Source organism: Algoriphagus faecimaris (assembly GCF_900101705.1).
In the GTDB taxonomy this organism is placed as follows: domain Bacteria; phylum Bacteroidota; class Bacteroidia; order Cytophagales; family Cyclobacteriaceae; genus Algoriphagus; species Algoriphagus faecimaris.
Map to the genome: position 1 here is coordinate 1 of NZ_FNAC01000034.1, position 53,900 is coordinate 53,900.

At 41.2% G+C, this 53,900-nt stretch carries 49 protein-coding genes; 30 read left to right on the top strand and 19 right to left on the bottom strand.

Features of this window, described 5'->3' with window-relative positions; all coding sequences use genetic code 11:
• Positions 1 to 315 (top strand): transposase (locus BLQ57_RS15495; protein ID WP_139162758.1); only part of this gene is annotated, 315 nt, incomplete at its 5' end.
• A gap of 276 nt (positions 316 to 591) precedes the next feature.
• Here the strand turns inward: BLQ57_RS15495 and BLQ57_RS15500 are convergent.
• The 4 genes from BLQ57_RS15500 to BLQ57_RS15515 all read right to left on the bottom strand — a co-directional run bounded on the left by BLQ57_RS15500 (position 592) and on the right by BLQ57_RS15515 (position 4,444).
• A complete protein-coding gene (locus BLQ57_RS15500) occupies positions 592 to 2,103 on the bottom strand; it encodes a DUF4301 family protein (protein ID WP_087940471.1) in 1,512 nt (503 codons plus the stop codon).
• An 81-nt stretch (positions 2,104 to 2,184) separates the two neighbouring features.
• Complete coding sequence (locus tag BLQ57_RS15505; RefSeq protein WP_087940472.1) at positions 2,185 to 3,057, bottom strand: 5-oxoprolinase subunit C family protein; 873 nt, start codon at positions 3,055 to 3,057, stop codon at positions 2,185 to 2,187.
• Positions 3,054 to 3,746 carry a 5-oxoprolinase subunit PxpB gene (gene pxpB, locus BLQ57_RS15510; RefSeq protein ID WP_087940473.1) on the bottom strand — a complete coding sequence of 231 codons (693 nt, stop codon included), beginning with the start codon at positions 3,744 to 3,746 and terminating at the stop codon, positions 3,054 to 3,056. Before pxpB ends, BLQ57_RS15505 begins: the two co-directional genes overlap by 4 nt.
• Positions 3,734 to 4,444, bottom strand: a complete 711-nt coding sequence (locus BLQ57_RS15515) for a LamB/YcsF family protein (protein ID WP_169712777.1) — start codon at positions 4,442 to 4,444, stop codon at positions 3,734 to 3,736. Before BLQ57_RS15515 ends, pxpB begins: the two co-directional genes overlap by 13 nt.
• 140 nt (positions 4,445 to 4,584) lie before the next feature.
• Here BLQ57_RS15515 and BLQ57_RS15520 point away from each other — a divergent pair, with 140 nt between their 5' ends.
• The gene (locus BLQ57_RS15520) at positions 4,585 to 4,713 is read left to right on the top strand and encodes a 30S ribosomal protein THX (protein WP_087940475.1); all 129 of its coding nucleotides are present in this window, start codon (positions 4,585 to 4,587) and stop codon (positions 4,711 to 4,713) included.
• Positions 4,714 to 4,742: 29 nt separating this feature from the next.
• Here the strand turns inward: BLQ57_RS15520 and BLQ57_RS15525 are convergent, their stop codons facing one another.
• Complete coding sequence (locus tag BLQ57_RS15525; RefSeq protein ID WP_087940476.1) at positions 4,743 to 5,252, bottom strand: YdeI/OmpD-associated family protein; 510 nt, start codon at positions 5,250 to 5,252, stop codon at positions 4,743 to 4,745.
• Positions 5,253 to 5,327: 75 nt separating this feature from the next.
• Between BLQ57_RS15525 and BLQ57_RS15530 the strand changes: the two genes are divergently transcribed.
• Entirely contained in the window at positions 5,328 to 6,482 is a 1,155-nt protein-coding gene (locus tag BLQ57_RS15530; RefSeq protein WP_087940477.1) for a methionine aminotransferase, read from the top strand.
• Here the strand turns inward: BLQ57_RS15530 and BLQ57_RS15535 are convergent, their stop codons facing one another.
• Positions 6,483 to 7,409 carry a ThuA domain-containing protein gene (locus BLQ57_RS15535; RefSeq protein WP_087940514.1) on the bottom strand — a complete coding sequence of 309 codons (927 nt, stop codon included), beginning with the start codon at positions 7,407 to 7,409 and terminating at the stop codon, positions 6,483 to 6,485.
• An 82-nt stretch (positions 7,410 to 7,491) separates the two neighbouring features.
• Here BLQ57_RS15535 and BLQ57_RS15540 point away from each other — a divergent pair, with 82 nt between their 5' ends.
• The 3 genes from BLQ57_RS15540 (at position 7,492) to BLQ57_RS15550 (ending at position 10,981) form a co-directional block, all read left to right on the top strand.
• Positions 7,492 to 8,475: a DUF6807 domain-containing protein gene (locus BLQ57_RS15540; protein WP_087940478.1), complete on the top strand. Its 984-nt coding sequence runs from the start codon at positions 7,492 to 7,494 to the stop codon at positions 8,473 to 8,475.
• Positions 8,476 to 8,563: 88 nt separating this feature from the next.
• On the top strand, positions 8,564 to 9,970 hold the full coding sequence (locus tag BLQ57_RS15545) for an NAD-dependent epimerase/dehydratase family protein (protein ID WP_087940479.1): 1,407 nt from the start codon (positions 8,564 to 8,566) through the stop codon (positions 9,968 to 9,970).
• 60 nt (positions 9,971 to 10,030) lie between these two features.
• Complete coding sequence (locus BLQ57_RS15550) at positions 10,031 to 10,981, top strand: aldo/keto reductase (RefSeq protein WP_087940480.1); 951 nt, start codon at positions 10,031 to 10,033, stop codon at positions 10,979 to 10,981.
• A gap of 34 nt (positions 10,982 to 11,015) precedes the next feature.
• Here the strand turns inward: BLQ57_RS15550 and BLQ57_RS15555 are convergent, their stop codons facing one another.
• Entirely contained in the window at positions 11,016 to 11,636 is a 621-nt protein-coding gene (locus BLQ57_RS15555; RefSeq protein ID WP_087940481.1) for a beta/alpha barrel domain-containing protein, read from the bottom strand.
• Positions 11,637 to 11,761: 125 nt separating this feature from the next.
• On the opposite strand from BLQ57_RS15555, the gene BLQ57_RS15560 reads away from it, so the two are divergent.
• The 11 genes from BLQ57_RS15560 to BLQ57_RS15610 all read left to right on the top strand — a co-directional run bounded on the left by BLQ57_RS15560 (position 11,762) and on the right by BLQ57_RS15610 (position 27,929).
• Entirely contained in the window at positions 11,762 to 12,430 is a 669-nt protein-coding gene (locus tag BLQ57_RS15560; protein WP_139162759.1) for a hypothetical protein, read from the top strand.
• A 25-nt stretch (positions 12,431 to 12,455) separates the two neighbouring features.
• The gene (locus tag BLQ57_RS15565) at positions 12,456 to 14,087 is read left to right on the top strand and encodes a S8 family serine peptidase (protein ID WP_240507845.1); all 1,632 of its coding nucleotides are present in this window, start codon (positions 12,456 to 12,458) and stop codon (positions 14,085 to 14,087) included.
• A 53-nt stretch (positions 14,088 to 14,140) separates the two neighbouring features.
• The gene (gene rpe / locus BLQ57_RS15570) at positions 14,141 to 14,791 is read left to right on the top strand and encodes a ribulose-phosphate 3-epimerase (RefSeq protein ID WP_087940484.1); all 651 of its coding nucleotides are present in this window, start codon (positions 14,141 to 14,143) and stop codon (positions 14,789 to 14,791) included.
• Positions 14,792 to 14,910: 119 nt separating this feature from the next.
• The gene (locus BLQ57_RS15575; protein ID WP_175444677.1) at positions 14,911 to 15,444 is read left to right on the top strand and encodes a hypothetical protein; all 534 of its coding nucleotides are present in this window, start codon (positions 14,911 to 14,913) and stop codon (positions 15,442 to 15,444) included.
• Between the two features lie 101 nt (positions 15,445 to 15,545).
• Positions 15,546 to 16,562, top strand: a complete 1,017-nt coding sequence (locus BLQ57_RS15580) for a hypothetical protein (RefSeq protein WP_087940485.1) — start codon at positions 15,546 to 15,548, stop codon at positions 16,560 to 16,562.
• A gap of 95 nt (positions 16,563 to 16,657) precedes the next feature.
• Entirely contained in the window at positions 16,658 to 19,180 is a 2,523-nt protein-coding gene (gene gyrA / locus BLQ57_RS15585; RefSeq protein ID WP_087940486.1) for a DNA gyrase subunit A, read from the top strand.
• 27 nt (positions 19,181 to 19,207) lie between these two features.
• On the top strand, positions 19,208 to 20,413 hold the full coding sequence (locus BLQ57_RS15590) for a tetratricopeptide repeat protein (RefSeq protein WP_087940487.1): 1,206 nt from the start codon (positions 19,208 to 19,210) through the stop codon (positions 20,411 to 20,413).
• Between the two features lie 168 nt (positions 20,414 to 20,581).
• Positions 20,582 to 22,192 carry an NADP-dependent glyceraldehyde-3-phosphate dehydrogenase gene (locus BLQ57_RS15595; protein WP_087940488.1) on the top strand — a complete coding sequence of 537 codons (1,611 nt, stop codon included), beginning with the start codon at positions 20,582 to 20,584 and terminating at the stop codon, positions 22,190 to 22,192.
• Positions 22,193 to 22,263: 71 nt separating this feature from the next.
• Complete coding sequence (locus tag BLQ57_RS15600) at positions 22,264 to 23,388, top strand: acyloxyacyl hydrolase (protein ID WP_087940489.1); 1,125 nt, start codon at positions 22,264 to 22,266, stop codon at positions 23,386 to 23,388.
• 277 nt (positions 23,389 to 23,665) lie between these two features.
• Positions 23,666 to 26,116, top strand: coding sequence for a PIG-L family deacetylase (locus BLQ57_RS15605; protein ID WP_240507846.1), 2,451 nt, complete (start codon positions 23,666 to 23,668; stop codon positions 26,114 to 26,116).
• Between the two features lie 100 nt (positions 26,117 to 26,216).
• Positions 26,217 to 27,929 carry a sodium:solute symporter family protein gene (locus BLQ57_RS15610; RefSeq protein WP_087940490.1) on the top strand — a complete coding sequence of 571 codons (1,713 nt, stop codon included), beginning with the start codon at positions 26,217 to 26,219 and terminating at the stop codon, positions 27,927 to 27,929.
• Positions 27,930 to 28,015: 86 nt separating this feature from the next.
• Here BLQ57_RS15610 and BLQ57_RS15615 read toward each other — a convergent pair whose 3' ends face one another.
• Positions 28,016 to 28,864, bottom strand: coding sequence for a DUF2911 domain-containing protein (locus tag BLQ57_RS15615; protein ID WP_087940491.1), 849 nt, complete (start codon positions 28,862 to 28,864; stop codon positions 28,016 to 28,018).
• 151 nt (positions 28,865 to 29,015) lie between these two features.
• On the opposite strand from BLQ57_RS15615, the gene BLQ57_RS15620 reads away from it, so the two are divergent.
• Positions 29,016 to 29,936, top strand: coding sequence for a 2-hydroxyacid dehydrogenase (locus BLQ57_RS15620; RefSeq protein ID WP_087940492.1), 921 nt, complete (start codon positions 29,016 to 29,018; stop codon positions 29,934 to 29,936).
• Positions 29,937 to 29,945: 9 nt separating this feature from the next.
• A complete protein-coding gene (locus BLQ57_RS15625) occupies positions 29,946 to 30,785 on the top strand; it encodes a universal stress protein (RefSeq protein ID WP_087940493.1) in 840 nt (279 codons plus the stop codon).
• Positions 30,786 to 30,812: 27 nt separating this feature from the next.
• On the opposite strand, the gene BLQ57_RS15630 is transcribed toward BLQ57_RS15625, so the two are convergent.
• Positions 30,813 to 31,514: a tetratricopeptide repeat protein gene (locus BLQ57_RS15630; protein ID WP_087940494.1), complete on the bottom strand. Its 702-nt coding sequence runs from the start codon at positions 31,512 to 31,514 to the stop codon at positions 30,813 to 30,815.
• 293 nt (positions 31,515 to 31,807) lie between these two features.
• On the opposite strand from BLQ57_RS15630, the gene holA reads away from it, so the two are divergent.
• From holA to trmB, 9 genes are read left to right on the top strand one after another with little or no spacing between them, the layout of a single operon-like run.
• Positions 31,808 to 32,830 carry a DNA polymerase III subunit delta gene (gene holA, locus BLQ57_RS15635; RefSeq protein ID WP_087940495.1) on the top strand — a complete coding sequence of 341 codons (1,023 nt, stop codon included), beginning with the start codon at positions 31,808 to 31,810 and terminating at the stop codon, positions 32,828 to 32,830.
• 16 nt (positions 32,831 to 32,846) lie between these two features.
• Complete coding sequence (locus tag BLQ57_RS15640; protein WP_087940496.1) at positions 32,847 to 35,834, top strand: tetratricopeptide repeat protein; 2,988 nt, start codon at positions 32,847 to 32,849, stop codon at positions 35,832 to 35,834.
• Between the two features lie 2 nt (positions 35,835 to 35,836).
• Positions 35,837 to 37,522 (top strand): TonB-dependent receptor, encoded by a 1,686-nt coding sequence (locus BLQ57_RS15645; RefSeq protein WP_087940497.1) that lies wholly within the window; start codon positions 35,837 to 35,839, stop codon positions 37,520 to 37,522.
• 56 nt (positions 37,523 to 37,578) lie between these two features.
• Positions 37,579 to 38,424 (top strand): hypothetical protein, encoded by an 846-nt coding sequence (locus BLQ57_RS15650; protein ID WP_087940498.1) that lies wholly within the window; start codon positions 37,579 to 37,581, stop codon positions 38,422 to 38,424.
• Between the two features lies 1 nt (position 38,425).
• Positions 38,426 to 39,115, top strand: coding sequence for a MotA/TolQ/ExbB proton channel family protein (locus BLQ57_RS15655; protein WP_087940499.1), 690 nt, complete (start codon positions 38,426 to 38,428; stop codon positions 39,113 to 39,115).
• Position 39,116: 1 nt separating this feature from the next.
• Positions 39,117 to 39,506: an ExbD/TolR family protein gene (locus BLQ57_RS15660; protein WP_087940500.1), complete on the top strand. Its 390-nt coding sequence runs from the start codon at positions 39,117 to 39,119 to the stop codon at positions 39,504 to 39,506.
• 2 nt (positions 39,507 to 39,508) lie between these two features.
• Complete coding sequence (locus BLQ57_RS15665) at positions 39,509 to 40,465, top strand: energy transducer TonB (RefSeq protein WP_087940501.1); 957 nt, start codon at positions 39,509 to 39,511, stop codon at positions 40,463 to 40,465.
• A gap of 3 nt (positions 40,466 to 40,468) precedes the next feature.
• On the top strand, positions 40,469 to 41,755 hold the full coding sequence (locus tag BLQ57_RS15670; protein WP_087940502.1) for a bifunctional folylpolyglutamate synthase/dihydrofolate synthase: 1,287 nt from the start codon (positions 40,469 to 40,471) through the stop codon (positions 41,753 to 41,755).
• A gap of 1 nt (position 41,756) precedes the next feature.
• Entirely contained in the window at positions 41,757 to 42,419 is a 663-nt protein-coding gene (gene trmB / locus BLQ57_RS15675) for a tRNA (guanosine(46)-N7)-methyltransferase TrmB (protein WP_087940503.1), read from the top strand.
• A 5-nt stretch (positions 42,420 to 42,424) separates the two neighbouring features.
• Here the strand turns inward: trmB and BLQ57_RS15680 are convergent, their stop codons facing one another.
• From BLQ57_RS15680 to BLQ57_RS15700, 5 genes are read right to left on the bottom strand one after another with little or no spacing between them, the layout of a single operon-like run.
• Positions 42,425 to 44,806 carry a hybrid sensor histidine kinase/response regulator gene (locus BLQ57_RS15680; RefSeq protein ID WP_087940504.1) on the bottom strand — a complete coding sequence of 794 codons (2,382 nt, stop codon included), beginning with the start codon at positions 44,804 to 44,806 and terminating at the stop codon, positions 42,425 to 42,427.
• 52 nt (positions 44,807 to 44,858) lie between these two features.
• On the bottom strand, positions 44,859 to 45,734 hold the full coding sequence (locus tag BLQ57_RS15685; protein WP_087940505.1) for a 3-hydroxyacyl-CoA dehydrogenase: 876 nt from the start codon (positions 45,732 to 45,734) through the stop codon (positions 44,859 to 44,861).
• A 1-nt stretch (position 45,735) separates the two neighbouring features.
• Positions 45,736 to 46,764, bottom strand: coding sequence for a phosphotransferase family protein (locus BLQ57_RS15690; protein WP_087940506.1), 1,029 nt, complete (start codon positions 46,762 to 46,764; stop codon positions 45,736 to 45,738).
• Positions 46,761 to 47,969: an acyl-CoA dehydrogenase family protein gene (locus tag BLQ57_RS15695; protein ID WP_087940507.1), complete on the bottom strand. Its 1,209-nt coding sequence runs from the start codon at positions 47,967 to 47,969 to the stop codon at positions 46,761 to 46,763. Before BLQ57_RS15695 ends, BLQ57_RS15690 begins: the two co-directional genes overlap by 4 nt.
• Before the next feature lie 4 nt (positions 47,970 to 47,973).
• Positions 47,974 to 48,741, bottom strand: coding sequence for an SDR family NAD(P)-dependent oxidoreductase (locus BLQ57_RS15700; RefSeq protein WP_087940508.1), 768 nt, complete (start codon positions 48,739 to 48,741; stop codon positions 47,974 to 47,976).
• Positions 48,742 to 48,851: 110 nt separating this feature from the next.
• Between BLQ57_RS15700 and BLQ57_RS15705 the strand changes: the two genes are divergently transcribed.
• Together BLQ57_RS15705 and BLQ57_RS15710 are read left to right on the top strand one after the other, a co-directional pair.
• Positions 48,852 to 49,820: a zinc-dependent alcohol dehydrogenase family protein gene (locus BLQ57_RS15705; protein ID WP_087940509.1), complete on the top strand. Its 969-nt coding sequence runs from the start codon at positions 48,852 to 48,854 to the stop codon at positions 49,818 to 49,820.
• A 221-nt stretch (positions 49,821 to 50,041) separates the two neighbouring features.
• Complete coding sequence (locus tag BLQ57_RS15710; protein WP_087940510.1) at positions 50,042 to 50,464, top strand: hypothetical protein; 423 nt, start codon at positions 50,042 to 50,044, stop codon at positions 50,462 to 50,464.
• A 141-nt stretch (positions 50,465 to 50,605) separates the two neighbouring features.
• Here the strand turns inward: BLQ57_RS15710 and BLQ57_RS15715 are convergent, their stop codons facing one another.
• The 5 genes from BLQ57_RS15715 to merTP form a co-directional block, all read right to left on the bottom strand.
• Positions 50,606 to 51,685, bottom strand: coding sequence for a serine hydrolase domain-containing protein (locus BLQ57_RS15715; protein WP_087940511.1), 1,080 nt, complete (start codon positions 51,683 to 51,685; stop codon positions 50,606 to 50,608).
• Positions 51,642 to 51,950: a virulence RhuM family protein gene (locus tag BLQ57_RS15720; RefSeq protein WP_087940512.1), complete on the bottom strand. Its 309-nt coding sequence runs from the start codon at positions 51,948 to 51,950 to the stop codon at positions 51,642 to 51,644. Before BLQ57_RS15720 ends, BLQ57_RS15715 begins: the two co-directional genes overlap by 44 nt.
• A gap of 90 nt (positions 51,951 to 52,040) precedes the next feature.
• Positions 52,041 to 52,355 (bottom strand): hypothetical protein, encoded by a 315-nt coding sequence (locus BLQ57_RS15725; RefSeq protein WP_139162760.1) that lies wholly within the window; start codon positions 52,353 to 52,355, stop codon positions 52,041 to 52,043.
• A 224-nt stretch (positions 52,356 to 52,579) separates the two neighbouring features.
• Positions 52,580 to 52,786, bottom strand: a complete 207-nt coding sequence (locus BLQ57_RS21495; RefSeq protein ID WP_013631656.1) for a GDCCVxC domain-containing (seleno)protein — start codon at positions 52,784 to 52,786, stop codon at positions 52,580 to 52,582.
• Complete coding sequence (merTP, locus tag BLQ57_RS15735) at positions 52,783 to 53,382, bottom strand: mercuric transport protein MerTP (RefSeq protein ID WP_013631655.1); 600 nt, start codon at positions 53,380 to 53,382, stop codon at positions 52,783 to 52,785. Before merTP ends, BLQ57_RS21495 begins: the two co-directional genes overlap by 4 nt.
• Positions 53,383 to 53,900 lie beyond the last annotated feature (518 nt).

Sequence of the window (53,900 nt, forward strand, 5' to 3'; positions counted from 1 at the left end):
GCTTGGCAAGTTCGAGAGAACTTTAAAGACCTCTTTGGATCTTCCTCTTTGTTTGCAACTTCGTCCTTGCTCAAATGGATGACCAATGCCTACAGCAGAAAGATCGCTGAAATAGACAAAGTGGTAAATATGTTTAAAAGCCATCTAAATGGAGTTATAAATGCTTTGACAGAACGAATCTCAAATGCAATGGCTGAACGCCTAAATGGTAAAATTCAAGAACTTAAAACAGTGGGTAGAGGATACCGTACTTTTACAAACTTTAGAAGTGCTATACTATTCTTTAACGGTGGTTTAAACTTATATCCTCACTAACTTAAGGGTAGAACCTTTTTTAACGAGCAATTTTTAAGCAATTGCAAGATTTCTGGAGCCAAGGGGGTGTTTTTCATGCACGAAAAATCTCGATCTCGAGATTTTATTAGCTAGTCTCAGGTATACCATTTTCTTCCTTGGCCTTCGTTCGAAGTATATGCATATATCTTCAATCGGCCGCCTTGAAACTTGCATACCTGATACTTTTTCTGCAAGCCCTAAATTAGAAAGCTGAAGTAAGAAACCTTAAAATCTCAAACTCCAGCTTTCAACCCTTTACTGATGTTCGTCCCTGAGTAAATCGTTGACCGTTTTCACCGGATTGAATGTAATGAGTGGCACCTCTACAAATAGGGTATTCCAATCTGACATGGCACCATTCCATAAGCCTGGCAATTCTAAAGCTTTCAATTCTCTTCCACTTTTTGATTTTTCGGTGATGAAGCCGGTATCCATATCCCTGTACTGTATCAAGTCAAATTTCTCACCTTTATAATTCTTGGTGCCACAGACCAAATCTACGGGATTGAAGTGGGTAGCCGCCTGAAGGTGTCCTGTAGAAACGGGATCATTCATGTCGATTTGGGCTGTTTCTAAGATTTGTAGGGACTGGCTGCCGTCTTTCTCCAAGACCCAAAAGGGTCCACCACCAGGTTCGCCGGTATTTCGTACCATTCCACAAATTCTGATAGGGCGATTAAGTTTCTTTTTCAAAAATTTAGCCTGATCTACTTCTCGTTGTGCCTCGAAATCATCGGGAAGCCGGGCTCCAAGTTCTTGGGTGAATACCTTTTTAGATACATTTAAGGTATTGGTAGAAGTTTCCAGATCAAGTTTTTTAAGCGCGTCAAATACCTTTTCTTGAATCTCCAAAAGTACTCCGCCAATCGCTATTTTGTAATTTTTGGTTGTTTCTTTTAATCGATCAGGAACGACATTATCGATATTTTTGATAAAAATTAGATCGGCATCTATGTCATTCAAGTTTTCCAACAAGGCTCCATGACCGGCAGGTCTGAATAGAATGTCCCCATTTTCCTCCAAGAAAGGTTCGTTTTCCATTGTCACCGCTATGGTGTCGGTAGATTTCTTTTGCTGAGAATAGGTGACCTTAAAGGTTAGCCCACTATCGGCTTCAAGTTGAGGAAGGATGGCCGCAATTTCTTTTTTGAATTTCTCTTCGTGTTCGGGAGAAACCGTAAAATGAATCTGTACCGTTTTGTCTTTGCCCACGGCATACTGAGTGCCTTCGATGAGGTGTTCATGGGCGGGGGTGCGCTTGGAGTCGCCATAGCTGTGGAAGCGCAGTAGGCCCTTGGGAAGATTGCCATAGCCCAACCCATCATCTTGAAGTAAGGTTGCGATGATCTCTTTGTAATCCTTTCGGTCTATACAGTCGTCTATACTCGTACCTTTTTCCTTCAATGCTTGGTTTAGCTCAGGATAAAAAGCGAACTTTTCGATCTGATTGATGAATTTTTGGACAAAAGGGCTGGACGATAAATCCCCGTCTCCTTCGAGAAAACCGAACAAGTCCTTAAACATCCTGGATGCCGCGCCGGATGCGGGAACAAATTTTACCACTTCGATTTTTGAGGCTTTTTCGGGATAGGAGTGTAGGTGATTTTGGATCTCCTCATCACTCAATACCTTTATTCCATGATCGGGAGTCGCAGGTCCTGTTATTTTCAAAAAAGGAAAACCATTCTTAAAATTTTCAATTTGTTGGGAAACTTGCTCAGGATTCATGCCTTGAGCACTTATTTTCGCTTGTAGTCCGTTGTTCATCGCTTGATTTTTAGTGGTAAATTCCGAATATAATTCACCTGAGTTTCTATCTCAATAGTTCTTTGATTTTTTTACTGTTATTTAAAACTGTTGGAGTTTTAACCTGAAGAATGATCCTGCTGGTTTTTGAGCTAGAATAGAAAGATCTTCTTCGCAAATTTGAAGGATTCTCGGGTAGCCTCCTGTAACTTGGGCATCTTGCATCAGCAAAATCAGTTTACCACTTGGAGTCAGTTGTACTGTTCCAGGAAATACAGGTGCGGTAGAAATGGAGTTTAGTTCATTAGTAAATGGACTTTCCAACTGAATCCCCATCCTGTTTCTTATTTGAGTCACCTGAAACTTCATCGATAAAAGCTCTTTCTTTACGGCATCACTGAGTAAATTCCATTCCGGTCCGGGATAAGCATTTACGGATTCCTGCTTTTGATAGGCTCGTGAGAAATTGGGTTTGGCTTGTAGGTGAAACTGAGGAACTTCATGATTGGTAAAATACATGATTTGATCTCCTTTAGAAAACTGTGTTTTTGATGTGATTCCACGAAAAAAACTTCTGGATCCCAATTGTAATTCACTTTGAAAGCCATGCCTAATTCCAAGATACAATATGGCTCCTTGTTCAAACTTCCCGATTTCCAAATGACTACTTTCAGGAATTTCCAAAAGGCTTATTTCTGTTAATGGATTTCCGTTTAATTTCACTTGAGCTTTAGCTCCGGCAATGCAAATTAAGGTCGGCGAGGGAAAATTGAGCAGCAAACCGGGTTGCGATACCTCTAATACAGCCGCATTTTCAGGATTTCGGAGTATATGATTGACCCATAGAAAGGCCCGAATATCTGAAGGTGCAGAGGCCGGTATCCCCAGTTGACCCCATCCCTTTCTTCCCTGATCTACGACTTGTACACCGGGTGGCGTTTTTAGAATTTCTGCAAATGCCGGATCCCTTATCATATGGTCTCGATGGTTGAACGGACACTTGATTCGAACTCTGCCCTGGAAATGGGTTCAAATCTGAGTTGATCACCCATTTGAAAAGGAAACGGAATCTTTGAACTGAAGTCAAAAAGTGATACTGGCGTCCTCCCAATGACATGCCAGCCCCCGGGACTTGCCTGAGGGTAGATACCCGTCTGATCTCCTCCGATAGCTACCGACCCAGTAGGAATGTTGCGGTCAGGAATGGATTTTCGAGCTGTAGCCAATCGAGGATCGAGTCCTGACAAATATGGAAATCCGGGAAGAAAGCCGATAAAATGAATGCGATAGCTTGGTGAAGTATGAAGGTTAACTAGCTCTTCGACAGCTAGCCCTTTTGAATAAGCTAAAGCTTCTAGATCGAAGCCAAATTGGGGATCATAGCAAACGGGGATTTTCCATACCTGATTTGAAAGCGCTGATGGCTTTACTTTAATATTTTCCAAAAATCGATCGAGTCGCTCTTGGTCTTTTTGGGCTTTCCACAAAATAGAAACACTTCGATAGCCTGATCGGATGTCCTCTACAGCGGCATGAAACTCGATTTGAATGTTTTTGAGGTACTCGATTTTCAATGCCAACAACGCATCTGATATTTTAAAGTCCCAACTCAGTTCACTGATTCTGGGAGAGATATGCTTTATGACTGGTTTTAAGTCCACCATTTTTGTCTGATTTTTGGGAGAAAGGCCAATATGCCGGGATTATCTCCATGGAAACAAACCGTATTAGCAGAAAGCGATAGCTGGCTACCACTAGAACTAATTAAAAAGCCTTGCTCTATAAAGGGCTGAAGGTGTTTTTCTATCGAAGTGAAATCCGTTAACAGGGAATTTTCAGCAGCACGGGAAAGCAATTGATAATCATCCCTATAAACTCGATCACCAAAAATCTCCTTTCTGACGGGTACTTGCCTTTCTAGGGCTGATTTTTCTATTTCAGAATGCGGAGGAACAAACAGACAAATACCAGGATACGCTGTAGCGATAAAATCAGAGAGTTTTCCTGCCAATTCAGTATTTTTTGCGGCATCATTATACAAAGCTCCATGAAACTTGATATGATCCATAGGTAGTTCCAAACGCTCAGACACGGACAAATACAATTCTATTTGGCTTTGAATACTTTGGATGAGGTCTTTTGAATCGAGAGTAAGAGACTTCCGGCCAAAGTTTCTCGGATCTGGATAGGAGGGATGGGCTCCAGCTTTTTTGCCTTGAGCCTTGATTTTGATCAGCGTTTGCTCAATACTTTTCTGATCTCCAACATGACCTCCACAGGCCACACTTGCAGCATCGATAAAAGGAATGATGAGTTCTTCATTGGCGATTCCTTCGCCTAGGTCACAGTTGATTTCTAACAAAATGAATAGGAATTAATTCGATTAGTTCAAGGTACAAAAGAATTTGCTTGTGTGGAGTTTGAATGTATTGAAATTGGAATTTGACATGAATTTCGGCATTTTTTAATTTTGGGTATGTTTCACTAAAATCAATAATCTATATGGGAAAAGGAGACTTGAAAACCAAAAGAGGAAAGATTAACCGAGGAACTTTCGGTGCGAGCAGACCCAAAACAGAAGCCAACAAAAAGACCCGTCGTGAGCGTATGGGACAGGATAAAAATGATTGAAAGGAAAGGGGAGTTTCGGCTCCCTTTTTTTATAAATTATTGTAATGCTTTATTAACTCATTGAGCTGTTTGAAATCCAGATTTCCTTTCGATAATCTGAGATGATGCATGATGGCCAAAGATTTTTTCATTCTGCTTTCGGAGTTTTTGACTTTGACTACCAAGTGGATCAAACTTCGCTGCTTTCCGGGAGTCAATCCTTCAAAATAGCTTCTTCCGTCTTCATCTTGGTCCAAGAGGACTTGAAACTCTTCGGGAACCTCTTGACCAAACTCGCTTTCATCCTTTTCCAATTTAACTTGGACTACCGTTCCTAAATCCAATCCAAGGTTTTTTCTGTGCTCCTGATTTACCATCAGGTAATAATAGGCCTTGGCTTTAATCAGTGCCATATGAAATGGGCCTGTGGATTCCAGCCAAACCAAAACCCGAGAATTACCTTTTCTGATGTAGTTTTCAGCTATAGAATCGGGTACTGCAAGATGATATTGCCAGTGATTGAAATCAAATTTTTGGAGTTTAGCAGTAAAGGAATCCATTTCAGTTTTGATATTGCTTTATGAAGTTTCTATCTTCCGATTCAATCTTTTTCCTAAAATAGTATTTTCTGCCTAATGAATATCCGCTCAAAACTCCCAAATACCGGAACGACGATTTTTACAGTGATGTCAAAGATGGCCCAAGAATTTGAAGCCATCAATCTTTCCCAAGGGTTTCCGGGATTTGGAGCGGATCCTAATTTATTGAATTTGGTGGAAAAATATACTTCAGCGGGTTACAATCAATACGCTCCCATGAGTGGAATAGAGGCATTGAGGATGAATTTGGCCAAGAAGACGGCTCATTGTTATGGATATTTACCAGACTACGAGGATGAAGTTACGATCACTTCCGGTGCTACAGAGGCTTTGTTTGCGTCAATCTGCGCTGTCCTCAGACCAGGAGATGAGGCTTTGATTTTAGAGCCGGCTTATGACAGTTACGAAGCTGCAATTATCTTAAACGGTGGAGTTCCGATTCACATCCCTCTGAATAAAGAAGATTTTTCGGTGGATTGGGAGCGGGTAAAATCCTCCATTTCTTTCAAGACCAAGTTGATTGTAATCAATACGCCCCATAACCCGACTGGTTATGTCTGGAGCGAAAAGGATATGCAAAGTCTAAAGGAGATCATCCGGGATAGAAATATTTTTGTGGTCAGTGACGAGGTTTATGAACATATAATTTTTGACGGCAGAAAACACTTATCATTGATGGGGGATGAGGAATTAAGGGAGAAGTCTTTTGTTTGTGGTTCCTTCGGAAAGACTTTTCATGTCACTGGTTGGAAAGTAGGTTATTGTATTGCTCCCAAAGAATTGACAGTTGAATTCAGGAAAATTCATCAATTCTTGACATTCAGCACTGTAACGCCGATTCAATATGCCCTTGCAGAATACATGGAAAATCCCAAGCATTATTTGGCCATACCCACCTTTTATGAAAAGAAAAGAAATCTATTTTTAGAAGGTTTGAAAAAAACCGAATTGAAATTTAGTGCCACCCAAGGTAGCTTTTTCCAAACGGTCAGTTATGGTCACTTGTCCCAAAAAGGAGATAAACAATTGGCAGAAGACATGTGCAAAGAGCTGAAAGTTGCTTGTATCCCAGTTTCTTCATTTTACCATGATTCGACCGATAATCAATTCATTCGATTTTGCTTTGCCAAAGAAGAGCAAGAACTTGAGGAAGCGCTCCATCGACTTCTTCGTCTTGAGGAAATTCTTTGATCAGTTTCCAACGGGGGTTTCATCGCATTCTACATCACCTACCACATATTGCAATCCATCCAAATAAAACTGAAGTAAATCAGGGTTTTCAAAGCTTTGGGCATTGTGAGATGGCGAAGCATAAAGTACTTTTCCCTTGCCCTCTGATCTGATCCAAGCGACATAAGTTTTTTCTCTTGGGTCCCTTTGCCCATTGCGCTGCCTTTCTATCTCCGAATTCTTAAAATAGAGCAAAGGCTTAAAATCTCCAGTTTCATAGGCATTCTTATAAAAATAAGGCTCATCTGTATGGACAAACCCTTCCTTGGGAAAAGCCTGTACCAAAGGATGCTCGGGATCCTCTAAATACACACGGAATGATTGCTGCGGGGGATGATAGTCAAAGCTTCCGCCTACCAATCTTCCAAAATCATCCGAAGAGTTTAGTGTGGTAATTCCGCCATGAAGGACCATTAATCCTCCGCCATTGCTGACGTATTCCAAGAGATTTTTTTCCAGTTCTAAGGCTTTTTGCATCAGCAGGACCGAATCTCCTTTAGGCTGCTCCCGTAGCTTATCCCAAAAGAGATTGCGGTGCTCTGGTTTAGAACAGGTATTGTTAAGAATGACTGCGTCAAATTTTTGAAGGTTTTCTTTTTCAAATTCTTGAATGTTTGTACTGCCTGTCATTTGGAAAGCCCCACTCTTTTGACCGATGATTTTGAGCATTTCTTCAGTATGAGGAATCACCCAATGCTCAAAACCAGTATGAAGCGAAAAAATCAAGATGCGTTTAGTACCAGAATGCTTAAATTGGGGACTTTCGGGTGTTAGTTGAGCTATTTTTTCCCTCCAAGACTCATCCAAGGCAACTTCCTTAAGATCTTGCGCATAGGATTCAGAGAAATGAATTAAGAAAATGATTCCAAAAATCAGGTACTTTTTCATAAACTTGAATATTGTGTAAATTGATAAGGTTGGAGTTTTAAATTCCAAATCGTCACTCATACCCCAATAACCTGAAAATTTTATGTCTATCAAAAGAATATTGTTTGGAGTGTATTTTTTGGTTTTAATCTCTACCAATTCCTACTCACAAGACGTGTCACTGAAAGAAACGCCGCAGGGTTTTCAGTTTTTAATTGGCGATAATCCTGTTTTAACCTATCAATCGACAACTGCTGAGGTACCCCAAGGAGTGAATAAGGCCTTTGCGAAGTCTGGATTTATCCATCCTCTGATCAGCTTGGCTGGACAGGTTTTGACAAGTATTCAGCCGGAGGATCATTATCATCATTATGGTATTTGGGGACCGTGGACACGGGCCACCATCGAAGGAAGAGAAGTTGACTTCTGGAATATAGGAGATGAAAAGGGTAGGGTTGATTTTTCAGAGGTATTGGAAAAAGAAGAAGGTAATGACTTGGCTAGGATTGTAGTCAAGCAGATCCATCAGGATCTAACTGCTACCTCCGAGAACAAAAAAGTGGCTTTGGAGGAAATCCTTTCCGTAACAGTGACGGCTATTGACTCTTCCCGTTATCAAGTTGATTACTTGAGTAAGTTTTGGACTTTGGTTCCCAGTGGAATGACCCTAGATCAATACCGATACGGAGGAGGAATTTTTATTCGAGCTGTTTCTTCTTGGGGAGAGCGTAATAGCCAAGTGTTGACTTCTGAAATGAAATCCAGAGATGAAGCAGATGATACCCGCGCTCGATGGGTGATTTTGAGAGGAGAAAGCTCCTCCTCTTCTGGTCAAAGTGGGATTTTATTTTTAAGCCATTCCGATAATTGGGATCATCCTGAGCCTTTACGGGTTTGGCCATCATATACTTATGAGGGTCTAGGCAATGTTTTTTTGGGTTTTAGCCCCATCAAAGAGAAGGAATGGCGCCTTACTTTTGGTGAAAAGTATCAATTGGCCTACAGAATGATCATCTTTGACGGAGACATGAGTGCTGAGGAAGCGGATCAATTTTGGAATGACTTCGTTCACCAAAGAGGAAACTGAAGAGTTATTCTTTTCCAGTAGTGAGGCTCGGTTTAATTCTAAACAGGAGCTTTCTTTTGTCAGTTAATCTAACACAGACTTTATTTTTATGGAATCATCTACAGAAACTAGTGCCAATAAGAAGCTTACTGTCGCCATCGCGGGAGCAGGAGGATATGTGGGGCGCTGGTTTATTCATCATTTTAAGGAGAAATACAATATTGTCGGCCTAAGCCGGAAAAAGGTGAAGAAAAATCCGCATCCTGAAGTACAGTGGAGACAGGTGGAATTGTATTCGATAACAAGCACTGTGGAAGCACTTCGAGGTGTGGATGTGGCTATTTATTTAGTCCATTCCATGAATGCCTCTACCCGACTTAATCAGGGAAGTTTTGAAGATACCGACCTGCTTCTAGCTGATAATTTTAGCCGGGCTGCAGACTTGAATAAGGTTCAGCAGATTATTTATCTGGGAGGACTTTTACCCAAAGAACCTGAAGAAAAACTTTCCCGTCATCTGAGAAGTCGACTTGAAGTGGAGCAGTCTCTGGGCTCTCGCTCTGCAAAATTAACAGCATTAAGAGCTTCAATCATAGTTGGGCCGGGAGGCTCAAGTTTTGACATGATCAAAAATCTTGTTCAGCGACTTCCTGTCTTGATGTGTCCCAAGTGGACCGAATCAGAGACGCAGCCTATTTCCCTTAGAGATACCCTTACCATCATGGATACCTGTATAGGTAACCCCAATATGTATAAAAAGGCTGTAGAAATAGGAAGTCCTGAAGTGATGACTTACCGAGATATGCTGGAGCGTACGGCTAAAACGATGGGTAAAAAAAGACTGGTGTTTTCAGTTCCAGTTTTTTCCTTGGGCTTGAGTAAGTTCTGGGTGGGACTTTTTGGAGATAGTCCTCCACAGTTGGTTTCACCACTCGTCGAAAGTCTACGCCACACGCTGACTGTATCACCGGAATTATCATTCAAAGAGCGAGAAATTGATTATCTCAGCTATGAGGAATCTGTCAAAATCGCCCTTCACTCGGATGAAAATCCAAATTTGCCCACTTTCTATAAAAAGAAAGGGGTCAAAAATACCGTTAGGAGTATTCAGCGAATGCGTAACAATAGTGGGCATTCTGCGACCTGGGTGGCCAATCGATATAATATCTGGCTCCCAAGTTTTTTTAAGTTTCTCATTAATGGTAAGAGGACCGCTACAGGAGATATTGGCTTTCATCTTCTTTGGGGAAAGAAAGCTATGCTTCAATTGACCATGATCCCAGATAGGAGTGATGAGGAAAGACAGCTGTTTTATATCACAGGTGGCTGGCTGGTCAAGCGCTTTGATTATGGATGGTTGGAGTTCAGAGGAGTGCTAGATAATAAATATATTCTGTCGGCTATTCATGAGTTTGTACCGAGACTTCCATGGTATATTTATGTGACTACACAGGCAAGATTTCATGTTTGGGTGATGAATCGTTTCAAAAAATACCTCGAAAGCAAAGTAGATTGATTAACTTTTGGGAAAATCTATCAGGATACTAACCCAACTTTACCTTTTAAGCACATCAAAATGAAAACAGTAAAATTTGAAAACGGAGATTCCATGCCTATTGTAGGTTTGGGAACTTGGAAAAGTAAACCAGGAGAAGTAAGAAAAGCAGTTTATTGGGCCCTTGAGGCAGGCTATAGACATATCGATTGTGCTAAGATTTATCAAAATGAAAAAGAAGTAGGTCAGGGCTTGGCAGATGCCTTTGCCGATGGAATAGTGAAGCGAGCGGATGTATTTGTCACTTCCAAGCTTTGGAATGACTGTCATCGATATGAAGATGTGGGGCCGGCGTTGGATAATACTTTGAACGATCTACGATTGGATTATTTAGATCTTTATTTGGTTCATTGGCCTATATCTTTTAAGCATGGGATTGGTTTTGCATCTCACAGAGAAGAATTTTATACCTATCAAGATGTGCCTCTGACGCAAACTTGGCAGGCGATGCAGGAGCAAAAACTACTCGGAAAAGCCAAACATATCGGAGTCTCTAATTTTAATCAAACGAAACTCAAAGAGCTTTTTGCGATGGAAGGGCAGAAGCCTGAAATGAACCAAGTAGAAATGCATCCCTATTTGCCACAAGAAGAATTAGTGAAATTCTGCAAAAGTAACGGCATGCTGATGACGGCGTATTCCCCATTAGGTTCACCAGATTCGCGATCCGAAAAGCATCAAAATGACCCCAAGCTGCTTGAGGATCAAACTGTCAAAAAAATTGCCGAGAAACATCAGGCCTCGGTAGGGCAAGTTCTGATCGCTTGGTCTGTTTCTAGGGATATAGTGGTGATACCCAAATCGGTCAATCAAGGAAGAATTGTAGAGAACCTAAAAGCAAGTGAGTTAGTACTTGATCAAGAGGACCTTCAGCAGCTAAAAGACATTGGCATTTCGCATCGATTTGTAGATGGGAGCTTCTTTACAGGATCGCAAAGTCCTTATCAGCCCTCAGATCTTTGGGATAGTTGATAAAAAAAAAACCGCTCTGAAGAGCGGTTTTTTTTTAGTCTTCAATTTCCAAGGACTCCAGTATTTCTGCCAGTTCGTCAAAGTCCTTTAGTCCAGGTTTGATTTCTTCTCCTCCCTCTAAACTAATTCCTTTTAATTTCAATCTTTCAGGTAAAGAAATGAACTGTTCTGTAGTCAAAGATCCGCCTAGTAAGGTAGGCACTTGCGAAGCAATGTTTTGAATGGCGGTCACTTCCTTCTCCGATAAAGATTCTTTTTCCGAAAAAAGATGGACCACCACTTCATGATTTTTAATTTCATGGACTAGTGAAGCCTCTATATGGGACAGCTCATCTAGTCGGATCTTCAAGATTCCCTTATAGCCTTTTTCGACCAATTCAATAAGAGTGGCTACATCAGCATGCTCTACCCATTCCAAGCCTTCGTAGGATTTGATCGTTTCGATGATCTCTTCAGTATTCAGGCTACTAAATTCCCCGAGAAACTCAGGCCCCGAAACCCATCCTGTGATCTCGGAGTAGACAGTAGGATCAACATATTTAGCTGAGGTTTTATCTAAATTAAAGCCTAATACATCCACTTGCATACCTGCACAATACCTAGCATCACTGAGGTTGGTGATTCCGCTTACCTTTACAAAAGTCTTGAGAGCCATAATGTATAATTTGGCGCAAATGTAAAAACTACTGCCTGCTATGCCATAAAAAAATGAAAATAACCCTACTAATTCTTTCTGGTTTTCTCATGAAATCCTTCTATTTTTAAAAACGATTATTGCTTATGAGACGATTTAAACTCTCCATTAGTTGTTTTTTCCTGCTCTTGATGGCCTGTGAGCGTGAAGTGGAATTGCCTGCTTTGGAAATTGATTATGCATTTCAGCCTTTCAACATAGGTGACACCTGGACTTACGCTGTGGAAGAGACGATTTATTTTGGGGAAAATGACTCTGAAGACGCTAGCTATTACTTGCAGGACAGAATGCGGACTTTATATGTAAATGATGCAAAAGAGCAAGTATTTGTGGTGGCTAGGTATCGCTCGGATGACCTCAATAACTGGGTTTTTCAATCTGAATTCACCCTTTTGATCCGTGAGAGAAGCCTTATTCGAAATTTAAACAATCAACCCGAGGTAGCCTTAATATTCCCCATCATTGATGGTAAAACTTGGGATGGAAATAGCTATAGAAATGCTCCTGTGGACGAGTACATGCTTGAGATCTTGTCCCCATCAGAGGTGGATGGGCAAGTGAAAATCTGGCAAGAAGATAGCGATGATGAAATTACTTTTAGAGATATCCGATACGATATTTTCCAAAAGGGAGTAGGGCTTGTAGAAAAGTATTCAGAAGTGCTTACCTATTGCTCAAGAAATGACTGTCTAGGTGAACAATTAATTGACTCTGGGAGTAAAATACATATGGAATTGGTATCCTATGAACAGTAGTAAGTTTTTATCCTTTTTTTTTCTTTTGAATTTAATTTTAGGCTCAGCAGCTTATGCACAAGATCGCTATGCTGTTTTCTATCAATACAAGCCTCAAGAAAACTTTTCTTTGGATAATCCTTCCGATTTTCTGACGCAAAGAGCATTGGATAGGAGAATCCGCGAGTCGGTGGCTGTAGACAGTACTGATTTGCCAGTTTCCCCACGCTACATCAATGAACTTCGAGTTCTATCAACAGACCTTTTATATCACAGCAAATGGCTCAATGCCAGCTTGGCTGTGTTGAGTACAGAGCAACTTGAACAGGTTTCTCAGCTTCCCTTTGTCGAAAGGTTAGAGTTGGTAGCTTATGGATACAATCCACCCCCCATTAATGAGCGAAGCAGCCTACTGAATTTTGTTTCAAAATTTGCCTTCAACCTAGAAAACAGAAAAACGGCAAGGATGCTGAAGTCAATGGATTTGCCCTCTGATTTCCAAAATCAATTGCTTGGAATAGATCGAATGCATGAGGAAGGTTTCAAAGGTAGCGGTATTACTATTGCGGTTTTTGATGCGGGCTATCCCGGAGTGAATACCGGTTCAGCTATGGCGCATTTGCTTGAAAATAACTCGATCGTAGGCGCTATCGACTTGGTTAGACCTTGGAACGATAATGTATTTTTGGATAATCAGCACGGCACCAATGTCTTGTCAGTGATTGCTAGCAATGACGCAGAAAAGTTTATCGCCGGAGCTCCCGATGCCAATTACATTTTGGCTATTACTGAGGAAGTAGCCACCGAATACCGAGTGGAGGAGTTTAATTGGCTGAGGGCGGCAGAGTATGCGGATTCATTAGGAGTGGACATCATCAATAGCTCCCTGGGCTACAATAATTTCTTCGACGATCCCGCGATGAATTATACTGCAGAGCAAATAGATGGGCAAACGGCTATTGTAACACAAGCAGCAAATTTTGCAGCAAAGCGGGGAATATTGGTAGTCGCTAGCGCAGGTAATGAAGGGCCGGGTGAGCGATCAATCTCTCCTCCAGCTGACTCACCCTTGGCTTTATCCATAGGAGCAGTCAACCAAAATCTGGAGGTTTCCCCATTTAGTTCGAAAGGCCCTACCGCTGATGGTCGTATCAAGCCTGATTTGGTTGCTTTTGGAAGTGGAACAGCTATCATTCGGTCCAATGACAATGTGGGTTTTGCCAGTGGTACTTCCTTCTCGGCACCGCAGATTACTGCCTTGGCTGCGGGACTTTGGGAGGCAAGACCAGAGTGGACTAGAGCTGAATTGGTTGAAAATTTACTAAGGTCTGCCACAAATGCCGAGGATCCTAATTCGATAATTGGCTTTGGAATCCCCAATTTTTGGGATGCTTACTATGGGGAGATATTATCGATTGAGGATAAAGAGGAAAATATTTGGAAGATTTACCCCAATCCGCTTCAGGGAAATGAGCTATTGATTGAGTACGGTTCGGGGCTTTCCTATCGATTTGAATTATTGGATATGAGTGGTAAATCTCTTCTTGATTTCGCCATTTTAAGGGAAAAGACAGATGAACCCTTTCGGATTGATATGACGGGAATTCTTCCTGGAGTGTATCTCGTCCAAATTCAGGATGCGAAAACGGTCAAAAGAACGAAACTTTTTAGATATTAACATTTTGGCTATGGGGCAAATTTTATTTGTTTTGCAGCTTAATTATTCTCCCTATGCCAGCGAAAATTGCTCCCTCTATTCTTGCTTCTGATTTTGCCAATTTGCAAAAAGAAGTAGAAATGCTCAACGAATCTCAAGCAGATTACATTCATGTGGATATCATGGATGGAGTCTTCGTTCCTAATATTTCTTTCGGAATTCCAGTGACCGAAGCCATAGCCAAGCATGCCAAAAAGCCTTTGGATGTGCATTTAATGATCGTGGACCCAGATCGCTATCTGGAAGCATTCCGAAATGCAGGGGCAGAAATTATTTCCGTTCACTATGAGGCTTGTACTCATCTTCACCGAACGTTGCAAGGAATCAAGCAATTGGGAGCTCAGGCAGGCGTTGCAATTAATCCCCACACTTCTGTTGATCTATTAGAAGATGTGATTCAGGATATAGATTTGGTATGTGTGATGTCTGTCAATCCAGGATTTGGTGGGCAGAAATTTATTGAAAACACCTATCAAAAGGTAGAAAGGCTTAAGAAATTGATTGTGTCCAAAGGAGCAAAAACCCAAATCGAAATTGATGGAGGAGTGAATCTGCAAAATGCCCCTAAACTGATAGAGGCAGGTGCAGATGTTTTGGTAGCTGGTAGTTTTGTTTTTAGTTCAAAAAATCCAATTCTCACTATTGAAGGATTGAAAAACCTTTAATTTGAGTCTAAGCCATTACCATTTATCCTAAAAATTCTTAATTCTCAGTTTTATCCTTGATTTTTTGAGGCTTGGCTAGTTTATTGCAATCTTAGAAAAAACTAAACTCACGATTGATTATGAAAAAAGTATTACTATTTGGAGCGTTTTTCGCTTTTTTTGGAATGAATGCCTTTGCACAAGAAGAAGCTGCTGAGCCTGTCACTGATGAAGATTTGACGCAATATGCAACAGTGGAGGTAATGACTTCTCTATATGTTGAAGATAAAACTGAAGAGCTTAGAAACATGATCCTCAATAATGATGTGATCGATGGTGGTGCTCGATACAATGAAATCAAAGCAGCTTGGGGAGATGATGCCAAAATGGCGGAAGCAGAGGTAACTGAAGAAGAGAAAGCAGCCTATCAAGTGATTTTGGATTTTCAGAATTCTCTTCAACAAAGTGTAGTGGATTATAAAACTGGCTTGATTACTGAAAGCGATGTGATCACAGTATCTGTTTACAACAAAGTTTTGGCGGCGGTTAAAGATGATCCATCAGTAAAAGAAAAGTTGGACTCGATGATTTTATCAATTAAAGAAGAAAAAGATGCTGAGCGTGCTGCCGCAAAAGAAGACGGTGATGCTGAAGCAGCTGAGGACGGAAAATAAATTTTACGATTCCTTTTCGCGATTGAATCGAAAGCCTTCCCAAAAGGGAGGCTTTTTTTTATACTTTTACACTGGAACGAAACTTGATACGTTTTCAAACTATGAAAAAATCTATCTTCATTTTCAGCGGAATTTTCTTTTTGATCAGTACGGGGCTTTTTGCTCAAGATGATGATATTTTTGGGATTACAACCAAGGCTAAAAACCCGAAAAGTGAATCAGCTGTGGGTAATATTTTTAGGAACGTATTGGAGCAATTTGCCTTAGAAATATCTACGGGAGCTGCCTATCATCAGTTTGGCACAAGTTTCTATTCAGAAACCCCCAACCTTTACTTTTTGGAACAGTTTCAAAATTTCGACGAGCCTCTGGATATCTCAGAGGAAAACCCACTGGAAATGAAAAGTCAGGACTGGACCTTTCCTATTTTCAATGCAGGTCTCCGAATCAATGTTTTCAATATCATTACCATAGGTGGTGGATATGGGCAGGAGTGGGGTAACCTGAGCCCGATGAGAGGACAGAATTGGGAAATTCCCTTTGAGGGGAGTAGCTATCAGGCTAGCAAGCTTTATGGTACAGTGGGATTGATCCTTTGGGATGCCCGTAAGCGTGCCAAGTATTTACAATGGAGGTATAGAAGCTATGCCTCGGCAAACCTCTATATGCAGTCCGAATTGCGTCAGCGGGTAAGGCAAGTGTATCCTTGGCGAGTGATTTTCGAGGGTGAATTTGGTCAGCTGAACTTAAAAAATGCCTACGATCCCTCATTAGCTGCCAATGGATCTTATACCCCACGCTTGGCGGTAGCAGATCAGCCGTACTATGGTTTGAGCCTTCGCGTGGAAAGAGATTTTTCAGAATATGCGAAATTTTTCTTAAAGGGGGGTGCTGAATTCCGAAGCTTTACTTACGCTTCCTCAGACTATTCCGAATCCCAAAACCTTGATCAGCAGCTATATGCCCTTCAGCTTGGGCTATCCGTTCGGATACCAGGGACAAAACGATGCAAAATTGCTGGCTGTGGGGTGGTGATGAAACACATGCATAATGGTATAGAATATCGAGGTAGCGGTATTTTCAATTTACAGAACCGAAAAATCGGCCAATGGTATTAATCTACCAAAAGCTATTTTAACAATCATATTCTCTTTTCAAAAGCACCTCCTTTTTACTATCTTGCGGCCTTATCATACCCTGTGAATAGCATATTATGGCTCAAGGAGAACACGAGAACATTATACCCATTAACATTACTGAGGAAATGCGCGGTGCTTACATCGATTATTCGATGTCGGTTATTGTTTCAAGAGCGCTTCCTGATGTCCGAGATGGACTGAAACCCGTTCACCGAAGAATTCTCTTCGGAATGCAAGAGCTGGGTGTTTTGCACAACAAATCGTACAAAAAATCGGCGAGAATTGTCGGTGAAGTATTAGGTAAGTATCACCCCCACGGAGATTCGGCAGTGTACGAAACCATGGTTCGTATGGCTCAACCTTGGTCTCTTCGCTACCCTTTGGTAGACGGTCAAGGTAACTTTGGCTCTGTAGATGGAGACAATGCCGCAGCGATGCGATATACTGAGGCTAGACTAAGACGAATCGCAGAGGAATTACTGATAGATATCAATAAGGAAACGGTTGATTTTCAATTCAACTTTGATGATTCCTTGAAAGAACCTGTAGTCTTACCAGCTAAGGTTCCTGCTTTGCTTCTCAATGGTGCATCAGGTATTGCCGTTGGTATGGCTACCAATATGGCCCCACACAATCTAGGAGAAGTCATAGACGGTATCACAGCTTACATTGATAATAGAGATATTACCATTCCAGAATTGATGGAGCATATTGTTGCCCCTGATTTTCCTACAGGTGGAATCATATACGGATACAATGGAGTGAAAGCTGCCTTTGAAACAGGTAGAGGTAGAATTGTGGTCCGAGGAAAGGCCAATGTAGAGACCAAAGAAAATGGAAATAAGGAGATGATTATCATCACTGAGATTCCATATATGGTCAACAAAGCAAATATGGTGGAAAAAACCGCTGCTTTGATCAATGAAAAGAAGATAGACGGGATTTCAGCGATTCGTGATGAATCCGATCGATCAGGAATGCGAATTGTCTATGAATTGAAGCGAGATGCCATTTCTAATGTAGTATTAAATAATCTATACAAGCATACTCAGCTTCAGACTTCATTTTCAGTAAATAATGTGGCTCTCGTAAAAGGGAGACCGCAAACTTTAAATCTCAAAGATCTTATCGTTCACTATGTCAATCACCGACATGAGGTAGTGGTCAGAAGAACTGAATACGAACTTAGAGAAGCGGAGAAGCGAGCACATATTCTAGAGGGTTACTTAATTGCTTTGGATCACTTGGATGAAGTGATTGCCTTGATTAGGAACTCTGCTGACCCTGAAACTGCGAGAAATGGTTTGATCGAGCGCTTTGAATTGAGTGAGATTCAGGCAAGAGCTATCTTGGACATGAGATTGCAGCGATTGACTGGAATGGAGAGGGATAAAATCCTCCAGGAATACAAAGAAATAATGGCACTAATCGAAGAGTTGAAAGAGATTCTTGCCAATGAAGACAAGCGGATGGAAATCATCAAAACGGAACTTCAAGAAATGAAGGACCGTTATGCAGATGATCGTCGAACTGAAATCGAGCATAATGCAGAGGATTTTAGCTACGAGGATATGATTCCAAATGAGGAAGTAATTATCACTGTCTCGCATCAAGGTTATGTCAAGCGTACCGCCCTCACTGAGTATAAAACTCAAGGTAGAGGTGGAGTAGGTTCTCGAGGTGTGAGTACCAAAGAGGATGATTTTACGGAGTATTTATTTACGGCTTCTACTCACAATTACTTATTGATCTTCACCGATAAAGGGAAACTTTTCTGGCTGAAGACCTATGCTATTCCTGAAGGGGGAAAAACATCAAAAGGAAGGCCAATCCAAAACTTGATTAATATCCAAGCCGATGATAAGATCCGATCCATCATTCAGGTGGATGATCTCAATGATTTGGATTATGTTAATAATCACTTCCTGATCATGGTGACGAAGCGTGGTATTATCAAGAAGACTACTTTGGAACAATATAGCCGACCTCGATCAAACGGTATCATTGCGCTGAATATCCGTGAGGATGATCAGCTGGTCAATGTGGATATGACCAATGGTAGTCAGCACATAGTCATCGCTGCAAAATCTGGACGAGCTATTCATTTCCCAGAATCTGCTGTAAGGCCAATGGGAAGAACTGCCACTGGTGTAAAAGCGATAACCTTAACAGATGTTAATGACTATGTAATTGGCATGGTATGTGCCTCAGAGGAAAATGCAACCCTACTAGTAGTGTCCGAGAAAGGATACGGAAAACGCTCCAGCCTCGATGAATACAGAATCACCAATCGTGGGGGTAAAGGAGTTAAAGCCATGAATACCACCGAAAAGACAGGCTACTTAGTGGCTATCAAAGAAGTGGTAGACTCTGATGATCTGATGATCATAAATAAGTCTGGAATTACGATCAGGATTTCTGTGAATGCACTTCGAATAATGGGAAGGGCAACTCAAGGAGTAAGATTGATTAAAGTCGGAGAAGGAGATGAGATTTCTTCCGTTGAAAAAATTTCTGCCGAAGAAGTAGAAGAAAATTCAGATTCTTCGGAAATTGCAGATAATTCTTCTGAGGAATCTGAAGAAAATAAGGATTAACCAAACAATAAAACATAAACGCAAATAATGAAGAAGCTAATTCTATCGATAGCTTTGGTCGGAATCACGGCCTTTGCTTTTGGACAAAAGAAAGTAGTGCGTTCTGCTAGCAAAAACTTCAAATCTGGAGATATCGAGGCAGCGCTTACTGATATTAATGCCGCTATTCAGGACCCGGAAACAGGCTCTGATCCAGAGACTTATCTACTGAAGGCTCAGATTGAACTGAAAAAATTCGGTTCTGATTCATCCAACACCATGGAAAATCTTGCTGTAGGTGAAGCTGCTTTGGAAACTTTCTTTAAGACTTTCGAAATGGCAGGTTCCGATAAGGAGAATGGTTTAGGCGAGGATATTTATGAAGAAGATCTTCCTGGTGTACCAGATAATCTTCGTCCCTATTCCATACTTACCTTGAAAAATACGGCTTTTGATAAGGCTATCATACAGTACAATGAGGAAGATTATGAAATGGCTTATGAGTTTTTCAACTTAGCGGGAGAAATCGACAAGTCTGATTCTACTATCCATTACAATGCAGGTTTCCTTGCCAATGACCTGGGGAGATACGACGATGCCAAAAAGCATTTCACTTATCTATTTGACATTCCAGAGTACAATAAGCTGAATGCTTACTACTTCATGGTGCAGATTCTAAGTACAGAAGAAGACCCTGAAGGTGCTTATGAAATCATTCAGCAAGCCAAAGAAGAGTACCCAAGTGATAAAGTACTTGCTGAATATGAAATTCAGTTGCTGCTGCAATTGAACAAAATGGATGAGGCAATGGCTCAAATCAAAGAGGCATTGAAAAACGATCCCGAAAACACTGCGATTCTTTTGAGATCAGGATATTTGAAAGAGCAGTCAGGTGATATTGAAGGAGCTTTGGCAGATTATCAGAAGTCAGTAGAAATCGACCCTGATTTCTACGAAGGAAATTATTATTCTGGAGCTTTGATGCTGGAAATTTCCAGAGGTATTCTTGCAGAATTAAACGGACTTTCTGACGAAGAGTGGGAAGCTAGATCCGAAGAAATGGGTAATAAGGCTAATCAGTATTACGAAGATGCTGTTCCGTATTTCGAAAAGTCTCTAGAAATTCGTCCTGATGATACAGACATCATGGGTATCTTATTCCAAATTCATACTCGTCTTCAAAATGAAGCAGAGGCTGAGAAATACAATCAAAAGCTGATTGAGCTTCTCGGACCAAACTGGATGGAAGGATAATTTAAACCAATCAAAAAAAAATGAAGGTTGTCTCTGTTGAGGCAACCTTTTTTTGTGCTTTAAATCACAGAAGACAATAACATTTTTTGAGTTATTGGTTTTATTCTATTTAATAGGCAACTTTATTTATTCAAACCTATTATTCTTTTAATTTTCAACCCCTATTGTATGAAGGAATTACAATTCCCAAAAGAAGATCAAATACCGGAGTCCTTTCGGTTGATCGAACCCATTCGTCAAAACACCTACCTTTCCAACGGACTGATGAAGGTATGGAAAGGTAAGTCCCATGATGTTTTTTCTCCAGTATGCTTAGAGAAAAAAACAGGCCCTACTCGGGTACTAGTGGGTTCTTACCCTGTCTGTGGCGAAAAGGAAGCGCTGGAAGCACTGGATGCCGCCGAAAATGCCTACGATAACGGACGAGGTGAATGGCCTACTATGTCAGTGGCCGATAGGATCAAATGCATTGAGAAATTTACTCAGCGGATGATCGAAAAGAGAGAAGAAGTGGCGAAGCTGATCCTTTGGGAGATTGGGAAGTCCTATACCGATTCCTTGAAGGAATTCGACCGTACTGTAGAATACATTTATGCGACGGTTGATGCATTGAAAGATCTGGATAGGCAATCCTCCGGTTTTCAGATAGTAGATGGGATTGCAGCACAAATCAGAAGATCACCGCTGGGTGTGGTCTTATGTATGGGGCCATTTAATTACCCTCTTAACGAGACCTATACTACTTTAATTCCTGCTTTGATCATGGGGAATACGGTGCTTTTCAAACCACCAAAGCATGGCTCCCTGTTACATTTTCCACTATTGGAAGCCTTTGCAGAATGCTTTCCAAAGGGAGTAGTCAATTCTGTTTATGGTAGGGGAGCGGATATTATTCCTCCCTTGATGAAGTCAGGTAGGATCAATGTACTGACCCTGATTGGTTCTAGTAAGGTGGCGGATCAATTGAAAAAATTACATCCCAAAGTCAATCGATTGAGGGCTATATTGGGTTTAGATGCCAAAAATGCGGCTATTGTGACAGCCAATGCAGATTTGGATCAAGCGGTGAAAGAATGCATCACAGGCGCCTTGTCCTTCAATGGTCAACGCTGTACCGCTCTTAAAATTATTTTTGTTCACAAGTCAGTAGTAGATGAATTCAATCAGAAGCTGGTAGCAGCCATTGGAAAACTGAAGGTGGGAATGCCTTGGGAAGACGGTGTTAATATCACCCCACTTCCCGAACCTCAAAAACCCATTTATCTTCAAGACTGTCTGAAAGATGCACTAAAACACGGGGCCAAGGTGCTTAATGAAAATGGGGGAGAAGTCAATGAATCTTTTGTCTATCCTGCGGTAATTTACCCCGTGACCGAAAAAATGAAATTGTATCGAGAGGAGCAATTCGGTCCGATTATTCCGGTGTTGCCCTTTTTGAGGATAGAGGAACCAATAGACTATCTTATCGATTCGCCGCATGGACAGCAAGTAAGCTTGTTTAGCAGTGACTCTGAGGAATTGGCAAAATTGATCGATCCCCTGGTCAATCAAGTAAGTAGGGTCAATATCAACTCCCAATGTCAGAGAGGACCTGATGTCTTTCCGTTTACAGGTAGAAAAGACAGTGCAGAAGGTACCCTCTCCGTCTCTGATGCTTTGAGATCTTTCAGTATTCGATCACTTGTAGCGGCAAAGCTTACCGAAGAAAATAAGCACCTTTTGAATGAAATTATCACAGACCAAGAATCAAACTTTTTGAGTACAAAATTTATTTTCTAAACAATAGGGCCGGGTGAATCAAATCTCCCGGCCTTTTCGTAGGTATCGATATTCGGTATTTATTTCTCAGCATGCGTTTGTTAGTTAAGTTTTGTAGCGGTTTTCTTTTATTTTTTCTAATCAGCTTTTCGGCAAAAAGTCAGCTAAAAAATCAGCGGATCATTGAGGCATCCTATGAATCTGGCCCTCTCGTAAGCAATGGCAAAGAATGGGCCGATGAGGTCAAAGATTTAGTTTCTTATCGAGGAATAGATGTGAGATTTGGTTGGAGAAAAGTGTCTTCGGATTATTACGCTCAGCTGTATCGGTACCCTACTTATGGTTTGGGTTTTACGATGGCGATTCCCTACTATTCAGAGATAGGTAGGCCACAGTCCATTTACGCTTTTGGAGAATTTCCTTTTTCGAGAAAGCGAATGGAAAGGAAGTTTAACTTTTCCTATTTTGGGCAAATCGGCTTGGGGTTTAACCTTAACCCCTATGATTCGCTCGATAACCCACTCAATCAATACATTGGATCGGAGGTTAATGCTTATGTACAGCTTGGCTTGAAAGCCAATTATCAAATAAGTAAGCGGATTGATCTTTTCTCTACTTTGGGGCTAAAGCACTATTCGAACGGCTCTACACGTAAACCAAATGCAGGAATTAATTTGATTCCTCTATCGCTTGGAATGAGGTATCGTTTGGAACCGGCCACCTTACCCAAAGAATCAGAACAGGCAGCTCTGCCCCCACGGTTATCTAAGAATTTCTTGGATATTAGCTTTTCTGGAGGGATTAAAAACTATGTGATAGAAGAGCCTTCCTATTTTAGAGGAGGAATGGGACTGACCTATCTTAGGGATGGAGGTGTTAAATATCGTTATGGGGTAGGGCTAGATGTTTTTTATGCAGGAGGATTAGACAGGCGGTTTCCTGATGAGGTTTTCGAGTTGAGAGATAAGTTTTCTCTGGCAGTTATAGCAGCTTGGGAATGGAAGCTGAATGAGAGGTTATATGTCCCCATAGCCTTTGGTGCCTATATACATCGAAATGAGATCAATCAAGAGTCTACTTGGTTTTATGAGCGGATTGGAATTCGTTATAGATTTTTTGATCAGCTTTTTGGAGGGTTCCAAATTAAAGCTCACAAAGTCAAAGCTGATTTTTTTGAATTTACGGTCGGTTATCGGTTCTCTGAGTTACATAATTAATCCTGTTTACTGCTAAGGAAAACGGCTTCTACTTTGTGGATTTTTACCATTTTGATGAAGTCGACCATCTTACCAAGATTAATTTTTCTCGTGAACCACCTTAAAATTTTGGTATTTGGATATGCTGGAAATCGATGGATGTTGAAGGTATTTTCACTCTATCCAGTTGAAATTTAAAAGAAAACATCTCCACTGGTCACAAAAAATTTTTATTTGATAGATGCTTCGGCTAGTTTCGAATGGAATAGCTACTCCATCTATGATAAACCCAAAGTTGATGAAATGGATCCTGACGTTTTGGTTGGGATGCGTGATTCATAATGTACAAGCTCAGTCGCTTTCTGCTTCTGAAATCTATCATGAACTTTTAAAATTCGCCGAAACCAAGCGAGTGCTATATGTAGCCGCTCATCCGGATGATGAGAATACGCGACTGATCGCCTACTTGGCCAATGAGGAAAAGGCTGCAGTTGGTTACCTCAGTCTGACTAGAGGTGACGGAGGCCAAAACCTAATTGGTTCCGAATTGGGCATTGGTCTAGGTCAGATACGGACTCAAGAATTGCTCAAAGCAAGGGAAACAGATGGTGGAAGACAATTTTTTACCCGAGCAAAAGATTTTGGGTTTAGTAAAAATCCTGATGAGACCCTTGGTAATTGGGAAAAAGAGGTGATTCTTTCTGATGTGGTATGGGTGATTCGTCGATTTAGACCTGATATCATTATCACACGATTCAATACGATTCCTGGAGTCACTCATGGGCATCATACTACTTCAGCATTGCTAGCTGAGGAAGCATTTGATCTAGCAGGGGATCCTCAAGCTTTTCCTGAGCAGTTCAAGTGGGTACAACCCTGGTCTCCTAAAAGAATTTTCTGGAATGCTTACAATTTCAGGGGAGAGTTTGAGCCGGAAGAGGGAGAAAAATACCATGAATTTCCTACAGGAAACTTCAATCCAATTTTGGGAAAAAGTTACTCTCAAATAGCAGCGGATAGTCGCACCATGCACAAATCCCAAGGATTCGGATCTACGGCGGGAATCGGTGCAGCAGTTGATCATATTCAATTTATCAAGGGAGAACCTTTTGCAGAAAGTCCCTTTGAAGGGGTAGCAAGTAAATGGCTTCAGCTCGAGGAAGGTGAAGAGATCGAAAAGCAAATTCAAGAATTGATTAAGTCTTTTGAGTTTAGAAATCCATCTGAACTAACCCAAGACCTTTTGGAGCTTAGAAAAAGACTCCTACAAGTTGATTCTTCAGAAACATGGCTTTTGGAAAAAAAATCAGCCATAGATCAACTCATCGTACAGGTGCTAGGTTTGGATTTCGAATTCAATAGCCGAAGTGAAACTGGTTTTCCAGGATCAGTCCTTCAAGGAGAGTTTGTTTTCAATAATCCAAGTGAGATCAAGGTAAAGGTAAGCTCACTTGAAGTCGAAAATCAAATGGTAAAAATGGACTCAGAAACTGAAGTCCTATCCAATCAGCCCCTTAGGCAACAAGTCAAGATCACTATTCCAGAGGAGAGTGAATACTCCCAGCCGTATTGGCTCGAAGGATACCTCGATGGTCCTATGTACCCAATAGAGGATCAGTTGAAAATAGGAAATGCCTTCAATTCGGCGGCTATTGCCGCTAGATTTCAATTGGTGATTGAAGGTCAGAATCTAAAGTTAGAGGCCCCTTTACAATACAAATTTAATGATCAAGTAGATGGAGAAATTAAGCAGCCTTTTGTCATTGTACCAGAAATAGACCTCTCCTTATCCAAGAGCACTGTTTTTAATCTGAAAAATAGCGCGGCAGAATTAACCGTAACAGTCAATTTTAGAGATCAGATTGTAGATGGTGAGTTGGGTTTTGAAGGTTTGGGTGCTGAGGAATTTAGGATTGTGCAAGTCAATGACGATGCGATCAAAAAGCAACGAAAATATCAAGTTGAGTTTTTAAGAGGCAGTTCCGGGAAGAAAACGATCATTGCTAGATATCAGACTGCTGATGGGAAATTCTACAATCAAATTACAAACAGAATTATTTACAAGCATATTCCAAATTTGATCTATTTCCAGCCGGCATCATTTTCTTTGATTCAGGCAGATTGGGAAATTTCGGGAGATCGTGTGGGCTACATTCCGGGAGCAGGGGATGATGTCCCACAGGTTTTACAGGCGCTAGGATATCCTGTCACAATGATTGGAGCTGGAGATTATAATTTGGAATACCTTTCTCAATTTAAAACCATCCTAGTAGGAATCAGAGCTTATAATATCAATACAGACTTGGCTTCGAATCAGCAAATTATGATGGGCTATGTACGCTCAGGCGGAAACCTCATTGTCCAATACAATACTTCCTCTCCGTTACTTACCAATCAATTAGGTCCCTATCCGTTTCAAATTACAAGGGATCGTGTTGCAGTAGAAACCGCTGAAGTATTGGCAGACTATAATCATCCTTTGCTTCAAGGTCCTAACCCTATTAAGCCCGAAGATTTTGATGATTGGGTTCAAGAGCGCGGATTATATTTTGCAGGAGAGTTGTCTGATCGATATACCTATCCGTTTACCATGAATGATCCCGGAGAAGACCCAAAGGTAGGTTCCTTGATACAGGGGGAATATGGAGAAGGGACTTTTGTATATACTGGTTTGTCCTTTTTTAGGCAGTTGCCTGCTGGGGTTACCGGTGCTATCAAATTATTTATCAATCTAATCGAGCAGCCCTAATGGAAGAAAAGAAAATGAATTGGAGAAATTTCTACATTGGGTTGATGGGTGTCCTGATACTTCTGATCACCCTGTTTTACTGGCTAATGACTAGCTTCTCATGAGCACGCTCGACTGGATTGTTTTATTTGGTACGCTAAGTACTATCGCGATCTATGGGATTTATAAAACCATGGGTCAAAAAAACCTGGATTCTTATCTGAGAGGTGGGAATACCATGAATTGGTGGACCATCGGACTCTCCATCATGGCCACACAGGCTTCAGCGATTACATTTTTGAGTACTCCCGGTCAGGCCTACGAAAGTGGGATGGGCTTCATTCAATTTTATTTTGGGCTACCCTTGGCGATGATTATTATTTCGGTTTTTTTCATTCCAATTTATTATAAACTCAAGGTTTATACGGCTTATGAATTCTTAGAAAACCGTTTTGATTTAAAGACACGCACGCTTGCAGCTCTACTGTTCATTGTACAGCGAGGACTGGCTTCGGGTATTACTATCTATGCTCCCGCCATTATTCTTTCAACTTTGTTGGGATGGAACTTGACTTGGACAGTAATTTTAATTGGCACAGTGGTGATCATTTATACTGTATCCGGTGGCACAAAGGCAGTTTCAATCACCCAAAAGCAGCAAATGGCAGTGATGATGGGGGGGATGATTTTAGCGGGTATTATCGTGCTCAATCTTTTGCCGGTGAGTTTTACCGAAGCTCTACATGTTGCAGGGAAAATGGAAAAGCTCAATTTGGTGAATTTTGAATTTGATCCATCAGATCGATACAATGTCTGGTCAGGAATGACTGCCGCAGTATTTCTATTCCTATCTTATTTTGGTGCGGATCAAAGTCAGGTGCAGCGTTACCTTTCAGGTCAGACACTTTCTCAGAGCAGGATGGGCCTCATCATGAATGGATTCCTGAAAATCCCTATGCAGTTCATCATTTTGTTTATAGGAGTGATGGTCTTCGTATTTTATCAATTTTATCAGCCTCCTGTAGTCTTCAATCAGGTGCAAACGGAAAAATTGAAGGACAGCGAATACGCTTCAGATTATGCCTTACTGGAGGAGCGCTACAGCCAAAATTTTGAGCAAAGTAAATCGGAATATTTAGCGCTTTTGGATGCGATAGAACAAGAAGACGATAATCTCACCCTAGAGCTTCAGAGAGGAATCAAATCGTTGAAAGAAGAGCAGGGGTCAATCCGTGACGAGGTGAAGGAGCTAATTGTAAAAAATGATCCGGTGGCTGAGACCCGAGATACGGATTACGTATTCATGCGTTTTGTGATGGATCATTTGCCTCAAGGAATTGTGGGGCTGCTATTCGCAGTGATTTTTTCGGCAGCCATGTCTTCAAGTGCTTCTGAGTTGAATAGTTTAGGCTCTACGACCACCATAGATTTATATAAGCGTTCGATTAAAAAAGAGGCCTCGGACAGTCACTATGTCATTTCTTCTAAATTGTTCACCGCTTTATGGGGAGCCGGGGCCATTTTCTTTGCCATTTATGCCTCCTTATTCGAAAACCTCATTCAGGCCGTCAATTTACTGGGCTCCTTGTTCTACGGGACTATTTTGGGAATTTTTATCGTAGGTTTTGTTATGAAATGGATCAAAGGGAGAGCTGTTTTTATCGCTGCATTACTATCACAAGCTCTTATTTTGATTATTCATTTCTGGAATGGGGTGGGAATACTCGGACTTTACTGGGATATAGGATTCCTTTGGTACAATGCGATAGGTTGTTTATCTGTCATGTTATTTGCAACCCTCATTCAAAAAATAGGAAGTCTGCTGAAAGGTTAAAATATAAAGGATTTTGAAAAATAGGGAAAATAAAAAAACGGCTTCAAATTATTGAAGCCGTTTTTCATCCCTGTCAAGGTAAACCTTTATTTCAAAGATTTGATCAATCGCTGGTTTAACCCTACATAATCCGGGTTTTTGGCAGCCTCTGCCATTTCCATTGATTTTTGTGCGGATTGGATTGCGTCCGCTTTTTTACCCAATGCTGCCTCTATTTTGGCTTTCAAATGAACCGTCCAATACTTTGGATCAGAGTCTACAGAAGAAGAAATCCAAGTGTAGGCCTGATTGAGGTCTTTTTGATTGGTAAAATAATAATTCGCCGCAGAATAAAGTAAAGTTGGGTTCTCTGTCTTCGTATCGATTACAAACTCTTGGATTTGAGCCATCACAATAGGGTCTACTTCTGTCGTGATTCTAAAATCAACCCGCGTATTTTCCCATTTGAGAGAAAGGTCTGCTCCATTGTCAGTCATATTGTTAAAACTGATCTCGAAGGTTTCATAGAGGCGACTAAGCTTCTTTGGCTCAACTTGGAATCGTAAAATATCGTCGTTTGAATTGTACCCAATAGAACCCCAAAGTTCAGTATTTTTAGAAAGTACAATAGTCCATTCGTTTTTGCCTGGGATACTATAGAGGGCATATTTACCTGCGGGGATGGTATTGCCTTCGATCATGACCTCTGTAGAAAACTCAAGTGTGGTGGCAGCATTGGCTCCTGTTCTCCATACTTGGCCGAAAGGAACTAATTCTCCAAATATTTTGCGGCCCTTCGTGCTTGGTCTGGCATATTCTACCAAAACATCGGTGAGTCCGACTTTCTGTGAGATTTTTGCAGAAGGCGAAGCTTGAGGCATTTGAAGCTGCTGGGCGGATAGGGAACCTACCCATAGGAACAGCCCCATTACTAGAAGTGAAAATGATTTTTTCATTTTATTTGATTAACTTTTGATTTGATTTAAGAATTGCAAATTCGTGTTTTTTTAAGCAAAAACAGGAGAAATGAAGCGGGATTTTTGATTAGTGGGTAAATGCTTCTTTCCAGTTCTTAAAAAGCTATTTTCTAATGATGATTTTTGTACCATGAGTTTAGCAATAATCTGTCCAGGTAAAGATCCTAGTTCGTGGATCGAAGTAATTCGAAATCTTGAACCTGAATTATCAATCCAAGTTTATCCCGAAATCAATGATCCGGATGCGGTGGAAGTGGTCATGCTATGGCAGCACCCTCCGGGAATTTTAAATGAATTTAAAAATCTTAAACTAGTCAGCTCCATGGGAGCAGGTGTAGATCACATCCTTAAGGATCAATCTATCCCCGAAAATTTACCTATTGTAAGGATCGTGGACGATCGACTGACTTGGTCGATGACGAATTACGTAATCATGGGAGTGCTCAATTTCCATAGACAAATAAGTCGTTATCAAAAAGATCAAAAAAGAAAAGTATGGGATATGTCTAATCCTGAAATACCAGTTACTGTCGGAGTAATGGGAGTAGGAGCTTTGGGCTATGATGTACTGGATAAATTGGATTACATGGGTTTTCCTGTCGTCGGTTTGGGCTTTTCTGAAAAAGATGATTTCAACTATCCCTACTACACCAAGTCTCAATTGGATGAATTTCTTCAAAAAATCAATGTTTTGGTTTGCCTTTTACCCCTGACAGAGCAGACTGAGGGAATTTTGAATAGGGCATTGTTTGAAAAATGTAACCCAGGCACCTACCTGATCAATGTCGCTAGAGGCAAGCATTTGGTGGAAGAGGATCTTTTAGAGGCTTTGGACAAAGGCAAGGTTTCTGGAGCTCTCTTGGACGTCTATCAAAGCGAGCCATTGCCAGAAAATCATCCATTCTGGAATCAAGAGAAAATTACAATGACACCTCATATTGCTAGTGTCACCAACCCTAGAGCTGCAGCACCGCAAATTTTGGAGAATATTAAGAGAATCAAGGCAAACGAAACACTCTTGAATGTCGTAAACCGAAAAAAAGGATATTAACTTTTACTTATGAATAAGCCATTTACAATTATTTGTCCCTTGGATTTTTCAGAGTGCTCACTCAATGCACTCGAATACGCCACCCGTCTTGCAATTAGCTACAAGGCTAAATTGATACTTTTTCATGTCATAAATAAGGAGGATTACTTGAAATTGGCTCCCTTGGATGCAGAGGGACTTCATCAGAAAGAATTTTTGGAGGAGAAAATGACAAGGTTATTTGAGACCGTCAAAAGAGAGGTTGGCGATAAGGAAGTTTCTCTGGATTGGACAATGGTGGAAGGTAAGATCGTCGATCAAATTTTGGAATCTTCCCAAAGCCTAAATGCTGACCTCGTGGTGATCGGTACAGAGGGGATGAATGACCTTAGGAAAAACATTGTCGGATCACGGGCCAGTCTGATTGTCGAAAAATCCGAAATAGATGTCATGGTCATTCCTAGAAAGGTGTACTTCAAACCTTTCAAAAAACTAGTCTACTCTACGGATTACTATGAAGAAGATAAATTGGCGATACAAAAAATAGCCGAGTTTGCTCGACTATATGATGCTGAAATTGATATAGTTCATGTCACCCAGAGGCAGAAACTCATCGATAAGACATTGCATCAAGTGATGATTGATGAGCTCAAGCCTTTCGTCAGGTACACCAAGGTCAATTATGTACTTAAATCCTTCCGCGATGACTTGGCTTTAGGTTTGGAAAGCTACCTTCAAACTTCCAAAGGGGATATGCTCATCACCTTGAGTAAAAAGAAAAGTTTTTTTGAGAAAATATTTACTCAATCTATTTCAAAAAAGATGGCTTATTTCATCAATAAGCCACTTTGGGTCATCAAAAGATTTTGAATTCAATCGTTCATATTTTTTAATCTGTTATTCCTTGACTTTTTTTCCTTTTAAAAATTGGAAAAACTCAGCTCTGGTTTTCGAATCTGTAAATAGAGATTTCAAGGTGTTGAAGTAATAGCCCAAGGTGAGGGAAGTAGATTTTTGCTTCTCTGTAATTTGGGGGAGGGGACTTGGAGTCGGCTCAGGGGCTTTCCCTTCCTTTTGACCTTCCTCTTTTTGGGGCTTGTAGCCGACCAAGTCATCTGCTTTTTCAAAGCTCTTCTTGGATCTGGCTTGATAGCCTAGTTTTTCTTCTACCAGTCCCTTGTTATTGTATGCCACCGCATCTTCAGGATCAAGTTCTATTGCCTTTTCGTAGTCTTCAATAGAACCTTTTAAATCTCCAATTCTATCTTTGAAAAAAGCCCTGCTGCTGTAGCGATAAGGATTGGCAGGGTCCAAATTGGCAGCTCGATCAAATTCTCCCAAGGCTTCTTCATTACGTTTTAACAAGTGAAGGACCACAGCTCTATCAGAAATGAAATCGGTGTTATAAGGCTCAAGCGCTACAATAATGTCAAAATCTGCCAATGCTTCTGAAGTTTTGCCCAATCTGGACAGCACCCTTCCACGGTAGAGGTGATATTGTGCTTCTCCCTGTTTTAGTTCAATCAATTGATTAAAAACCTCCAAGGCTTGTTCAAATTTCCCTTCTTTGTAATGGATGATCCCCTGCTCAAATGTCATTTTCTTGAATTTTATTATAATACAAATTTAAGGGCTGATAAGTTTATCAAATAATCTTTGGGATGATTTTGCAGTCAAGGGCGCAAGCCTCTTATCTTTAAACTCCGATTATGCCTTAGGGCCCATCAAAAGCGCGTTTAAAGCCTTAGAAAAACAGCCAATTTGGACTTTAATACCTATTCTTGTTAGGGTAAAATAAAAAATTGAAGGATTAAGATTGTTTTTAACTGGCTTGAAACAGGAATGGGTTTTATGCAGGGTTCGGGTCCATCAACCTTCAAACAGTTTTAGACATGCCTCAGAAGCCACAAGATGTCCTTAAAGATCTTAAACAGAAAAAATTCGCCCCCATTTACTTTTTGGATGGAGAGGAGCCCTATTATGTGGATTTGATTACAAATTTTATTGAAAAAAATGCGATCGCAGAGCATGAGCGAGGTTTCAATCAGGTGGTGCTCTACGGGAAAGACTCAAATATGGGCTTGATCCTAAACAATGCCCGTAAATTTCCCATGATGGCGGAGCGTCAGATAGTCATCGTAAAGGAGTTTCAGAGCTTGCCAGATTTAGGTAAGGAAGAATCTCAAAAGTTGCTTTTGGGTTACATTCAGAATCCTCTTCCCAGTACTATTTTGGTTTTGGCCCATAAGCATAAGAAGTTTGACGGAAGGTCTGCCCTTGGGAGAGAGATGGACAAAAAAGCCGTTTATGTTCGCTCCGACAAGGTTTCTGATTATAAGTTGAATGAATGGATAGACCATTATTTCAAAGACATGGGACACAGCATTGAGCCTAGAGCTTGTCAACTGTTGGCGGATTCTATCGGAAATAATCTAGAGGTACTGTCTAATGAGGTAGGGAAGATGTTCATTAACTTTTCTGACACCACCAAAGTGACGGTAGAGCATATTTCCAAATACATTGGCATCAACAAGGACTATAACAATTTTGAGTTTTTGAAAGCAATAGGCTTTAGGGATGTGGCTAAAGCAAATAAGATTATTCACTACTTTTCACAAAACCCAAAATCTCATCCTGTCATCCCCATGTTTTCGCTGATTTATAATTATTTCACCCGAATTGCATTGATTCATCAAGCAAAAGTTTATTCAGATAATCAAGTGGCAGGGATAATCGGTGTGCCTCCTTTTGTAGCGCGTGAATATGTGGCTGCCGCAAATAATTACAAATTGGGCAAGGTAATTGATGTATTCAGATTCTTAAAAGAGGCAGATCTTCGTTTCAAGGGAGTGGACTCCGGAAGTATGAGCGAAGCAGAAAACCTCAGAGAACTGGTGTACCGAATCTTGCATTGAATCCTTAAACCAATTTATGAAATACCACTTGGTGCTTCTCGCTAGCTTGGGTCTTTCGATTGAAGCTTTTTCCCAATCTACGCTCTATCAGACAGGTTCGCAGCCTGTGATCGACGAGCAGTTTGAACTCTTTGATAAGCAATTGTTTTCGGCTGCCCTTTTGGATTATCAGAAAGATAATCCTTTTGATTTCTCTGCCGAACAAGACCGCTCTCGAGCGCTGCTTACCGCTAAGTCTGCCTTAAACCTGGAGGCCCCCAATGGCCCCGGTTTGATGAAAGCCTACATTTTGGATAACGGAAACCATCCCTCTGTAAATACCGCAGGGCTGTATTTGGGTGATCATTTTTTTTACAAAAGAAATTACAAGGAGGCGGCAGAAGCATTCTCGCTTGTGAATACTGATCAATTGGATAATTCGGCTAAGGCTGATGTCCTTTTCAAGCAAGGTTACGCGTTTTTTTTGGATAACAATTATGGTAAAGCGGCTCCTTACTTTGATCAATCCAAAGTTTTGGGAGAGCCGATCAGTTATGATGCCTATTACTATAGTGGTTATATAGCACTTGAAAGCGGTGCGACGCAAAAGGCAATAGCTGACCTACAGGCGGCTGGCCGATCCCAATTTTATTCTACAAAGGTACCTTACCTCTTGGCAGCCTTGTATTATCAGCAAGGAAGCTATGAAGAACTCATCTCCTATGCTGAGCCCAAACTCGCCGAGAGTGGAAACTTGGATCGTCGTGAAATGATCAATCTCTATTTGGCGGAAGCCTATTTTGCGAAAAAAGATTTTGCTAAAGCTGCTGAAAACTATGATGCTTTTGTCAATGCCAGAAAAGGCGAACTGACACGAGAGCAAGTGTACAAAGGGGGGATCGCGCAGTTTGAATTAGGTAATTTTCCCCGAGCATCAGATTATTTAAAAGTATCGGCATCCTCCAATGATGAACTAGGCCAAGCTTCAAGCTATTACTTGGGTCACGCCTATTTGAAACAAGATAATTTTCAGTTTGCAAGCACTTCTTTTAAAGCAGCGGCAGATGCTGCTTATAATAAAGAAATTCAAGAAGAAGCTTTGTTTAATTACGCCAAATCCAATCTGCAGAAGGGTAGTTTTCAGGCAGGGATTTCTGGCTTGGATAGCTATTTGGAAGCATATCCATCTGGAAAATTCCGAAGTGAAGCAGAGACGCTTTTATCAGAGGCTTTGATCAATACCAGTGATTATCTACGTGCGATTGAGCAGATGGATCGTATCAGTAATAAGTCTCCTAGAATCAGAGAGGCTTATCAAAAAGTAGCCTACTATCAAGCTATGGTCTATTACCGAGATAAGCGCTACCCCGGTGCGATTCAGTATTTGGATAAGTCAATGGAATACCCAGTCAATCGTGATCTGGTCTTGGAGTCGCATTTTTGGAAAGGTGAAATTTATGCTGCTTCAGGTGATTTGGCTGCAGCCATCAAGTCTTACGATCAGGCACTAGCCATGGGTCGGACTACCTCCAGTGCCTATTTAAATAAGAGCATCTATGGCTTAGGTTATGCTTACTTTAACTCACAGCAATACGCTAAGGCCGAAACGCACTTTAAGGATTATACGGACCGGATGAGAAGTCGGCAGGATAAGGAAAACTATGACGATGCCATGCTCCGGCTAGGCGATTGTTACTACGTACAAAAGCGATTTGGAGAATCGGAGCAAAACTTCCAGCAAGCTATTCGTGAAGGAAATTCAGGCATCGATTATGCTTTGTTTAGACTAGCGGTTGTCCAAAATTTCCAAAGTAAAAATCAAGAGTCTATTAATAATCTAGACCGACTAATATCGAGCTATCCCAACTCTTTATATATCGAAGACGCACTTTATCAAAGAGGTCAAATCTTCATGGAGGAGACACGCTACAGAGAAGCTGCTGCAGGTTTTTCAGAATTAATACGAAAGAGACCCAATAGCCCCTTTATTCCCTATGCATTAGAAGGTAGAGCAGTTGCAAACTTTAGTCTTCAAAATTACAATGAAACGATCGAGGACTATCGTATTATTTTGGCTCAGCATCCCAACTCAGAGAATGCAGAAACTGCCCTCAAAGGTTTACAGGAGACTTTGGCCTTACAGGGTAGATCAGGAGAATTTTCGGATTACCTAAGTGAATATAAGGCAGCTAACCCGGACGGGGGCTCGGTTCAGAACCTGGAGTTTGAAGCAGCAAAAAGTCTCTATTTTGAAAAGAATTTTCAGCAAGCCACCCGAGCATTTCAGAAATTTCTGGAAAGCTACCCACAATCAGGACAGCGAATTGATGCATTATATTTCCTTGGAGACTCTTATTATCAACTCGAGTCCTATGATGAGGCTTTGAGAGCCTTTAGGCAGCTTGAAAATGAGCCTGCATCACCACAGCGTCTCAGAGCCATGCAGCGAATGGGAGCGATAGAATTGGATAGGGGGAATTTCAATGCGGCGATCCCTTACTTGGAAACTGCAGCCGAAAATGCCAGAAATAAGGTAGAAGAAGTAGAAGCTCTTCAAGGCTTACTTCTCGCCTATTTGGAAACAAAAAAATACAATCAGGTTATCAGCACTGCCGAACGCTTGCAAAAGCAGTCTGGGATCATTCCGGAATCTACTCCCAATGCCCTATTGGCCAAAGCCAAAGCTCAATTTGCCTTGAATCGAAAAGATGCCGCTGAAGTGACCTTAGCTATTCTGGTGGATGAATACAAAACAGTTCAAGGTGCTGAAGGGCTTTACCTTTTGGCTGAGTCGTATCAACAAAGTGGGGAAATCGAGCAGTCCAATGAAAGCATATTTGAGATGTCGGGTCCCTTCGCAGACTTTGGGTATTGGTATGGCAAAATGTTCTTGTTGATAGCAGATAATTATTTGAACGCAGGGGAGGAGTTTCAGGCCAAAGCCACTTTGGAATCCATTGTAGAAAACACGACAGACGATGAAATCCGTCAACTAGCTCAAGATAAACTTCAAAGCCTAAATTGATCATGAAGAAGCTATTTTACACTCTCACTATTCTTTTTGTTGCGGGCTTTGGACTTCAGGCTACTTCTCAGATTCAATCTCGAGGGGAGGTGCAGGATCAGGAGTTTGTTATCCGTAAAGACCGAGTACTCACATTGCCCACACAGCCTAGAGTTTTTGAAAGGCTACCCGCTTTGCCACAGCCCAAGGGCCTGAGTGATTTCAATTATAAGGTAAATTTCTATGAGTTGAATTTGCCTCCTGTAAGTTTGGATGCCAGTCCTTCACAGAAAGTTTATCGTCCGGAGCGCCTTGACCTTTACCCAGGCTATTTGAAGGCTGGTTATGGCAACTTTGCCAGTCCGCTTTTGGAAGCCAGATTCATGGCAACAGAGATTTATGACTTGAATTATTCGGTCTATTTAAAACATCAAAGTTTTGGAAAAGGACCGGTTTTGGCAGAAGAGTCCAAAGAGTCCCACTCTGCAGCAGGAGGAGGATTAAGTTACTTTTTGGATGAAGTAGAAGTCTTTGGAAGCCTGGATTGGGCGCAAGATTCCTATTCCTTTTATGGAATTGACACTTCGGTGATCAATGATCCAAGATTGGAGTTTGGAGGAATTCAAGGTAATGTCCTCAATACTATCAAACTGGAAGCAGGTCTCAGAGACATCGAAAAAACGGGGCCAGTTTCTTACGAGGGAAAGCTTAATTTCAGAACTTTCAAGGATAGCTATCTCGCTACCGAAAACGAAATTGGCGTTCAGGCTATGGGAGTTTTCAGACCCGGAGATGACTGGAAAGCCAGTTTAGGATTGTCTTACTTTATGACCACCCCGGAAGACTTAGAGTATGATTTAAATCGCACTTTTCTGGGTATTCGTCCTCGACTAAGCTACCAATACGAAGATTTTCTGATCACAGGTGGAATAAATATCATATCAGAAAACGATTCCTTACCTGGAAAATCTAGCGACTTTAGAATTTTTCCACTATTAAAAGTCAGCTATCAGTTTGCTGAGGAATTCGGCTTCTTTGGGGAGTTTTCAGGGGATGTAGATCGGACTACCTATTATAGTTTTGTCAAGGAAAATCCATTCTTGGGGCCATCTGCTTCTTTATTAAACACGGTCAATAATTATAAAGTAGCAGGAGGGATAGAAGGTCAAGTTCAGGGCCTACTCCATTACAAGGCAGGAATAGACCTTAGTCGCTACAATAATTTTCACCTTTTTGTCAATTCAGTTTCCGACAGCACTAGATTTAATCTCATCTATGATGATCAAGTGACGGTCGTCAATATCAATGCTGAATTAGGCCTTCAAATGAATGAAAAGTATCAGCTGAATTCCAGATTGGATCTTTTCTCTTACTCCATGAATCTCCAAGAAGAAGCTTGGCATCGTCCTACTTGGCTCTTGAGTATCAACAACCAATTCACTCCATTGGAGCAGCTACTGGTTCAGGCCAATATCAACGTGATGGGAGGAATAAAGGGCCGGCGTTCAACGGGTAATTTGGAAAACCCTTATCAGTCTGTAGACTTGAAGACAATTGCTGACTTACAGCTCAAAGCCGACTATAAAATCACTGATAAAATCGGAGTCTTTGTAGAAGGAAATAATTTATTGAATGGAAGAAACGAGCGTTGGTTAAATTATCCTGTACGAGGAGTCCAATTGATTGGAGGCGCTTGGCTTAAATTCTGATGATCGGTTTGCCTTTCCCCTCAAATCGATTAGTTTCGTAGCTATCTTTTTTCCAAATGGCTGATAAAAAAACAAATACACCGCAATGGTCTGATCCAAAGGACTATGGACTGCCTTTCGTAGAGGTCAAGTCTTTGTCTGATGTGTCACAAGCTCCCGATGAGAGTCCAACAGGCTCCTCTCCAAAAGGGGTGAAGGAGGATCTTTCTGCTGCTGCCTTACGTGCAAAAACAGCCCATGCAGTCAAGCCTGTAATAACTCATGAGCCGTTGGCAGAAGAAGATGAGATTTTTGAAGAAAAAGGCCAATTAGAAAAGGCAAGTCCAGTAGAGAAAATAGAAAAGAAAAAGTCAAACTGGGCTGTCTATGTAGTTTTTGTAGGCTTATTACTTATTTCTACAGTAGTCTGGCAGCTGATGAAGGAAGAGGAATCTTCCCCTAATGTCTTGATTACGGGAGATAACTTAGAGTCGCTTTCCCTATCTGAAATGGAGACGGGTAATGAGGATGTTAAAAATTCTTTAGCTGAAGAAGAGGAAATGGCTGAAAGTGAGCCTGTTGAAGTTAAAGAAGAAATCCCTATTGCAGAAAGTAGCACAAATGAGGAATCTGGTACAACAATTGAGCAAGTGAGTACAGGTTCTTTGATCCGAGTAGAAAGTAAAGCAACTCGACCACAGTATTTTATAGTAGTGGGAAGTTTGCCAAATGAACGCTTAGCCATCCAAGAATCCAGTCAATATTATGATCGAGTAGAGGAGCTCTTTTTGATTTCACCATACGATGATGTACCCAATTATCGTTTGGCTATCGGAAAGTTCACTTCTTTTACCCAAGCCAACAATGAGTTGGAAAAGGTCAAGGATCAGTATACAGAAGCACTTTGGATTTTGAAATATTAATATGATTCTTCTTCAAACACTCTCTACCGACAGCCTTTCGGCTGTGGACAGTCTCTCTATGAATGCCGGAAATGAGAATATTGGTCTTTTGGACCTGCTCATCAAAGGGGGATACATGATGATACCGCTGTACCTGCTCTTTATTTTGGCGATATTCATTTTTGTAGAGCGGCTGATGACTTTAAAAAAAGCATCTAAAACTCCCGCGCACTTACTTGACCAAGTAAAAGTTTTAGTTGTGAGTGGGCAAATAGAAAAAGCAAAGATGCTTTGTGCGGATGAAAAATCTCCTGTTGCTAATATGATTGCCAAAGGAGTGGATCGGATCGGTTCACCTTTGAAAAATATTGAAGTCTCCATAGAGAATGTCGGAAAGATAGAAATCTATAAACTGGAGAAAAATCTCAATCTGCTAGCTACTGTTTCAGGTGCTGCACCAATGATTGGTTTCTTAGGTACGGTAGCAGGTATGATTCAGGCCTTTATTGCGATAGCGCAAGAAGAGGGTATGGTTTCGCCCAAATTGCTCTCAGAAGGGATCTATGAAGCCATGATTACCACTGCCGCCGGATTGGTGGTAGGTATTTTAGCCTATTTGGGTTATAACTATCTGGTGACTCAAGTTTCCAAGCTTGTTCATCGAATGGAATACGCGACGATAGAATTCATCGAATTACTACAAGAGAAATAAAATGGGACTTCAATCCAAACATAAAGTAGATTCGGCATTTAGCATGTCTTCGATGACAGATATTATATTTCTGTTGCTGATATTTTTCATGCTTACTTCCTCATTTATCACCCCATCTGGTCTTCCGGTAAACCTTCCTTCTAGTGAGACGTCTGATATAGCAATGCAGGAGGTAACAGTGTCTGTCACCAAAGACCTCAAATATGCAGTAAATGATAGAGTAGTCTCACGAGATCAAATCAAAGGGGAATTGACCAGTTTATTATCGGGGAAGCAAGGCCAAGTTGTTCTTCATATCGATAAGGAAGTACCCGTAGAATATTTAGTAGAAATAGGCGGAATAGCTGCTGGTCTAGAGGCCAATGTTTCTATAGCAACCAAACCTTTCTAATAATGGAATTCTGGAATGCAGATAAGGTAGAAAGCAAAAACAAAAAACGCGCATGGATAATCACCTTTGTCCTCAATGTGCTGCTTTTGATTGCCTTCTATTTTATTGTAGTCTGGAAGCAACCCATTCCCCCTTTGCCTACATTTGGATTGGAACTCAACTTGGGCTTTACTCCAACAGGTTCAGGCGATGTAAGCAGTAACAATCCACCTTCAGAGACCGTCACGCCTGTGACAGAAAGTGCAGCTCCCGGTGAGATTGCGAAGCAGCCTACACCCGAGGCGACACCCACTCCTGCTCCTAAAACTGAAGTAGCTAAGCCTAAAACAAATCCAACACCCGCTGTCAATCAAGCAGTGACTACTAAACCGTCACCTATCAAAGGCGAAGAAAAAGCATCCGAAACAAACAAAATACCTGAGGTAAAAAAGCAAGAGCCTACAAAAACCACAACTACTCCTGCGGAATCAAAAGCAGAAGAGACCGTTCAAAAAGCACCCGAAAAGCCAAAAGTAAATGAAAGAGCATTAATGGGGGCAGGGGGAACCAAAGGAACAGGAAATCAGGCATCTGCCGGAGGTGCTGAAGGTAAGTCTACCGAAAAAGGAGATGCCGGAGATCCCAAAGGAACCGTGGATGGCCGTGCTATCATGGGGCAGGGTTCCGGACAAGGCGTAAACTCAGGTTCTGGCTATAGCCTCGACTTAGCAGGATGGGATTTTGCAGCTAGACCGAGTATTAATGACAAGGTCTCCACACGAAATGGCCGCATAGTTTTTAAAATCACAGTAGACGATAGTGGTCGGGTGGTTCAGGCTGTGCCTCTCGAGTACAATGTTTCCAACGATGTATTAGCCTATTATCGCCAAGTAGTAAATCAGGTCTCTTTCAAAAAACAGGGGGGAGATGTGGCGGATTTTTCTTCCGGAAAAATCACTTTTATTATCAAGGTTGATTAAACGATGACCTATCAGGAAACTTTGGATTTTCTGTACCAGGCACTTCCCATGTTTCAGCGGGTAGGTGCGGCAGCTTTTAAAAAAGATCTTTCCAATACTGTCCAACTCTGCAAGTATTTAGATCATCCGCAGCGGAAGTTTAAATCCGTTCACGTGGGTGGTACCAATGGAAAAGGTAGTAGTTCGCATGCATTAGCCGCAGTTTTTCAGGCTGCAGGCTATAAAACTGGATTGTATACCTCTCCGCACTTAAAATCATTTACAGAGCGAATCAGAATCAATGGGCAGGAAATTCCTGAAGAGCGGGTGGTTGCCTTTGTCGAATCGCATCAGCAGTTTTTGACATCCCTCCAACCCAGTTTCTTCGAAATGACCGTGGGTTTGGCTTTTTGGTATTTTGCACAGGAGCAGGTAGACATCGCGATTGTAGAAGTGGGCATGGGAGGTCGCTTAGACAGCACAAATATTCTTTTGCCCGAGCTAGCTTTAATTACTAACATCGGATGGGATCATATGCAGTTTTTGGGAGATAGCTTGGAAAAGATAGCTTTTGAAAAAGCTGGAATTATCAAGCAAAATACACCGGTTGTCATTAGTCAAAGCCAGTTAGAAACCCAGCCTGTGTTTGAAAAGGTGGCTGAAGAAAAGGATGCTCCTATTTGCTTTGCGGATCAGAAGTGGAAGGTAAAGAAGCAGGGAAACCTAGAGAAACAGGCCCTATTCCAAATAAAAAGGGAAGGAAAAGAAAGTTTGCTTTCTTTTGGGTTATTGGGGGATTATCAACGGCATAATTTACCTGGAATATTGGAGGCTTTAGATCAATTGAAAAGCATAGGCTGGCAACTGAGTGATGAAGCGATAAATAAAGGTCTCGCTGAGGTAACTGACTTAACTGGTCTTAAAGGTCGATGGCAATTGCTAGGAGAAAGTCCTACCATCATCGCTGATACAGGCCATAATGAACCCGGAGTACAGGAGATTTTAAATCAATTGAAAACGTACTCGTTCAGAAAACTTTGGATGGTTTTGGGAATGGTGCAGGATAAGGATGTCATTAAGATTCTTCTTCTACTTCCTAAAGATGCGCAATATGTATTTTGTGAAGCTCAAATCCCTAGAGCGCTTAAAGCCACCGAGCTTGCAGTGAAGGCAAAAAGTGTTGGTCTATCAGGTGAAGTTATCCCCGATGTCAACAAGGCCTTGAATTTCGCCCGAAAAAATGCCAATAAAGATGATCTGATATTCATCGGAGGAAGTACTTTTGTGGTCGCAGAAATAGAATCCCTTTAGCATGAGCAGAAAAAAACTGGTTCGTTTCAAAGAAAATGAGCTTAACCCCAATGTCGTACAGGACGGTAAACCCATTTTTGAAAACATCAAAGGCAACTGGAATGAATCTCAGTTTTTCAACTCGAATCCAATCGTAGTCGAACTGGCCTGTGGACGGGGTGAATTTGCAGTGGGTCTTGCCCGTGTGTTTCCACAAAATAATTTTATTGGAGTAGATATCAAAGGAAGCCGGATCTGGAAGGGTAGCTCCACTGCCACTGCCGAGGGAATAAAAAATGTAGCTTTTCTCCGTACTCAAATTCAACAATTGGATAAGTTTTTTGATCTGGGAGAGATCTCAGAGCTTTGGATTACTTTCCCTGATCCTTTTCCTCGAGATGGCGATGAAAAACGCCGCTTGACTTCGCCAAAGTTTCTGGAGATGTACAAACCCTTAATCAAGGCAGGCGGTACAGTACATTTTAAAACCGATAATACTGGTCTTTTTGACTATACGCTGGAATTGCTACAAGGAAGAGACGATATTGAAGTCTTGGGTTTTACCCATGATTTTTATCAAAGCGAATGGAAAGACGAGCATTTTGGTATTCAGACCCGATACGAAAAAATGTTTTCTGACAAAGGGGAGAAAATCAAATATCTTAAGTTTCGGTTCAAGGATTGAAACTCCTAAATCTTTTCCAATTGGATAGTTTCCAAATAGACTGCTTTTGCAGCTTTTTCTTTCAGTAGTTCTGCATCGACAGGCTTGTTCATGTAGTCATCCATCCCAACGGCCTGTACCCGGCTTTTGCTTTTTTCTGTAGTATCAGCAGTTACAGCGATGATGGGCACACTTTGATGTCGGTCTCCACCCTTTCCGGAGCGAATCGCCTGTGTAGCTTCATAACCATCCATTTCCGGCATTTGTAAATCCATTAGAACAAGATCAAATTTCTGTTCATTGAGTAAATCCAAAGCCTCCAGTCCGTGATTAGCAAAAGAAAAAGTGACACCCTCCCATTTTCTCAGTATGGATTTGATCACGAGTTGATTGACTCGATTGTCTTCTACAACGAGGATGTTTTTTCCTTTTAAGATTTGGTCCGATTCCTTTTTGATCGATTCCAGCTTATCCATAGGTGCCTTTTCCAAACTTAGCTTGACAGCTACCTGAGTTCCTTTTTGTGGCGTACTTTGGATAGCTATTTCTCCTTGATGCTGATCTACCAAAGCTTTTACGATACACAGTCCCAAACCAAAGCCACCGAATTTTCGCTTATCATCCAATTGCTCCTGCACGAAGGACGCAAAAATCCTATCTAGCTTTTCCGGACGTATTCCAACTCCCGTATCTTGAATCTCAAAATGTAGATCCACCAATTGATCGTTTTCCTGAACGGCAGTCAACTGGAGCTTGATTTCGCCCTCCTGTGTGAATTTCACTGCATTATTCAGGATGTTTCCTAAAATCTGCCGAAAGCGGTTGGCATCTCCCAATAGCCTGTCGGGCAATGGGGCACGCTCTTCATATACAAAACTGACCTTCTTATCTCTCGCCTGCTGAAAGGTCAAGGCATTGAGTTCACCAATAATTTTTCGGGTAGAAAAGACTTTTTTCTCCAAGATCAGTTCACCCTTCTCGATTTTAGAATAATCCAAAATATCATCGATGGAGGAGAGTAGTGAAAGACTGGAATATTTGATTACTTCTATATTTTCCCGGATTCGCTGATCACCGATTTCACTCATAATGGTCTGAGAAAGCCCCAAAATGGCATTGAGGGGAGTTCTCAACTCATGGCTCATATTGGACAGAAAATAGGACTTTAGCTCATTACTTTCTTCCGATTGTTGCAAAGCTAAATTTTGAGCCTTTTCCTTTTCATTTCTTAAAATCCGAATGCGGTTTGCCATGGATAGGGAAAGGAATAGAATTTCAATTCCTGTGCCCAGCTTCGCTGAATTTTCGGTGATGAAGGAGTTGGAGATTAAACTGAAATTATTCAATATGAAGGTAACAAATCCAATCATCAGCATGGAAATACCTATTGTGAAAAAGGGATCTGCGGGCTGTTTGCGATAGTAGCTGATTCCTACTCCAATCAAACAAAGCAAAATCAACAAAAAAGCCAGCGCATTGACTAGTGGATAGTAAAGTGGCCTTCCTGCATCTAAAAGTAATATTCCAGCTATTAATCCGAGAATGCTGAAATTCACCAGGGTGAAAACGTTGTTTAATCCCGGAGAAAATTCCTTTAATCGGATATAAGTCTGCGTGTAGCGCCCAAAAAGCAAAGCCGATAATGCCGCAAAAAGCAATAAGCTCCGATCGGCAAACCATCCCGGTTCTCCTAGTAGGTATTGAAAAAAGTATCCGTCTAAAGAGGAGTGAAGTAGTCCTACCGAAACCACATAGGCGGAATACAAAAGGAAACTTCGCTCTTTGATTCCAAAAAAGAAAAACAAATAGGTAATAGCCGCCAAGCCTAAAAGGCCATAAAACACCCCAAATATCAACTGATCTTGATAGGTGGTCAAGATCAAAGAAGTATCGTTATGAAGATTCAATGGGAGGTTGATGACTTCCCCATCGCTTTGGAGTTTGAGGTAAAAGGTTTTGCTTTGCCCGGCACTCATCTCGATGGGAAAAATTAATTTCCTGTGCTCAAAAGCCCGAGCCGAAAATGGAATCAAATCCCCATTGGCTTGGTAATTGACCATTTCCCCATCCTTGACTTCGTAGAGGTCAGCACGGTCTGTTATCGGCCTCGCAGCTTCCAAAAAAAGCTTTTGCGCTTGATTCTGCTCATTTTTGATCTCAAACTTGACGTAATAAAAGTGATCTGTAAATCCTAAATTTTCATTTGACGTGGATAATTTTTCAAATTCAAATTCACCCTCATGCAAAAGAAGGTTTGTCAAATCAATATTTTCCTTTCCTAAATCAAGAATTGCTGCATTTTGATATATGGAAATAGGATACTTGACCGAAGAATGGATTACTTGCTGAGCATAGCAAGTAATCGCTGTCAAAACGACTAGGCTAAGTGAGAGTAAAATATTTTTCATTATGGGCGGTTGTGGGGATGTCTCACTTACGAAGTCAGCACTTGATTTGGATTTAAAGGATGAAATCAGGCTGTTTAAATGCTGGATTGGGGTACTGATAAAATCCCTGACCTGATTTTTCTCCTAACTTACCCTGATCTAGATATGTTTTCAAAAGTGCTGCAAAAGCCTGTGAAGCAGAGTCTTTTCGGGTTTTGGTAACATGCCAAGCCGTATCTAATCCTATAGAGTCTAAAATTCCAAAGGGTCCCATCGGCATATGAAAATTGACCATCCAGGATTTGTCAATGTCCTCAATACTCCCAATTTCCCCTGTCAAAAGCTTTCCCGCAGCTCCAATCAACGCCAAAAGCATCGTGTTAAATAAATAACCGGGATGCTCTTTCATTACAATGACGGGAACTTGATTGAGGCTTTTGCCAAAATCTTCCAAGATCGGAATCATAGCCGGATCGGTTCCCACGTGAGGCATGATATCCACTACTCGGGAATAAAATACATCATGAAAATGGAAAGCACAGAATTTTTCTGGACGAGCAGAAATTTCTGCAAACATGGAGGGAAGCAGGTAAGAGGTATTGGTGGTGAATAGGGTTTGGCTTGGGGCTATTTTCCCTACTTTCTCCCAAAGCTCTTTTTTGATTTCGGGATCTTCAGTCACACTTTCATTGATGATATCGGCCTGATTTACTGATTTTTCTAGTTCGGTGGTGAATAAAATTCTAGAGAGAATTTTTTCAGAAGCCTCCTCGATTCTTTTTGATTTTTCCAATTGCTGAAGAAGTTCTTTCATCAGCTTAAAGGAGGCATCTAAGGCTTTTTCATGGATATCAAAAATCCCCACCTGATAGCCTGAGATCGCAGCCTGCAGCGCAACCCTCGTGCCCAATGTTCCTGCACCTAAAATCCCTACGTTCGTTATTTCCATATCAAATTTTTTCTGTTCGAATACTTGTCTCCGCTAATTTTCCGGCTGCTTTGACTACTTCTATGAGCATCGCAAACCGCGAGTCTTTTGCTTGGCCTAGTTGGTACCGCTTATAAATTTGTTGTGCGATGACAGCCACTTTAAAAAGTCCAAAAACATAGTAAAACACCATCTGATCGAGGCGCTTCCCACTTTTGGACTGGTAATAATTAATGACTTCTTGACGTGTCAAATTACCGGGAAAGTGACTGGCATTGAAATGCTTGAGAACAGCGGGATCATCCTCCTGAGCCCAATAGGCTAGGCTTGTGCCCAGGTCCATCAGCGGATCTCCGACGGTGGCCATTTCCCAGTCGAGTACAGCTTTGATGTTAATGCCGTTTTCGAGGTCCAGAACCAGATTGTCGTACTTGTAATCATTGTGAATAAAAGCCGTCTCCGAGTGCTCCGGCTGATGGATTTTTAGCCACTCAGCTACTTTTTCCAATGCTGGAATTTGATCGGTTTTGGCATTTTGATAACGATTGGCCCAGCCAGTTACTTGTCTTTGGACATAGCCATCAGGTTTTCCCAGTTCGATCAACTTTGAATCCTCTAATTCTAGCTTGTGAAGCTCATGAAGTGATACAATTGCTTGTTGAGAAAGGATCCTATACTTTTCCGGGACTAGTTTTTGCGCAAGTGGGGAGTTACCTCTTAGAATTTGTCCTTCGATAAATTCCATGATAAAAAAAGGAGCACCAAGGATGTTTTCATCCTGCTCCAAGTAAACTGCCTGTGGACTTCTGGAATAACCCGCCTGCTCCAAAGCTTTGAGTACGCTGTACTCTCTCACCATGTCATGGGCTGTACTGATTTTATAGCCCATCGGCGGTCGCCTTAGAGCAAATTTTCCTTTTTCAGAATTGATAAGGTAGGTCAAATTGGAGTAACCTCCAGAAAGGGCTGTGATTTCTACCTGTTGGGGATCCCAATCCAAAACTTCCCGTAACCTACTTTTTAATGCGACTTCATCCAATGCTACACTCATGATTGATACTTTTTGAGGATACTTCTAGCCAAAGCTGCCTTATGCACCTCATCCGGACCATCGTAAATTCTTGCTCCACGCTCATGCCTATACCAAAAAGAGAGCAAGGTGTCATCAGTCACCCCAAGGGCACCATGAACCTGAATCGCCCGGTCGATGACCTGCATCAAAACCTTGGCTACGAAAAACTTGATGGTCGATATCTCTTCTTTCACCGCTTTGGCTCCATGAATTTGCATTTTTTCGGCAGTGTCCAGGACCATCAGTCGGCTTGCGTTGATTTCTGCTCTGCTTTCGGCAATCCAGTTTTGTACACTTTGCTTTTCGGCCAAGGGTTTACCGGGATTGAGCATCCGCTGTGAAGCTCGTCGGCACATCAAGTCCAGCGCTCTTTCACAGATCCCTATCCATCGCATGCAATGATGGATTCTTCCTGGTCCAAGGCGTTCCTGAGCGAGTTTAAATCCCATGCCTTCTATTCCTATCAGATTTTCCTTGGGAACCCTACATTTTTCGAAGAGTACCTCTCCATGAGATAAATAGTCCTCTCCGGCTTCTCCCATTACGGGGATGTTTCTGACCAGTTGAAATCCGGGAGTATCCAAGGGCACGATAATCATACTTGCCCGCTCATAGGGGGAACTCGCCTCAGGATTGGTGACGGCCATGACGATGGTAAATTGAGCACCATCTGCTGCTGTGGTAAACCATTTTCTACCGTTGATCAGGTAATGATTTTCCTCCAAAATTGCTGTGGTACTCAGATTCACCGGATTACTTCCAGCATTTTCGGGTTCGGTCATGGCAAAACAGCTTCGTGTCTCACCTTTCTGAAGGGGTTCCAAAAACTCCTTTTTCTGCCAGGGAGAACCAAAGTGTGCTAATAATTCCATGTTCCCTATATCCGGTGCATGGCAATTGAATACGTAGTGGCCTATGGGACTTTGACCGAGCAATTCGGAAACGTAAGCAAATTCCAACAGATTTAGGCCCAATCCTCCCTCTTTCCCTGATAGGTGAGGGGCAAAGAGTTTCTGTTTCTGAGCTTTTTTTCTCAATTCTTGCAACTGAGGCAAATAGGATTTGAAGGGGCCGGTGACTACCGCCAAATCAAAGGGAAAGAGCTCTTTTTGTACAAAATCTCGATATTGTTCTAAGAGCTCCGGCAACTCAGGTCTGAGTTTTACTTTCTGAAAATCAAGCATAAAATTAAATTGTAAATCCTCCGTCGGCAGTTAATATGGCTCCTGTGGTATAAGATGAGGCTTGGGAAGCGAGAAATAATGCCATGGCGCCGATTTCATCGGCAGTACCTGCGCGTTTGATAGCGAGCTGCTTCATAATCATGCCCATGATTTTGTCATTGGTCCATAGGGCTTCAGAAAATTTGGTTTGGATCAGTCCCGGACAAATAGCATTGACACGGATTTTTGCATCTCCCCATTCTTTGGCGTAAACTTTCGTCAGAGAAATCAAAGCGGCCTTGCTCACCGAGTAAATCCCGAGGCCAGTTTCTGGAGAAAGTCCACCGATCGAGCTGATATTGATGACCGAGGCACTAGCTGATTTTCTAAGGTGAGGAAAGCAGAGACGGGTCAATTCAAAGGGAGCTTTCACATTGACATCCATGATTTTGTCAAAAGCTTCCAGACTGGTTTCGTGTACAGGACCAAAGACTGGATTACTCGCAGCATTGTTGACCAAAATGTCGATTTGCCCATATTTGGCAACGCTTTTTTCGACCAAAGGGGGGAGTTCGTCCATATTTCCCACGTTACAGGCGATACCCGTGACTTCGTATCCTTTTCGTTTCAGCTGCTCTGCTTTTTCATCAAGGGCTTCCTGTTTTCGAGAGCTGATGATCACTTTGGCACCTGCGGCTGCAAAAATTTCTGCAATTCCATATCCAATTCCTTTGCTTGCTCCAGTGATTAATGCTACTTTATCCTGAAGCGAAAAAACGGTTGATAAATCCATCGATTAGCTATATTAGATTGATAGGATAAGATAGGAAAAAAAATCGCCTAAAAAGGAGCGATCAAAAGATATATTTATAGTTTAACCCAAAAAAGGAAATCTACTTAACGATGAAAGAACTTATTTTTGAAGAAACAGGCATGCCTGAGGAAGTATTGAAAATCAGAGAAACAGAAAGACCGATTCCCAAAGGGCATGAGATTTTGGTCAAAGTAACCGCAAGAAATATCAATCCATCGGACATTATGTTTATCCGTGGGATGTATGGCATCAATCCGGTTTTGCCTAGCAGTGCGGGATTTGAGGCTTGCGGAGTCGTGGAGAAGGCCGATGAAGCGGGGAAATTCGAAAAAGGTACCCGAGTCATGTTTACGACCATCGGAACCTGGAGAGAATATGTCAGTGTACCTGCTGCCGGAGCAATTCCCGTCCCCGATCAAATGCCCGATGAGATCGCTTGTCAGGCTTTTGTCAATCCCATGACGGCCTATGGCATGATCGAAAAATCCGGTCTGAAGGAAGGAGATTGGCTGCTGATTACGGCCGGCGCATCGGCTTTTGGCAAATTTGCGATCCAACTCGCCAAGGAAAAGGGTATCAAGGTAGCGGCGACCGTTCGTCGAGAGGAACAAAAGGACTACCTGAAAAAAATAGGAGCAGACTTAGTGATCAATACCGAGAAGGAAAAGCTTCAAAAAGTTATTTCCGAGCATACTGAAGAGGGAGTGCATGTGGTATTTGATGCGGTAGGAGGGGCTTTGGGAGCTCGAGCGCTGGCAAGCCTTAGGAATAAAGGGAAAATGATGGTTTTCGGAGCTTTGGCTTTGGACAATATGCCCATCAATAGCGGCTTGCTGATTTTTAAAGACCTGACAATTGAAGGTTTTTGGCTGAGTAGCTGGATGGAAGAGATCGATTCCAAGGCGCGTGCGGCTGCTTTTCTGAAGGTCTTTGGTTTTTTGATGAAGGAGGATTCACAAATTGACATCGCCGGTAAGTTTCCATTGCACAGTTTCAAAGAAGCGCTGACTGCTTACAATCTCCCCGGTCGAAATGGGAAAATCCTTCTCATTAGTTAGGGTTTGCTGATAAAACTCTCAAGGAGATTTTCTTATGCTTTGACCATTTACTTCCCAAAAAAATGTAGAGAGGAATAGTGAGGGATCATTTAATTGAAGCGCTTTTGATCTATTCTGGCGATTTTCAGCAGCCCAAATTAATTTTTCAGTATTAATTCGGCTAAAAAAAAGGGATTGCCCATCTTTGTATTTTAATTACCAAATCAAAAAAACGCTAAAGAATGAATTGGGACAAGCTGGATAAGGAGCTAACCGAAATCGTGGAAAAAAGAAATCTATTGGCTGCAATGGACTACAGTGATGAGCAGTACGACGATTTGGAGGAAGAAATTCACGACCTGGAAGATGATTTCAATGAGGACTATGAGGATGTATTGGAGAAGCAACTCGAAAAAATTTATGGAGTGTTGAAATCCGATACGGATATTCTCTTGCCTACTGCTTATATCGCTAATAAATACAAGCCTTTGCTTCCTGATGCTAATGGTATCGTAAGCTATGAAGTCGGAGGGCAGGAGGGAGTGCCTATCGAGTCGGATCAGTTTGATCGACAGGATGTGCGGATAGTATTGGTGCCTAATCCTGCCCGATTTGTAATGCTGATTAATGGAAGGCAACTCAAGGACCTCTGGAGAAGCAGGTAAATTCTCAAAAGAGCCCAACCCCGATTAGACCTTCAGGTTTGGTCGGGGTGTTTTTTTTGGATAGATTCTTGGGTTTGAAACTAATAGGTTCTACTAGATTGGAAGCTTAGTTTTTCTAGGCAAAAGGCAAAGCTTTCTATTTTATTTAGCAGTAGTTTTTAAATATTGATTGACTAGTTCATAAGTTTCTATCATTAGCAATTCTCTCATTTCTGAATTTGAATTCATAAATAAAAGGATAGTTAAGGGTTTATTCAGTCTTCTTACTACCATTGTTCTTGTTCCATGCCAACTTCCTCTATGACTCGCTATGTCGTCTGTAACAATCCAAGCCATGCCATATCCTATTTCTTTATTTTTAAAGAAGGGATAGAGGTCAATCATCTCGTGCCCAGTATTAGGCCATTCTCCATCAATGTTAGAGCTAGGTTTAAAAATTAATTCATGTGCTTTTTTCGAGAGTAATTCTTCGTTTCGCAAAGTTTTATCATAATCCAAGTAATCATTAACACTGGTATAAACTGCACCATCTCCTAAAATACCATTCATAAAAAAACCATCTACTTTTTCCCAATTTCCGAGACTATCCTTTTCATAGCAATATGCTCTTTCTTTAATTTCAATAGGTTTGGCAAGGTTGTAAAAATTAGTATTTTCCATGCCTGCTTTTCTAAAGATGTTTTCTTTAGCAAAGGATGAAAATTCCTGCCCACTTACTTTTTCTACCAATAGAGCTAAAACCAGATACGCAGTATTTGAATATTCCCAACCTTTTCCAGGCTCAAACAAAGGCTTGGGATTAGTCTCAAGCCACTTTAAAATATCTTTATTTTCGACAATCTTTGATTTATCCCATCTCTCTAGAAAATAGGGTTCTTCGTAATCTGCAAGCCCAGAGGTATGATTTAGTAAATGTTCAACGGTAATATCCTTGAAAACAGGAAAGTTCCAAAACTTACTTCTAGTATCATTTAAAGAAAGTAAATCTTTATCTATAAGGTTTAATATGCATAGGGCTGTAAATTGTTTACTAACCGAGGCCATTCTCATATTAGTATTGAGGGTAATAGGCTCCTTTGTCTCTAAATCCCTTAATCCGTAGCCTTTTCCGAAAATCAATTCTTGGTTATATGAAATTGCAATCGCAGCGCCAGGTTCATTTTCTCCAATTTTGGAATTAAAAAGTGAATCTATTTTTGCCTGAAGTTTTTCTAAACCAATTGGATTCGTTTCTGCTTTTTTGTCTCTTTACTGCTCTTTCACCTTCCTGTTGAACTTGTGTAATTTTTGCACAAGTTGCCTCTTCATCCAATTCAGAGGTTTTGTAAATATTTCGGATATGCCTAACAATTGATGTCCTGTCAGTGCCAAACAATTCAGAAATCTGATATTGATCCAACCAAAGGGTGTCATTTTCAAGAAGCACGTGAATAGTAGGTGCGTCTTGACCTGATTGATAAATTACTATTTCACCTGTTTGCTTCATGAGCTAAATCTGACCTAATTTCATTGCGTTGAGTTTTTGAGATCTTTGATTAAATAAACTTCTTGTCTTCTCGGCAGCTGGAAAAAATTATCAATTGTACTTACTTTTCAAGAAATCTGTAATCATCATCTCGAAATTAATATAGGGTGGAAAAATTGCACTTAATGCACCTAATAGGCCTGACACAAATATGTTCGGGCAACATGCATCGACCATTATTTCGTTATTACGGAGCGTTATTTGGGCGCCAATTATGCCAGATTTTTGAACAATTATACTTTTAAGAGGCTTAGAGCCAAATGTAAAAACTTTGTAATTGGGGAATTGACCTTCCAAAGTCAAAAGCAATTGATTGATGTCAGGTAACTGTTCTGCCTTGGTTATCATATTTTCTAGTTTTTCCAAATTTTAATTTACGACTTAATCCTGAATTAGTTATGTTCTCGAATTGCATAATTGCCCATAACGGTTTACGGCTTTGCGATGTGGCGGCATTTTAGCACAAAAGTTCAATAGAATTACTGATGTTGAATCTTGCACAAATGTTTCATAGTAGCACTTCACCCGCCATATTGCAAAACCGATGTTATGCGGTCGGCTTTCGATTTCAGTCAGTTTTATCATTGTCTTTAACAGCAATTTGTCCCGGCTTGAATGGATGGACATTTCACTGTTCCATAGCTACAAAATACACAACAGTCGCCCTGTTTTGGCTTTAATACCTTTTTGCAGCTTTCGCACTCGTAAAAATATTGGCAAGCGTCTGTCGGCATAGTTTCTTCTTTCTTATGTCCACATTCAGGGCAAGTGATAGTTGATTGCAGGATTATGTTCATTTTATTTCTTTTTTGTCGGTTACGGAATAGCCTGTTTTAGTTATGGCTTTTTCTATCTCTTGAATGTCGGTTTGAGTTCTATCAAATTCTATGATTGCGTTGCCGTTGTCGTAAGAAACATTCGTCTTAATTATTCCTGTCAGTTTATTTACTTCGTGATTTACGTTTTCTTCACAACCTGCACAAGTCATTCCGTTAATTGTAAATTCTGCTGTTTTAATGTTTGATTGGTCGGTTATGATTGTTTGACTTTCTGTCTTTGGAAAGAATATGTGGACATAACTTGGAAACGCAAGCATCAGTCCTGCAAAAACTGTTACGAAACCCAAAAACTTTTTTGTCTGAATAAAGGGTGTTTTTTCAGTTGTGTCGCAGCAGTCAATTTGTTTTTGAGGTTTCAGTTTTTGATACCAAGCAAACGCAAGAACCAAAACTGTCAAGCCAATTAAATATGGTCTGAATGGGTCAAGCCAAGAGAAAGTAGAAGCAAGTCCACTTGTTCCAGCCAACAGAGCCAAAACAGGTGTAATGCAGCATAGTGATGCCGAAATTGCTGTCAAAAGTCCAAGTCCTGCAAGTTTATTATCTGATTTCATTTTCTTACTGTCAATGTCGTTGGTTGTTGTCTTTTAAGCTGCCGCATAACGGTTTGCGGCTTTGCGTTCGGGCGGGTTTTTAGCACAAAACTTCCTTACGAAGCCGTAAACTTCAAAGTTACGAAAAACTGTCATACGAAGCCGTTTCCCCCGCCTGACGCAAAACCCGTGTTGCACTAAACCTGCGGTAGTTTCAAGAGCAGCCAGAAAGAGGTAACTTTTTAGATCAATTTTAATCTCGTTTTAATCATGAAAAAAAAAGGAAAACCTCATCCAGACTGCCTGTTCTAATGTAGCAGGTTTTAGCGAACTATTAGCCAAGTTTGAGCAAAAAGTTGTTGTAGCCGGGAAAAGTAAGAGCACACTATCCAACTATTCCAGACATCTGGCCAAGCTGGCCATCCATTTCAATGAGCTTCCAACTCTGGTAGATCCTGATCGGATCAATGATTACCTACATCTGGTCAAGCGGAGTCACAATACCCCTTCTGATTCCTACTTCAAGTTTACTGTTTATG

What these genes read in the sequence shown, in the direction of transcription:
- BLQ57_RS15500 (WP_087940471.1), bottom strand. Translation starts at nt 2,103, where the DNA reads ATGAACAACGGACTACAAGCGAAAATAAGTGCTCAAGGCATGAATCCT.
- BLQ57_RS15505 (WP_087940472.1), bottom strand. Translation starts at nt 3,057, where the DNA reads ATGATAAGGGATCCGGCATTTGCAGAAATTCTAAAAACGCCACCCGGT.
- pxpB (WP_087940473.1), bottom strand. Translation starts at nt 3,746, where the DNA reads ATGGTGGACTTAAAACCAGTCATAAAGCATATCTCTCCCAGAATCAGT.
- BLQ57_RS15520 (WP_087940475.1), top strand. Translation starts at nt 4,585, where the DNA reads ATGGGAAAAGGAGACTTGAAAACCAAAAGAGGAAAGATTAACCGAGGA.
- BLQ57_RS15525 (WP_087940476.1), bottom strand. Translation starts at nt 5,252, where the DNA reads ATGGATTCCTTTACTGCTAAACTCCAAAAATTTGATTTCAATCACTGG.
- BLQ57_RS15530 (WP_087940477.1), top strand. Translation starts at nt 5,328, where the DNA reads ATGAATATCCGCTCAAAACTCCCAAATACCGGAACGACGATTTTTACA.
- BLQ57_RS15535 (WP_087940514.1), bottom strand. Translation starts at nt 7,409, where the DNA reads ATGAAAAAGTACCTGATTTTTGGAATCATTTTCTTAATTCATTTCTCT.
- BLQ57_RS15540 (WP_087940478.1), top strand. Translation starts at nt 7,492, where the DNA reads ATGTCTATCAAAAGAATATTGTTTGGAGTGTATTTTTTGGTTTTAATC.
- BLQ57_RS15545 (WP_087940479.1), top strand. Translation starts at nt 8,564, where the DNA reads ATGGAATCATCTACAGAAACTAGTGCCAATAAGAAGCTTACTGTCGCC.
- BLQ57_RS15550 (WP_087940480.1), top strand. Translation starts at nt 10,031, where the DNA reads ATGAAAACAGTAAAATTTGAAAACGGAGATTCCATGCCTATTGTAGGT.
- BLQ57_RS15555 (WP_087940481.1), bottom strand. Translation starts at nt 11,636, where the DNA reads ATGGCTCTCAAGACTTTTGTAAAGGTAAGCGGAATCACCAACCTCAGT.
- BLQ57_RS15560 (WP_139162759.1), top strand. Translation starts at nt 11,762, where the DNA reads ATGAGACGATTTAAACTCTCCATTAGTTGTTTTTTCCTGCTCTTGATG.
- rpe (WP_087940484.1), top strand. Translation starts at nt 14,141, where the DNA reads ATGCCAGCGAAAATTGCTCCCTCTATTCTTGCTTCTGATTTTGCCAAT.
- BLQ57_RS15575 (WP_175444677.1), top strand. Translation starts at nt 14,911, where the DNA reads ATGAAAAAAGTATTACTATTTGGAGCGTTTTTCGCTTTTTTTGGAATG.
- BLQ57_RS15580 (WP_087940485.1), top strand. Translation starts at nt 15,546, where the DNA reads ATGAAAAAATCTATCTTCATTTTCAGCGGAATTTTCTTTTTGATCAGT.
- gyrA (WP_087940486.1), top strand. Translation starts at nt 16,658, where the DNA reads ATGGCTCAAGGAGAACACGAGAACATTATACCCATTAACATTACTGAG.
- BLQ57_RS15590 (WP_087940487.1), top strand. Translation starts at nt 19,208, where the DNA reads ATGAAGAAGCTAATTCTATCGATAGCTTTGGTCGGAATCACGGCCTTT.
- BLQ57_RS15595 (WP_087940488.1), top strand. Translation starts at nt 20,582, where the DNA reads ATGAAGGAATTACAATTCCCAAAAGAAGATCAAATACCGGAGTCCTTT.
- BLQ57_RS15600 (WP_087940489.1), top strand. Translation starts at nt 22,264, where the DNA reads ATGCGTTTGTTAGTTAAGTTTTGTAGCGGTTTTCTTTTATTTTTTCTA.
- BLQ57_RS15605 (WP_240507846.1), top strand. Translation starts at nt 23,666, where the DNA reads ATGAAATGGATCCTGACGTTTTGGTTGGGATGCGTGATTCATAATGTA.
- BLQ57_RS15610 (WP_087940490.1), top strand. Translation starts at nt 26,217, where the DNA reads ATGAGCACGCTCGACTGGATTGTTTTATTTGGTACGCTAAGTACTATC.
- BLQ57_RS15615 (WP_087940491.1), bottom strand. Translation starts at nt 28,864, where the DNA reads ATGAAAAAATCATTTTCACTTCTAGTAATGGGGCTGTTCCTATGGGTA.
- BLQ57_RS15620 (WP_087940492.1), top strand. Translation starts at nt 29,016, where the DNA reads ATGAGTTTAGCAATAATCTGTCCAGGTAAAGATCCTAGTTCGTGGATC.
- BLQ57_RS15625 (WP_087940493.1), top strand. Translation starts at nt 29,946, where the DNA reads ATGAATAAGCCATTTACAATTATTTGTCCCTTGGATTTTTCAGAGTGC.
- BLQ57_RS15630 (WP_087940494.1), bottom strand. Translation starts at nt 31,514, where the DNA reads ATGACATTTGAGCAGGGGATCATCCATTACAAAGAAGGGAAATTTGAA.
- holA (WP_087940495.1), top strand. Translation starts at nt 31,808, where the DNA reads ATGCCTCAGAAGCCACAAGATGTCCTTAAAGATCTTAAACAGAAAAAA.
- BLQ57_RS15640 (WP_087940496.1), top strand. Translation starts at nt 32,847, where the DNA reads ATGAAATACCACTTGGTGCTTCTCGCTAGCTTGGGTCTTTCGATTGAA.
- BLQ57_RS15645 (WP_087940497.1), top strand. Translation starts at nt 35,837, where the DNA reads ATGAAGAAGCTATTTTACACTCTCACTATTCTTTTTGTTGCGGGCTTT.
- BLQ57_RS15650 (WP_087940498.1), top strand. Translation starts at nt 37,579, where the DNA reads ATGGCTGATAAAAAAACAAATACACCGCAATGGTCTGATCCAAAGGAC.
- BLQ57_RS15655 (WP_087940499.1), top strand. Translation starts at nt 38,426, where the DNA reads ATGATTCTTCTTCAAACACTCTCTACCGACAGCCTTTCGGCTGTGGAC.
- BLQ57_RS15660 (WP_087940500.1), top strand. Translation starts at nt 39,117, where the DNA reads ATGGGACTTCAATCCAAACATAAAGTAGATTCGGCATTTAGCATGTCT.
- BLQ57_RS15665 (WP_087940501.1), top strand. Translation starts at nt 39,509, where the DNA reads ATGGAATTCTGGAATGCAGATAAGGTAGAAAGCAAAAACAAAAAACGC.
- BLQ57_RS15670 (WP_087940502.1), top strand. Translation starts at nt 40,469, where the DNA reads ATGACCTATCAGGAAACTTTGGATTTTCTGTACCAGGCACTTCCCATG.
- trmB (WP_087940503.1), top strand. Translation starts at nt 41,757, where the DNA reads ATGAGCAGAAAAAAACTGGTTCGTTTCAAAGAAAATGAGCTTAACCCC.
- BLQ57_RS15680 (WP_087940504.1), bottom strand. Translation starts at nt 44,806, where the DNA reads ATGAAAAATATTTTACTCTCACTTAGCCTAGTCGTTTTGACAGCGATT.
- BLQ57_RS15685 (WP_087940505.1), bottom strand. Translation starts at nt 45,734, where the DNA reads ATGGAAATAACGAACGTAGGGATTTTAGGTGCAGGAACATTGGGCACG.
- BLQ57_RS15690 (WP_087940506.1), bottom strand. Translation starts at nt 46,764, where the DNA reads ATGAGTGTAGCATTGGATGAAGTCGCATTAAAAAGTAGGTTACGGGAA.
- BLQ57_RS15695 (WP_087940507.1), bottom strand. Translation starts at nt 47,969, where the DNA reads ATGCTTGATTTTCAGAAAGTAAAACTCAGACCTGAGTTGCCGGAGCTC.
- BLQ57_RS15700 (WP_087940508.1), bottom strand. Translation starts at nt 48,741, where the DNA reads ATGGATTTATCAACCGTTTTTTCGCTTCAGGATAAAGTAGCATTAATC.
- BLQ57_RS15705 (WP_087940509.1), top strand. Translation starts at nt 48,852, where the DNA reads ATGAAAGAACTTATTTTTGAAGAAACAGGCATGCCTGAGGAAGTATTG.
- BLQ57_RS15710 (WP_087940510.1), top strand. Translation starts at nt 50,042, where the DNA reads ATGAATTGGGACAAGCTGGATAAGGAGCTAACCGAAATCGTGGAAAAA.
- BLQ57_RS15720 (WP_087940512.1), bottom strand. Translation starts at nt 51,950, where the DNA reads ATGAAGCAAACAGGTGAAATAGTAATTTATCAATCAGGTCAAGACGCA.
- BLQ57_RS21495 (WP_013631656.1), bottom strand. Translation starts at nt 52,786, where the DNA reads ATGAACATAATCCTGCAATCAACTATCACTTGCCCTGAATGTGGACAT.
- merTP (WP_013631655.1), bottom strand. Translation starts at nt 53,382, where the DNA reads ATGAAATCAGATAATAAACTTGCAGGACTTGGACTTTTGACAGCAATT.